41 protein-coding genes and 1 pseudogene are annotated in these 55,134 nt (G+C 54.0%); 6 read left to right on the forward strand and 36 right to left on the reverse strand.

The features are described from left to right. From BN3772_RS28250 to BN3772_RS28265, 4 genes are all read right to left on the reverse strand, one after another. Positions 1-454, reverse strand: a 454-nt coding sequence (locus BN3772_RS28250; protein ID WP_167336701.1) for a metallophosphoesterase, incomplete at its 3' end; no start/stop codon positions are given. Between the two features lie 47 nt (positions 455-501). Further along, positions 502-1,626 (reverse strand): ABC transporter ATP-binding protein, encoded by a 1,125-nt coding sequence (locus BN3772_RS28255; RefSeq protein WP_042203793.1) that lies wholly within the window; start codon positions 1,624-1,626, stop codon positions 502-504. Continuing rightward, positions 1,623-3,308: an ABC transporter permease gene (locus tag BN3772_RS28260; RefSeq protein ID WP_042203795.1), complete on the reverse strand. Its 1,686-nt coding sequence runs from the start codon at positions 3,306-3,308 to the stop codon at positions 1,623-1,625. The genes BN3772_RS28255 and BN3772_RS28260 overlap by 4 nt, the downstream gene beginning before the upstream one ends. A 9-nt stretch (positions 3,309-3,317) precedes the next feature. Continuing rightward, a complete protein-coding gene (locus tag BN3772_RS28265; RefSeq protein ID WP_042203796.1) occupies positions 3,318-4,412 on the reverse strand; it encodes an extracellular solute-binding protein in 1,095 nt (364 codons plus the stop codon). Positions 4,413-4,586: 174 nt separating this feature from the next. Between BN3772_RS28265 and BN3772_RS28270 the strand changes: the two genes are divergently transcribed. Then, entirely contained in the window at positions 4,587-5,489 is a 903-nt protein-coding gene (locus BN3772_RS28270) for a LysR family transcriptional regulator (RefSeq protein WP_042203797.1), read from the forward strand. A 191-nt stretch (positions 5,490-5,680) separates the two neighbouring features. On the opposite strand, the gene BN3772_RS28275 is transcribed toward BN3772_RS28270, so the two are convergent. From BN3772_RS28275 to BN3772_RS30820, 10 genes are all read right to left on the reverse strand, one after another. Continuing rightward, entirely contained in the window at positions 5,681-6,559 is an 879-nt protein-coding gene (locus BN3772_RS28275; protein ID WP_042203800.1) for a cysteine ABC transporter substrate-binding protein, read from the reverse strand. An 18-nt stretch (positions 6,560-6,577) separates the two neighbouring features. Next, complete coding sequence (locus BN3772_RS28280; protein ID WP_042203843.1) at positions 6,578-7,333, reverse strand: amino acid ABC transporter ATP-binding protein; 756 nt, start codon at positions 7,331-7,333, stop codon at positions 6,578-6,580. Between the two features lie 20 nt (positions 7,334-7,353). Continuing rightward, positions 7,354-8,031 carry an amino acid ABC transporter permease gene (locus tag BN3772_RS28285; RefSeq protein WP_042203801.1) on the reverse strand — a complete coding sequence of 226 codons (678 nt, stop codon included), beginning with the start codon at positions 8,029-8,031 and terminating at the stop codon, positions 7,354-7,356. Next, complete coding sequence (locus BN3772_RS28290) at positions 8,012-8,677, reverse strand: amino acid ABC transporter permease (protein ID WP_042203803.1); 666 nt, start codon at positions 8,675-8,677, stop codon at positions 8,012-8,014. The genes BN3772_RS28285 and BN3772_RS28290 overlap by 20 nt, the downstream gene beginning before the upstream one ends. 473 nt (positions 8,678-9,150) lie before the next feature. After that, positions 9,151-9,939, reverse strand: coding sequence for an ABC transporter ATP-binding protein (locus tag BN3772_RS28295; protein ID WP_042203804.1), 789 nt, complete (start codon positions 9,937-9,939; stop codon positions 9,151-9,153). After that, positions 9,929-10,912 (reverse strand): FecCD family ABC transporter permease, encoded by a 984-nt coding sequence (locus tag BN3772_RS28300; protein ID WP_042203805.1) that lies wholly within the window; start codon positions 10,910-10,912, stop codon positions 9,929-9,931. Before BN3772_RS28300 ends, BN3772_RS28295 begins: the two co-directional genes overlap by 11 nt. Before the next feature lie 39 nt (positions 10,913-10,951). Next, positions 10,952-11,893, reverse strand: coding sequence for a heme ABC transporter substrate-binding protein IsdE (gene isdE, locus BN3772_RS28305; RefSeq protein ID WP_042203806.1), 942 nt, complete (start codon positions 11,891-11,893; stop codon positions 10,952-10,954). Between the two features lie 104 nt (positions 11,894-11,997). Beyond that, the gene (locus BN3772_RS28310) at positions 11,998-14,412 is read right to left on the reverse strand and encodes an NEAT domain-containing protein (RefSeq protein WP_042203807.1); all 2,415 of its coding nucleotides are present in this window, start codon (positions 14,410-14,412) and stop codon (positions 11,998-12,000) included. Between the two features lie 5 nt (positions 14,413-14,417). Further along, the gene (gene isdC / locus BN3772_RS28315; RefSeq protein ID WP_052380738.1) at positions 14,418-15,434 is read right to left on the reverse strand and encodes a heme uptake protein IsdC; all 1,017 of its coding nucleotides are present in this window, start codon (positions 15,432-15,434) and stop codon (positions 14,418-14,420) included. A gap of 50 nt (positions 15,435-15,484) precedes the next feature. Beyond that, positions 15,485-15,637: a hypothetical protein gene (locus BN3772_RS30820; protein WP_157643670.1), complete on the reverse strand. Its 153-nt coding sequence runs from the start codon at positions 15,635-15,637 to the stop codon at positions 15,485-15,487. Between the two features lie 227 nt (positions 15,638-15,864). Between BN3772_RS30820 and BN3772_RS28320 the strand changes: the two genes are divergently transcribed. The 4 genes from BN3772_RS28320 to isdG are packed head-to-tail and all read left to right on the forward strand — an operon-like array spanning position 15,865 to position 18,958. Further along, positions 15,865-16,827: an ABC transporter substrate-binding protein gene (locus BN3772_RS28320; protein WP_042203808.1), complete on the forward strand. Its 963-nt coding sequence runs from the start codon at positions 15,865-15,867 to the stop codon at positions 16,825-16,827. Further along, a complete protein-coding gene (locus BN3772_RS28325) occupies positions 16,824-17,822 on the forward strand; it encodes a FecCD family ABC transporter permease (protein WP_042203810.1) in 999 nt (332 codons plus the stop codon). The genes BN3772_RS28320 and BN3772_RS28325 overlap by 4 nt, the downstream gene beginning before the upstream one ends. Further along, positions 17,819-18,640, forward strand: a complete 822-nt coding sequence (locus BN3772_RS28330; protein WP_042203811.1) for an ABC transporter ATP-binding protein — start codon at positions 17,819-17,821, stop codon at positions 18,638-18,640. Before BN3772_RS28325 ends, BN3772_RS28330 begins: the two co-directional genes overlap by 4 nt. Before the next feature lie 3 nt (positions 18,641-18,643). Then, positions 18,644-18,958, forward strand: a complete 315-nt coding sequence (gene isdG, locus BN3772_RS28335; protein ID WP_042203813.1) for a heme oxygenase — start codon at positions 18,644-18,646, stop codon at positions 18,956-18,958. A gap of 65 nt (positions 18,959-19,023) precedes the next feature. Here isdG and BN3772_RS28340 read toward each other — a convergent pair whose 3' ends face one another. From BN3772_RS28340 to BN3772_RS28420, 17 genes are all read right to left on the reverse strand, one after another. Beyond that, on the reverse strand, positions 19,024-19,446 hold the full coding sequence (locus BN3772_RS28340) for an HIT family protein (protein ID WP_042203815.1): 423 nt from the start codon (positions 19,444-19,446) through the stop codon (positions 19,024-19,026). A 252-nt stretch (positions 19,447-19,698) separates the two neighbouring features. Then, positions 19,699-20,637, reverse strand: coding sequence for a glycoside hydrolase family protein (locus BN3772_RS28345; protein WP_042203817.1), 939 nt, complete (start codon positions 20,635-20,637; stop codon positions 19,699-19,701). A gap of 37 nt (positions 20,638-20,674) precedes the next feature. Further along, a complete protein-coding gene (locus BN3772_RS28350; RefSeq protein WP_042203818.1) occupies positions 20,675-22,096 on the reverse strand; it encodes a family 43 glycosylhydrolase in 1,422 nt (473 codons plus the stop codon). Positions 22,097-22,204: 108 nt separating this feature from the next. Beyond that, on the reverse strand, positions 22,205-27,610 hold the full coding sequence (locus tag BN3772_RS31665; protein ID WP_042203820.1) for a LamG-like jellyroll fold domain-containing protein: 5,406 nt from the start codon (positions 27,608-27,610) through the stop codon (positions 22,205-22,207). An 86-nt stretch (positions 27,611-27,696) separates the two neighbouring features. Then, on the reverse strand, positions 27,697-28,632 hold the full coding sequence (locus tag BN3772_RS28360) for a glycoside hydrolase family 43 protein (protein ID WP_042203822.1): 936 nt from the start codon (positions 28,630-28,632) through the stop codon (positions 27,697-27,699). A gap of 49 nt (positions 28,633-28,681) precedes the next feature. After that, a complete protein-coding gene (lacZ, locus tag BN3772_RS28365; protein WP_042203824.1) occupies positions 28,682-31,807 on the reverse strand; it encodes a beta-galactosidase, LacZ type in 3,126 nt (1,041 codons plus the stop codon). Positions 31,808-31,872: 65 nt separating this feature from the next. Beyond that, entirely contained in the window at positions 31,873-33,312 is a 1,440-nt protein-coding gene (locus BN3772_RS28370; RefSeq protein ID WP_042203825.1) for a glycosyl hydrolase family 28 protein, read from the reverse strand. 59 nt (positions 33,313-33,371) lie between these two features. After that, positions 33,372-34,952 carry a DUF3502 domain-containing protein gene (locus tag BN3772_RS28375; RefSeq protein WP_052380739.1) on the reverse strand — a complete coding sequence of 527 codons (1,581 nt, stop codon included), beginning with the start codon at positions 34,950-34,952 and terminating at the stop codon, positions 33,372-33,374. A gap of 108 nt (positions 34,953-35,060) precedes the next feature. Further along, positions 35,061-35,978 carry a carbohydrate ABC transporter permease gene (locus tag BN3772_RS28380; protein WP_244444861.1) on the reverse strand — a complete coding sequence of 306 codons (918 nt, stop codon included), beginning with the start codon at positions 35,976-35,978 and terminating at the stop codon, positions 35,061-35,063. Between the two features lie 18 nt (positions 35,979-35,996). Then, the gene (locus BN3772_RS28385; protein WP_086074809.1) at positions 35,997-36,974 is read right to left on the reverse strand and encodes an ABC transporter permease; all 978 of its coding nucleotides are present in this window, start codon (positions 36,972-36,974) and stop codon (positions 35,997-35,999) included. Between the two features lie 185 nt (positions 36,975-37,159). Then, positions 37,160-39,118 carry a carbohydrate-binding protein gene (locus BN3772_RS28390; RefSeq protein ID WP_086074810.1) on the reverse strand — a complete coding sequence of 653 codons (1,959 nt, stop codon included), beginning with the start codon at positions 39,116-39,118 and terminating at the stop codon, positions 37,160-37,162. Positions 39,119-39,156: 38 nt separating this feature from the next. Continuing rightward, on the reverse strand, positions 39,157-40,167 hold the full coding sequence (locus BN3772_RS28395; RefSeq protein ID WP_042203827.1) for a glycoside hydrolase family 130 protein: 1,011 nt from the start codon (positions 40,165-40,167) through the stop codon (positions 39,157-39,159). Between the two features lie 56 nt (positions 40,168-40,223). Next, positions 40,224-41,060, reverse strand: coding sequence for a carbohydrate ABC transporter permease (locus tag BN3772_RS28400; protein ID WP_052380740.1), 837 nt, complete (start codon positions 41,058-41,060; stop codon positions 40,224-40,226). 14 nt (positions 41,061-41,074) lie between these two features. After that, the gene (locus BN3772_RS28405; protein WP_042203851.1) at positions 41,075-41,977 is read right to left on the reverse strand and encodes a carbohydrate ABC transporter permease; all 903 of its coding nucleotides are present in this window, start codon (positions 41,975-41,977) and stop codon (positions 41,075-41,077) included. A gap of 110 nt (positions 41,978-42,087) precedes the next feature. Then, a complete protein-coding gene (locus BN3772_RS28410) occupies positions 42,088-43,476 on the reverse strand; it encodes an ABC transporter substrate-binding protein (RefSeq protein ID WP_042203832.1) in 1,389 nt (462 codons plus the stop codon). Positions 43,477-43,648: 172 nt separating this feature from the next. Next, on the reverse strand, positions 43,649-45,280 hold the full coding sequence (locus tag BN3772_RS28415; protein ID WP_042203833.1) for a response regulator: 1,632 nt from the start codon (positions 45,278-45,280) through the stop codon (positions 43,649-43,651). A gap of 3 nt (positions 45,281-45,283) precedes the next feature. Beyond that, the gene (locus BN3772_RS28420) at positions 45,284-47,092 is read right to left on the reverse strand and encodes a cache domain-containing sensor histidine kinase (RefSeq protein ID WP_042203835.1); all 1,809 of its coding nucleotides are present in this window, start codon (positions 47,090-47,092) and stop codon (positions 45,284-45,286) included. 235 nt (positions 47,093-47,327) lie between these two features. Here BN3772_RS28420 and BN3772_RS28425 point away from each other — a divergent pair, with 235 nt between their 5' ends. Next, complete coding sequence (locus BN3772_RS28425; protein WP_052380741.1) at positions 47,328-48,887, forward strand: stalk domain-containing protein; 1,560 nt, start codon at positions 47,328-47,330, stop codon at positions 48,885-48,887. Between the two features lie 151 nt (positions 48,888-49,038). On the opposite strand, the gene BN3772_RS31785 is transcribed toward BN3772_RS28425, so the two are convergent. The 5 genes and pseudogenes from BN3772_RS31785 to BN3772_RS28445 all read right to left on the reverse strand — a co-directional run. Beyond that, positions 49,039-49,359, reverse strand: coding sequence for a DUF6199 family natural product biosynthesis protein (locus BN3772_RS31785; protein WP_482809928.1), 321 nt, complete (start codon positions 49,357-49,359; stop codon positions 49,039-49,041). A gap of 113 nt (positions 49,360-49,472) precedes the next feature. Then, positions 49,473-51,218 (reverse strand): sensor histidine kinase, encoded by a 1,746-nt coding sequence (locus tag BN3772_RS28430; RefSeq protein ID WP_042203836.1) that lies wholly within the window; start codon positions 51,216-51,218, stop codon positions 49,473-49,475. After that, on the reverse strand, positions 51,215-52,768 hold the full coding sequence (locus BN3772_RS28435; RefSeq protein ID WP_086074811.1) for a response regulator: 1,554 nt from the start codon (positions 52,766-52,768) through the stop codon (positions 51,215-51,217). Before BN3772_RS28435 ends, BN3772_RS28430 begins: the two co-directional genes overlap by 4 nt. A 205-nt stretch (positions 52,769-52,973) precedes the next feature. Further along, positions 52,974-54,836 carry an ABC transporter ATP-binding protein gene (locus tag BN3772_RS28440; protein WP_244444862.1) on the reverse strand — a complete coding sequence of 621 codons (1,863 nt, stop codon included), beginning with the start codon at positions 54,834-54,836 and terminating at the stop codon, positions 52,974-52,976. Continuing rightward, positions 54,805-55,134 (reverse strand): annotated as a pseudogene (locus BN3772_RS28445) (ABC transporter ATP-binding protein); the annotation flags it as partial. The gene BN3772_RS28440 and the pseudogene BN3772_RS28445, both read right to left, overlap by 32 nt.

Consider the following 55,134-nt stretch of genomic DNA (forward strand, 5'->3'; position numbering starts at 1 on the left):
CTTTGCCGGCGTACGCCGGCGGCTGAGCTCCCCAGAAATCCTCGCGGATCTCGGTCATGTCCTGCAGCGTCTGGGCGGCAAGCGGCAGATCCGGACGGAAGCCGGCGTGGACGAACAGGTAACCGTCCGCTTCGATGTACGGGGGGAGTCCCCGCAGCCATTCACGGAGGGATGTGCCGCCGGAAGCTCCGGAAGCAATGTCTGCAAGTTGCCCAGGCAGCCGCAGCTCCATATTGCCCGGAACAGCCTGGGCCCCTTCCTCTGTCAGCTTCCGGACCAGAAGCAGCGTCTCCCAGCTTGGCGGATCTTCGTCTATGTAATCCCCTACCAGAATCAGGCGGTCTGAAGCGGGATTATATTCAGCGGTATCAAGCAGCTGCAGCAGCCCTCCGGCATGTCCGTGGATGTCAGAAACCGCCAGCAGTCTGCCTGTATTCAGTGATGTGTGCAGCACAATATCAGCGGCCTTTCCAAAGTGATCTTTAGGTTCTTCTCTTGCTCTCAGGTTGCATAAATATAGGAGGCTTCGCGGGAAAGCTCGGCATGGATAATGCTCCCGCCATCCCGCTGCTCATCGCTGAACAGGTATAAGCGTTCTCCTGCTGCCGACTCTGCCATCGTCCGCCACTTGGTCCCCTCAAAGGTCGAGTGAATGACGGTCGCTTCAATCCGGTTAAAATCCCCACGTTCATTAGAAGCTTCTGCTCCGGCTGGCAATACCTTGACTGCTTCCGGCCGGAAACGCAGCTCCGCGCGGCCTTCCGCCCGCAGGCTTCCGTCCGGCCCGCAGACGATCCCGCGCAGCAGACCTGCCGAACTTTGCAGGGCAGCATCTCCCGGCGTGCCGGTAAAGGTGCCGCTCAGCACATTGATTGCCCCCAGCAGCGAGGCTGCCTGCCTGCTGGCAGGCTTATTGTAGCAGGCCATCGGCGTGTCCAGCTGGTCAATAGCCCCGCTGCGCATCAGCAGCAGCTTGTCGGCCATCGCGAAGGCTTCCTCCGGATCATGGGTCACATGGAACACGCTCATTTTCAGCCTGCGGAACAGCACCGACATCTCGGTCCGCATCTCCACGCGCAGCCGCATGTCCAGATTGGAGAGCGGCTCATCGAGCAGCATCAGCCGCGGCTCTGTCACCAGGGCGCGGGCAATTGCCACCCGCTGCTGCTGGCCGCCCGACAGCTGCGGCGGCAGGCGCCGTTCGAAGCCTTCGAGCTGGAGCAGGGTCAGAGCCTCCTCCACCTTTTGTTTAATGGCTTGCGCCGACAGTCGTTTCTGCTTCAGGCCGTAAGCAACATTGTCATACACATTCATATGGGGCCACAGCGCGTAGTCTTGAAACACCATATTGATGCCCCGTTTTTCGGGCGGCGTCATCCGGGAGGCAGTGGCAATCGCCTTCCCGTGCAGCAGAATTTCTCCCCCGTCCGGCTGGCTTAATCCGGCAACAAGCTGGAGCAGCGTCGACTTACCGCAGCCTGAGGGACCCAGCACGCTGATAATTTCACCCTCCTGCAGCTCCAGGTTGATACCGCCCAGCGCCTGGAAACCGCCGTAGCTTTTCTGCAGATTTCTGATTTCAAGCAGCGGGACACCCGGAGCGTGTACGGTCTGTGGTTGGCTCATGCTCTGGCCCCTCTCTTCTTAAAGATAGTTTCAATTATAATCAGGATGAATACGATAATGCCGCCTCCGGTTACCGTGGCTGCAGAAGCATAGCCGAACCGCATATCTTCAAAGGCATCATCAATAACGATTGGCAGGGTTACAAAATTCGGCGGGAACAGAATAGAATTGACCGCCAGATCAAAGATGCAGGAGCCGAAGGCCGCAAGTGCACCCGACACCAGTGCGCCGCGGATCAGCGGGATCAGGATCGTACGTACCCGGGTAACCAGAGAAGCCCCCTGGATCTGAGCGGCATCCAGCAGATGCCCCGGAACCTTGGCCATCGAGCCGGTAATCACCCGGGTAATGACCGGTATGGCTCCGGCGATGGCAGCCAGCACCAGAATCGGCGGCTTGCTATACAATCTGAGCCCTAGCGGCTCAAGCCATTTCTGGTTCCAGACAAAAATATAGCCGATACCGAGTACAACGCCCGGAACTGCGAAGGAGATCAGCGTAGCGGTCTCAATAAGCTTTTTAAATTTGAACCGGGAATACGACAGCACAAACGCAGCACCAAGGCCGATAATCAGTCCGAATACAGAGGCTGCAGCCGCAATCGCCAGCGATCTGCCGATGCCGGGGAATAAATCCGCCCCGTGACGGAACAGCTCGCTGTAATGCTCGAGCGTCAGATTGCCTCTGACCAGTCCGCCTGATTGTACCTGCAGAATGGACATGACCAGGCTGGAGCCGATCGGAATGCCGATGACAACAATGAGCAGCAGACCCACCGCGCAGCTGATCAGCCAGCTGTATTTACCGGCAGAGCCGGGAGCCGAGCGGACAGCCCGCCCTGACAGAATGTCATATCTGGCTCTGCGCAGTACATAGAACTGGACGGCAATCGCCATCGCGATCAGCAGCACCAGATACAGGGACAGTACACCAGCCATGTCGAACCGGATGGGCGAGGTGTAAATAGCCGAATAGATGGAATACGGCAATGTCGGAAAGCGGTAGACTACCGCTATTGCCGAAGGAAGACCGAAGTCTCCGACAGTATCCATAAAGACCAGCAATGCCCCTGAAAAAATAGACGGCAGCAGCAGCGGAACCTCGACCGTCCGCCATACGCGCCATGAGCTGGCGCCGCACAGCCGTGCGGCCTGTGACAGCATATCCATTTTCCACTCCATCGCCGCACGAACGGTCAGATATGCCAGCGGGAACTTGCTGAAGGTCATCACCGCAACCAGACCGGCCGGTGAGAATACAGCGGAGCTTACCCATTTCCAGCCGAACAGCGATGCGGCCAGGCCGTTGCCGGCGGAGAACATAATCCAGCCCTGGGCCAGGATAAAGGAAGGCATGATGAACAGAATCCAGGCGGCGGCATCCAGCAGCGCAGCCCCCTGGAAAGACCAGCGGGAACGGGCCATAGCCAGCACCGTCCCCAGAATGGTTCCAAACAGCGTAGTGCCGATGCCCAGCAGCAAAGAGTTCTCCAGTGATTTTCGCCAAAGCGGGCGGTTGAATACATCCAGCAGGAGCGACAGATCGCCAAAATTCAGTTCTCCGAAAAAAACGCCCGGCAGCAGCACCTGAACGATGACCGCTGCCAGAGGAAACAGGACAAGAATGGCGAGCAGGATGCTGACGATCCAGCCCAGCCTGTTTACATTAAGCGCCTTTAGCATATTACCGGCTTACTGCACTGCCTGATCGGCAAACCATTGCTTGATCTCAGCTTCATGCCCGCTCGCCCATGCGGCCTCTGTAAAGTTCAGCTTGGCATCAGCGGCACGGTCAGCTTTCGGTTCTGCGCCCTCTGCCGACGGTTCAAAGTAAGCCTCGTCCCCGGTATCAACCAGTTCCTGCTGCACTTCCGGCTCCAGCAGGAAGCTCACGAACTGCTTCGCTGCATCAGCTTTTGCCGTATCCTTCTGGATTGCAGCAACACGTACGGATGCCGGCGCTCCCTCCTCAGGCCATACCAGCTCCACCGGTTCTCCGCCAGCCACCATGGAATACGCATTCGATTCCTGCAGCGCAGCAATATCAATCTCCCCTGCAGTCAGAGCCTGTACCACCTGCGGATTCTTCGGATACACGCGCAGCCCCTGCTCCATCAGTGTATTGAAGTAGGCCTTCCCGCCGTCCATTCCCTTATCCTCAAAAAAGCTGGAAACAAACGGATACGCCGGTGCCGCAATCGCCGGATCAGCCATACCCAGTCTGCCTTTATAGGCTGCGCGGCTCAGATCTTCCCAGGAGGCAGGAATATCTGCACCTGTGATGTTGTTCTTATTGTAGACGATGATTCCGGCAGCATGGGCCCCGGTCGGATAATACGAGCCATCCTCGGGAATCAGCGATTCATAGTTATCTTTCAGTCCGGCCACATTATCCGGCGTCCAGCCGGTGAGCAGCTGGCCTTTGGCATCCAGCCCGTTAATGGAAGGCATTGCATCGATCCACACAACATCCCATTGCGGATTGCCCTGCTCGGCTTCAATACGGGACATAATTTCGGCACCGTTACCGGAGACGATGTTCAGCTTGATGCCCGTCTCTTTCTCGAACATTTCACCGATGACCGCATCAAAATCGTTCAGGTATACTGTCAGCGTCTGGTCACCGGCAGGTGCTGCTGTTGCCGCCGGTTCAGCTGTAACCGCCGCATTTCCGTCAGCTGCTGCAGCAGTTGTATTACTCTGGTTCTGTCCTCCGCAAGCTGTTACCGCGAGTAGTGAGAGCGCACCTGCTGCAATACCTGCTGTTTTGAGCCAATTCCGTTTCACGATTGATTAATCCCCCTTGAGCTTCTTGTTTCGCCTTAGCGTTACTTCAAACTTTAACAACCTTGTGTAAGAGCAACGTTAAGCCTGGGTGTTAGTTTTATTAAATATATCTATGTATATTGAATGTTTAATAGATAACGTCTATATTTCAAATATAGAGGGAGCGTGAAGGCATTGAACGTACAGCAGCTAAAAGTATTCGTAGAGGTTATGCGCAGGGAGACATTGCAGGAGGCAGCAGAGACGCTGGAGCTGACCCAGCCTACCGTCAGCTTCCATCTGCGTAAGCTGGAGGAGAGCCTCGGCACCCCGCTGTTCCGCAAGCAGTCGCGGAAGCTGATCCGTACAGAGGCGGCGGAAGAACTGCTGCCGTATGCACGGCGCGTCGTTTCACTGATGGAGGAAGCCGCCGAGCGTATGCGGATAAGGGCTCTGCATACACACAGCAGGCTGAAGCTTGGCGCAAGCTATACACCAGCCACTTATTATCTGCCTCCCTTCCTGGCGGATTACAAGCACCGGCATCCTGATACAGACCTGCTCTTGACGGTAAAAAAAGCCGAAACCGTGCTTTTGCTCTTAAGGCATCACGAAATTGATGCAGCGGTCATCTCCCTGCCGGACGAACCGCTGAAGGGCCTGCAGGTGCTGCCGCTTATTGAGGATGAGCTGCAGCTGGTGATGAAGCCCGGCCATCCGCTCAGTGAAGCTGAGCCTTTGACTGCGGAGCAACTGCAGGGCGAGATCTTTCTGCTCCATGAGCAGGGCTCCACCTCCCGGCAGCTGGCCGAGGAGTGGGCGGCTTATGCCGGCGTCCAGTTCCAGTCCGTCATGGAGCTGGGAGCGATCGAGACGATCAAGGAGACGCTGAAGTTCAACTCCGGCATTGGAGTGCTGCCGCTGCGCAGCGTTCTTAAGGAGACTGCCGCCGGTGAGCTGATCCGGCGGCCTCTGCCGGGAGACGGCTACGTCAACCGCCGGCACATCTGCCTCGTCTACCGGGACGAGCCGATCTATGCCCGGCATATCCGGGATTTTATCGAGTATATCCGGGGGATTGGCGGCGCCGGCTCATAGGCGATTTTAAGAACAAACTAACTCTGGGGGCAACACGCCTGCCCCCTCCGAATTGTTCTCGCGCCCACGCCTGTTTTCCGGCCCAACAACGGGACTTTACCGTTGTTTCCGTGTAATACAAAAAGCTGCCCCGAGCGAATATCCGCACGACGCAGCTTTATTAGGCTCCTGTATTCTTTTACAATCTGCAGCTACTCGATCTTTCCGCCCTCAACCACCAGCTCATCGGTATAGCCCTCACCGTAAACTTCATTCAGAGTCGCATTATACGCCTCATGGATGAACTTTTCCTTGCCCAGCGTCTCCAGCTCGGTGTTGATCCAGCTCAGCAGTTCAGTATTGCCTTTGGCTACTGCCGGGGCAATCGTATCCTGGCCGCCGAAGGCCGGGATGCTTACAGTGAAGCCGGGATTGGACTTCGCCCAGGCGATCAGCTCGGTGTTGTCATTGGCAATCGCGGCACCGCGTCCGTCCTTAAGTGCGGAGAAAATCTCGGTGTACTGGTCAAATTTCAGCAGCTCAATGTCCGGATATTCTTTGGTGAAATAGGTCTCAGCTGTAGTCCCCTTGGCGACAATGAGCTTCTGGCCTTTCTCCTTCAACTGGTCGATGGAAGTGATCGGTGCACTGTCCGGGGAGACGATCCCGAAGGACAGCTTCATGTACGGGCTGGCAAAATCGACTTTCTCCTTCCGCTCATCCGTAACCGTAAAGTTGGCCATAATGATGTCCACTTTATTGGATTCGAGATAGGCTACACGGCTGGCCGCATCCACCAGGACAAATTCTGCCTTCGATTCATCGCCGAGCAGATCCTTGGCAAATCTTTTGGCAATATAGACGTCAAAGCCCTGATTCTTTCCTTCGGAGTCCACATAGCCAAACGGCGGCTTGTCGGCGAATACTCCGATCCGGATCTTTCCGTTCTTCTTCAGCTGTTCAATCGAATCAAATTTGGAAGAAGATGAATTTGATCCGGCGTTGTTATCCGAATTGCCACAAGCAGTCAGTCCCACCAGCAGCATACTTGCCGCAATAATACCCGTTATTAACTTTTTTCCTTTACCCATCTCTCTCATCCCCTGTTTCTATAGTTTGTTGTACTCAAAAATATTAAGAAAGTGCTGTGCACGTTCTGTCGCAGGACTGGTGAAGAACTGCTCCGGCGGAGCAACCTCACATACGGTGCCTTGATCCATAAAGACGATACGGTCGCCAACCGATTTGGCAAATCCCATTTCATGCGTCACGATAATCATCGTCATGCCCTGCTTAGCCAGGCCCAGGATAACGTCAAGCACTTCGCGCACCATCTCGGGATCAAGCGAAGCCGTCACCTCATCGAATAAAATAATGTCCGGATTCATGCACAGCGCCCGCACAATCGCGATCCGCTGCTTTTGCCCGCCTGACAGCTGCCGGGGATAATCGCCCGCCCGGTCGGCCAGGCCAACCCGCCCCAGCAACTCCTGCGCCTGCTGCTGCGCTTCCGCGCGCTCTCTCCGCTGCACCTTCAGCGGCCCCAGCAGAATATTCTCCAGCACCGTCATATGCGGAAACAGCTCATAATTCTGAAATACCATCCCGATGTGCTGGCGCAGCTCGCGCCAGTTGACATCCCCTCCGGCCAGATCCTGGCCGCGGTATAGAATATGTCCGCCCTGCACCGGCTCAAGGCCGTTGAGACATCGCAGCAGGGTGCTTTTGCCGCAGCCGGAAGGCCCGAGAATGACAATGACCTCCCCGCGCTCCACCTGCAGATCAATTCCTTTCAGCACCTGACGGTCACCGAATGTCTTATGGACACCCTGTACCTTCAGCAGCAGTTCACCTGTCTTCGTCATATCCGCGTTTCCTTCCTCAGCTAATTTTGCCATTTCCGTTCAAACCTTCTGGATAGTCTGGAGAGCGGATAGCAGACAATAAAATACAGGATAAAAATAAATCCGTACACCCAGAACGAGGCGTTCGGCGCTTTGATCACACCCAGCTCAATAATCTGCTGCCCGATTTTCACCACCTCGATAACACCGATCAGCACAACCAGCGACGTAGTCTTCACTATCCGGGTGGCCAGATTGATCGAGCCCGGCAGCATCCGCCGCACCGCCTGCGGGATCAGAATATACCGGTACAGCTGACCTCTGCTTAAGCCCAGCGCGTGCCCCGACTCCACCTGATGCTTCGGCATCGATTCCAGCGCGCCGCGCACAATATCGCCGATCTCCGCCGCCCCCCAGAGACTGAACACCAGGATCGCAGTAGCCCCTCCGCTGATATCAATGTGCAGCATAGGCGAAAAGCTGAAATGCACCACATACAGCCAGACCAGGATCGGAATAATCCGGAAGGCCTCCAGATACAGCCGCAGAACCAGCCGCAAAGGCCGGGAATTCACCGTCCGCAGCAGGCCCATCAATACCCCCAGCACAGTCCCTATAACAATAGAAACAAAAGAAATTTCAATCGTAACCAGCAGTCCCCCGAGCAGCCGCTCGAAGTTCGAGCCCTCAAACAGCACCTCAATTCCCGAATTCGGCATGCCGCACCTTCCTTTCCACCCAAGTGAGCAGAAGCGACAGCGGCAGCACCAGAATCAGATAGGCCAGCACCAGCAGCAGCAATGATTCTGCGGTTTTGTAATGCATTCCGATCAGATCCTTGGCGACATTCATCAGATCCATCAGGGCGATCGCCCCGACAATGGATGTTTCCTTCAGCAGAAAAATCGCGTTCGCTCCCAAAGAAGGAATACTGATAGCCAGCGCCTGCGGCAAAATCACATACCGCGCCAGCTGCACCCTGCTTAGTCCGATGCTGAGACCCGATTCCAGCTGTGTCCGGCCGACCGCCTCAATTCCGCTTCTGAACGCCTCCGTCATATAGCTGCCTCCGAGAAAAGTCATCCCGGCCACCGCACACTGGAACTCGCTCATGTGAATACCCACCTTCGGTAACCCGTAATACAGGAAGAACAGCTGGACCAGCAGCGGTGTGTTTCTCGACAACTCGATGTACGCCAGAATAATGCTTCTAAGCCCTTTAACCTTATAAAAAAGTACCAGACTAAACACAAGCCCGAGCACGAGCGACAGCACAATCGCGATTAACGCCAGCTTCACCGTCAGCCACATGGCATCCCCGTACAAGGGCAGACTTTCCATAATAAACTCCCAGTCTAAATTCATCTGCACAACCTTCCGTCCGCCAAAATAAAGCCCTCAATCTTACTAGGGTGATTTTATCCCGAAGCTGACATAAGGTGATATGATTAATTTCACACTATTCCAAGTTATTAACTAAGAATTAATAGTATACCTGCCTGATAGCAGCTCCTTCTGGTACTCTCCCTTTCAATTTCAATTGATATAGCTGGATTTTTTTCATCTATTTCCATCTTTTCAGACACTTTTCTATCACTAGTTGGAAAATCTCTAACTACCGTTGTTTAACGAATAAATAGATGGAGAAATTCCATTTAATACAAGCTGATAAAAAACCGCCAATGCCCTGTGTACGCAGGCAATGACGGCTTTCCTCCAGTATGAATGATAAGACGCTCCTGCTGGGAAGCGTTACAGGCGGCTTGATACAGACGATTGTGCTGGCAGAAGAATCCGAAGAGGTTAATCTGACCCTTGTGATGTGTTCTGTCCCCGGTTTAATGGGGGCCTTTATACTCTCTTCTAACCGGCACGATATACATGCCCGTATCCGGGTCGTTTTTCACAACGACATCCACGCCATACACCGCTTTAACTGATTCGGCGGTTATCACTTCCTCCGGAGCTCCCTGCAGCACTGCCTGCCCGGCCTTCATTGCGATCAGATGATCGCTGTAATGCACAGCCTGATTCATGTCATGCAGCACCATAACAACCGTCAGCCCGTGCTCCTTGCCCAGCCGGCGGATCAGTTCAAGCATTTCATACTGGTAGTAGATGTCCAGGTAGGTCGTCGGCTCATCCAGAAAAAGCACCGGCGTCCGCTGGGCCAGCGCCAGCGCCAGCCATACCCGCTGGCGTTCGCCGCCGGACAGCTCGGCCAGCGGCTTCTTCCGCTTATCCTGCAGGTCCGTGCAGGACAAGGCCCATTCTACTGCTTCCCGGTCCGCTTCGCGCTCCGGCGACAGCAGCGAACGGTGCGGAAGACGGCCGAAGGCGGCCAGCTTCTCCACCGTCAGATCATCCGGCGCCGTATTCTGCTGATGCACCACCGCAAGCTTACGGGCAATCTCGCGCGGCCGGTATTCAGCCAGCGTCCTGCCGTCAAGAATAACCGAGCCGGCATCCGGCTTGTAATTGGCCGCGAGCACGCCGAGCAGCGTTGATTTCCCGCTGCCGTTGGGCCCGATAATTGCCGTAGTCCGGCCCATTGGAATGTCCAGATTCAGCCCGGTAAGCAGGCTTTTGCCCCGCCGGTAGGAGAAGGAAAGGTCTTTAATCTCCATGGTTCATCTCTCCTTTGCGCAGCAGGAATATCAGGAACGGTCCGCCGATTACTGTCATAATAATGGAGGCCGGGATCTCGACCGGGGCCAGCACCGTCCGCCCGAGCGTGTCGGCCAGCAGAATAAGCAGGGCACCGGCCAGCGCCGTGAATGGAATCAGCACCTTATGATCGGAGCCGACCAGCTGCCGGGCAATGTGCGGAACCAGCAGGCCGACAAAAGCAATCAGCCCGCCGATCGCCGTCGCCGTCGCAGCAAGCAGAACCGCTACTGCCGATACGAGTATCCGCACCCGGCTGACATTCATCCCGAGGTTGCGGGCAGTTTTATCCTGCAGCACCAGCACGTTGCACCAGGGGCTGATCAGCAGCGCCAGAACCAGGCCGATTGTGCCGTACAGCACAATAATCTGTACATCCTGCCAGGTTTTCAGGTTAAAAATCGACGTTGTCGCCATATTGACCATCGTTATCGCATAGCTGCCCCGGTAATTAAAGGATTGTCCAAGCCCGGTAAAGGTAGCATTGACCGCAATACCGACCAGAATCAGCCGCAGCGGCTGCAGCCCGGATTTCCACGACAGCGAAAAAACCAGCAGGCACGCTGCCGCTCCGCCAAGAAAAGCGAACAGCGGCATCCAAAAGAACATCGCCGGAAAGATCGTCACCATCGTCAGCGAAATAAAGCCCGCCCCTGAGGAGATCCCGATTACCCCGGCATCGGCCAGCGGGCTGCGCATAACCGATTGCAGCAGCACACCCGAGACAGCCAGCGCCGCTCCGCAAAATAAGGCAATAATGACCCGCGGCAGACGCAGATCGCGGATAATCGCTACATTCTCATTCGTGCCTGTCCATAGGCCCGTTATCAGCTCCGGCAAAGTAACCTGGAGACTGCCGCGGAGCACAGACCAGATCACAGTAGCCAGCAGCAGGACCAGGACAGCCGCAAAGCTCCATATTGTTTTTTTCATATCCTCATCCCCTGTTGTTGAAAAAGTTCTGCTCCCGCTCTACGGTGTAAGCTCCGGATACAGCATCGGCAGCAGGTCATCCAGCGCCTGGTCAGCAGCAAGGTTCGCTGTCGTACCGAACAGCTCCTCCGGCAAATCGTAGACGCGGCTGTTTTTGACTGCATTGAAATGCTTCCAGATATCATTTTTCACGAAATCCTCGTTAAACATCTTGATCACTTCCTCCGGCATCCCGTGCGCTGCACGCAGAATCACATCCGGATTGCCCTGCTGCAGATACTCCGTATTCGAGGCCAGATATTCGACCTCTTCCCCCTGCACGATGTTCACTCCTCCGGCTATACGCACCAGGTCACCGATATACGAATGCTCTGTAGCAACCAGATAGCTGCCGGGAACCCCTAGCAGAATCAGCACCTTGGGTGCAGGTTTACCGGCAGTAGCCGCCTCCACTTCAGCAATCTTATCGGTGTAACGGGTAACGCCCCGGTCTGCCTGTTCCTTGCGGTCATATTTCTCCCCCAGCAGGGCTATAGACTCCTCAAGCTTATTAAGGCTGGTCAAGTCAAGGAATAAGGCATTGATTCCGGCATTTCTGAACAGAGGCTCCAATTCATACTTCAGAGTAGTTACCGACAGTACCTCACTCGGCTGCAGTGATTTTACTTTCTCCAGATCCGGACTCATCGGGCTGCCTACCTGCTCCACATCATCATAACGCTCCGGCAGTACCTTGGCACTGGTCGGAATGCCTGTCAGGTCAAGGTCCAGCAGATTCATGATTTCAGTCGCAGCTACCGTGGTCGCAACGATCCGCGGAGCAGCGGTGGCCGCCGGTTCCGCCTCCTCTGCACCTTCCTGCCGCGCTTCTGCTGTAGCCGCAGGGGCCGTCTGCTGCGCAGCACTGTCTGTATTTACACTGTTCCCGGCACAGCCTGCCAGCAGCAGTATCCAGCAGGCAGCCGCAAGGCAGCTTAACATTTTTCTTCTCACTGAAATATTAACTCCCCTCTCACAGCAAAACTGCGAAGGACACCGGATATCCGGCATCCTTCGCTGGTCATGTGCTTATATGCCGGAATGTATTATTGCTCCAGCAGCTTCACAAGCAGGGATACAGCTTCTGCCCGTGTGGCATAATCGCCTGCTGCATAACGGTTGCCGCCTTTACCGCTGACCAGTCCGGCCTGCTCGGCTGCCGCCACATACGGGCGGGCCCAGGCCGGAATGTCAGCCAGATCACTGAAGGTTGGCACTGCGGCCGGATCAATCGTCAAGCCCTTGGCACGGGCTACGATCACAGCCAGCTCTGCGCGGTTGATCTGGCGGCTTGGGCGGAAGCTGCCATCCTCATACCCGCCGATAATCTGCATAGCGGCGATCTGGGCGACACCTTCATTTGCCCAGGCCGGAATGCTGCTCTGGTCGCTGAATACGGTTCCTTCCCCTGCTCCGCTAAGCTTCAATGCACGGCTGATCAGTACTGCGAACTCCGCACGGCTGACCGGATTATTCGGACGGAAGCTGTTGTCGTCATACCCGTTAACCAGTCCGGCCTGGACAGCTTTTTCAATTGCTGCCTGTGCCCAGTGGCCGTTCAGATCTTTAAGGCTAACAGCAATAGTATTCCCGCCGTTAGCTGTTCCGGTATTACCGGCTGCAGGAGCCTGTGTTGGTGCAGGCGCAGCTGAAGCAGAAGGTGCTGGTGTTGCCGATACTGCCGGCGTTCCTGCGTCAATGGTTCCGGCAGGATCGCTGACTTGTCCGCCAACGGTGCTGCCAACCAGGATATCAACATCATAGCTGCTGTCGTAGTTGAATTCAGGCCACACGATTTTGACCCAGGCATTCAGCTTGGCTCCTGTACCGCTGACCGGGAAACGGACGGTACGGGTATTGGCAGCTGCATTGGAAGCTATAACCGATACTGCTCCTTGTTCGACTGTGAAGCCTGTGATTTCTTTGCTTTGCTTCAGCGTAATCGCCAGATATTTCTGGCCGCCGGACACAATCAGTGTCCCTGGATGCACAGTGTACGTGTCCATCATGGAAGGCTCATTTGACCCGTCTTTCAGGATCGTATAATCAATACTGTAGAAGCCGTCTGCCAGAGCAGCCGGCGTTGGTGCTGTACCGCCTCCGGTATCTGTACCCGTTCCCGGCGTCGGAGTCGGAGTAGGCGTTGGTGTCGGATCAGGTGTAACTACCGGCGGTGTTTCATCTTTTACCGCAGTAATGGAATCTGCATTAAATTTGTAGCGCACAGTATGCGTCATATCATAGGTCGTAGGCGTTCCTCCCATGTTCACCACGGTTACGATGTGCACAGTTCCGTTCAGCACAGGCTGCAGCTTGTCTACAGGGAAGGAAATAACACGCGTGTTAGCCTCCGTATTCTCGCTTACTGTCGAAGCCGTCTGTCCGTCAACGGTTACTTCTTTGATGGTGGAGCTGTCTTTGATGACATTGATCGATACGCTCTTCTGTCCGTCCTTCACCGTAAGGGTAGCAGGGGTTCCGAAGTAGCTTTTCATCGAAGAGTCCTTATCCTGTGTTGCATGCAGTACGGAATACTCAATCGTATAGTTACCGTCGCTCAGCACCGGCTCTGCAGGTACTTCCGGCTGAACCGCAGTAATGGAATCTGCATTAAATTTGTAACGCACAGTATGCGTCATGTCATAGGTAGTCGGTGTCCCGCCCATGTTCACCACGGTCACGATGTGCACAGTTCCGCTTAGCACAGACTGCAGCTTATCTACAGGGAAGGAAATAACACGCGTGTTGGCCTCTGTATTCTCGCTTACTGTCGAAGCCGTCTGTCCGTCAACTGTCACTTCCTTGATAGTGGAGCTGTCTTTGATGATATTGACCGTTACAGTCTTCTGCCCGTTCTTCACCGTAAGGGTGGCAGGGGTTCCGAAGTAGCTCTTCATCGAAGAATCCTTATCCTGTGTTGCATGCAGTACGGAATACTCAATCGTATAGTTACCGTCGCTCAGCACCGGTTCTGCAGGCTCTACAGGAGCTGCCGGAATCAGGCTGGTGTCGAATTTGAAATCAACATTATATTCATTGTTATAAAAGAACTCCGGCCATTCGATTTTAACCCAGCCATCATTGGCAGCAGTCAAATCACCCAGCTCAAACTGCACAGTTCTTTCGTTGTTATCCGTATTATTACTGGTAATAGTGCCTTCTGAAAGAACACCGTCTGCTGTTGTCAGCTTCAGTCCGGTGATCTCTTTGCTCTGCTTAACCGTGAACGACACATAGTTTTTGCCGTCCTTAACTTCCAGCTTAGCCGGTTTAACTACATACGTTTCCATTACGGAATTATCGCTTGTGCCGTCCTTCAGAATGGAATACGGGAGCTCGTATACCCCATCCTTATATTTTGCGCTTTCAGCTGATGCTGAACCCAGCGGCTGAAGCACTGAGCTTATGAACAAGACAACCGCCAACATTCTGAACAGTAAACCGAATTTTGTTTTATTCAACTGGATCATTCCCCTTTTGGTTTATTTTGTCTGGCTCTGAAAATGGTGTAGCCGGCTGCTGCTGCAAGTAATACTACTCCGCCGCCCAGCAGTATTTTATTGGAGGCCGGAGGGGCCTCCTGCGGCTGAGGCTCTTCAGCCGCTGTTTCACCGGCAGCTGCCGGTCCGGCTGACGGCATGGCAGTTGGCTCTGCTGCTGTAACTGCAGCAGCTGCCGGCTCATCCGTTGACGCTGCTGTTGCTGCCGGAGCAGCCGTCGTTTCCGCTGCTGCTGAAGATACAGCCATTGCCTCCGCTGCTGCAGCCGTTGCTGTGGCTTGCGGGGCATCTTGCTCCCCTGCGGTGACCTTCGGGTCATTCGTGGCCGCAGGCTTGCCCGCCTCTGCTGCGGCTGAAGCCGCTGGTTTGCTTGTTGCTGCAGCTGTGGCAGCAGGCTTGTTTGCTGCCGCCGGGGACGCAGGCTTACTTGTCGCCGTCACCGCCGGCTTGCTTGTTGCTGCAGGCTGACTCGTTGCTGCGGGCTGACTCGTTGCTGCGGGCTCGCTTGCTGCAGGTTTGCTTGTTGCTGCAGGCGCAGCCTGCTGAGCAATTTGCCCCGCTTCAAACACAAAACGGATCGTGTAATCATGATCGTATTCAATGGACGGCACCGTGACATGAATTTTGGCAATCACCGGCTCGTCCACATTGTTCACTTCAAATTCCATGATCCGTGTATCGGCTGCCTTGTCGCTGCTGATAACCTTCGTGTTACCGCCAGGCACCTGAAATTCAGTAATCCACTCACTGTGATTCAGCTGCAGGCGGACAACAGCTGTCCCTCCGGATATGGTTACCTTCGCCGGCTTCTCAAAGTAATCATTGGCCATGGAAACGGATTCATCCTCGGCCTTCTTAACGACGTAATGGACGCTGTAGGTTCCGTTAGCCGGAGCAGCGGAAGCAATCAGGCCTGGCTGAAGTGAACCAGCGAATGTAAGCAGAAGGACAACTGCCAGCCCTAATCTTCTGAGAATAGACACGGTAATTCCTTTGCCTCCTTTCTATAAATCTGGTGATTATCAGCAGGTTATCACTGATAATCATTATCAATATCTCCGCAAAAAAAAAGCACCTCTGCTTCTTTTTTGACTCCAACATTAGCTTGCTCTGCTTGTGGCCTGCCGGCAGCAAACAGATAGTGGCTGTTGAGATGATAATAAAGTGCCTTTTTATCATCTGTCAATCCTTTTTGGCTTATTTTTTTCTGTAGGCCTCCTGATTACTTCCCTGATTCATCCCCTTATTTGAGAGCTATTTTTCCCGTCCTCCCCCGTTTATCAATGGATTTTGTCCGGCATTCAGGGGTAATTGTGAATTTTGTTTGACAATGATAATGAGAGTCATTATCATTCAAATTACGAAGTCTACATTTTAGTCTTTCCGTACATTCATTCACACAGGAGGTTAACCATGATTCATAAATGGTACAGGTCTCTCCTCCTTCTGGCTTTATGCCCCCTTCTGCTCACTGCCTGCGGATCAGCCGCAGGGACAGAGGCAGCCGGTGCGGATGCAGCTAAGCCTGCAGTGAGCTTAACCGATTTTGCCGGAAGGCAGGTCAGCTTCCCTGCTGTTCCGCAGCATATTGTAGCGCTTGGGAACGGAGAAGCGGACATCATTACCGCTCTGGGCGGAACCCTGGCAGGCAAGCCCGCATCTGCCGGAACAGAGCCGGTCCAGGGAACCGGAGAGGTAATGCAGGTCGGATCTGCCCACGAAGTAGATCTGGAGAAGATTGCATACCTTAAAGCCGATGCCGTGCTTGGCAATGCGCAGATTAATGCCAAGGATGTCCCGGCTATTGAGAGCATCGGCGCCGAAATGGTGCTGACCGAGGCCAACTCGGTAGAGGACATAACGAAGCAGATCCTGCTCTTCGGCGAGATGCTCGATAAAGGGTCTGAAGCACAGCAGCTGAGTGCAGAGATTGAAGCGGGGATACAGGCAGCAGCAGTCAGCCCCAATACGGAGAAGCCGAGGGTGCTGCTGGTTTACGGCGCTCCGGGAACCTATATGGCGGCGCTGCCGAATTCGCTTGGCGGGAACATCCTGGAGCTTGCAGGCGGTGCTAACATTGCCGCCGGGTTCCCTACTCTGCAGAGCTACCCGCAATATGCCACGCTCAGTACGGAACGCATTATGGAGGCTAATCCGCAGATTATTCTGATTATGACCCACGGCAGCGGCGAGGCTGTCCAAAAGGGCTTCGAGCAGGAAATGCAGCAGAACGCAGCCTGGAATTCTATCGATGCAGTTGTACATAACCGCGTTCATGTATTGCCATCCGATCTGTTCGGCACAAATCCCGGAACACGGGTGACCGAAGCTCTGCAGCTAATGGTCTCGCTGTTCGCAGAAACGGTGCAGCAATGAACAAGCAGCAGCGCAATACCCGCAGAACCCTGGCTTTGATTCTTGCTCCGGTACTGCTTCTTCTGGCCTGTCTCTACGGATTAACCTACGGTTCTGTCTCCATCTCTCCCGGTGAAGTCTGGTCAATCCTGCTCGGCAGCCGTCCGGAAACGTCCGGACTGATCATAATGGATCTCCGGCTGCCCAGAGTGCTGCTCGGCCTGCTGGTCGGCGCCTGTCTGGCCGTCTCCGGTGCCTTGCTGCAGGGCGTCATGTCCAACCCCCTGGCCGATCCGGGCATCATCGGCGTCTCTGCCGGCGGAGGGCTGGCCGCCGTCATTACGATGGTGGTGCTGCCGCAGTACAGCTATCTGCTGCCTGCCTCGGCTTTTGCCGGCTCCTTCATTGCCGCAGCCCTGATCTATCTGCTGGCCTGGGATAACGGCGCCTCTCCCGTCAAGATCGTGCTGGCGGGCGTGGCGATTAATGCCCTGCTCGGCGCAGTCATGAACGGCTTCATGGTCGTCTTCAGCGACCGTGTCCAGGCGGTGCTGCCCTGGCTGTCCGGCGGACTCAGCGGACGCAGCTGGCATCATCTCGGCTTTGCCGCCCCATATGCGCTGGCCGGGCTCGCGCTGTCCCTGCTGGCCATCAAGCCGGCGAATCTGCTGACGCTTGGCGATGATCCCGCTCGGCTGCTCGGGCTGCGGGCCGAAGTGTCCCGCTTCCTGATCATTCTGCTGGCCGCGCTGCTGGCGGGAACAGCTGTCAGTGTCGCCGGACTGGTCGGCTTCGTCGGCCTTGTTGTTCCCCATGCGGTCCGCCTTCTCATCGGCGGGGATTACCGGTTTCTGCTCCCGGTATCCATGCTCGGCGGCGGAGCGCTGGTCGTCTTCACAGACACCGCCGCCCGCACCTGGTTCGATCCGGTGGAGCTGCCGGCGGGGATTCTGCTGGCCGGAGTCGGTGCTCCCTTCTTCCTCTACCTGCTGCGCAGAAGGAGGCTGGCCGGATGACCCGCATTACTCATTCTGATGTTCCGGCTCTCGAATGCCGCCGGCTGCATTACCAGCATGGCGGATTCCGGCTGAACAACATAGAGCTTAAGGTTCCGCGGGGACAGATAACAACGATAGTAGGACCTAACGGCTCCGGCAAATCTACGCTGCTCCGGCTTCTTTCCGGGCTTAGCGTCCCCGAATCAGGCGAAGTTCTGATTGACGGAGAGGCGCTGCGCAGCATTCCGCGCCGCAAGCTCGCGAAGCTTCTGGCCATGCTGCCGCAGTCAAAGCAGGTGCCCGAGAATCTGACCGTGCGGGAGCTGGTGGCTTACGGGCGATCTCCGTACCAGAGTCCCTGGAAGCACAGGGCCAGTACTGAGGATGACCAGTGGATCGGCCGGGCGCTGAAGCTTACCGGCACTGCCGTTTATGCGGACCGCATGTTCCATACTTTATCCGGAGGTGAACAGCAAAGAGCCAGAATCGCGATGACGCTGGCCCAAAATACGGATATTCTGCTGCTAGACGAACCGACAACCTTTCTGGATATCACCCACCAGTTCGATCTGCTCGGCATGCTGGCGTCAATCAACCGCGAAACCGGTATGACTATTGTAATGGTGCTGCATGATCTCCCGCAGGCCGCCGCATTTAGCCATCATATGATCGCACTCAGGCAAGGTACGCTTGCGGCGGCCGGAAATCCGCGGCAGCTGCTGGACACCGCTTTTTTACAAAAGGTATACGCTTTGAGTGCTTCAGTTACTTATGTTGAGCACTATCCTGTCATTATTCCGCATCAAACCAATCTATTAAACCATTTGGAGGAATGAATCATGATTATCGTTAACAATACTTCCCAAATTGCCAAAGGCCAATCTTCGCTGCTGATCAACCGGTTCGACAAAGTAGGCAAGGTTGAGGAAATGGAAGGCTTCCTGGGCCTTGAGGTGCTGCTGAATGAAAAGCCGGCCGAGTATGATGAGGTGACCATCAGCACCCGCTGGGAGTCTAAAGAAGCTTTTCAGGGCTGGACCCGCAGCGATGCATTCCGTGAGTCTCACTCCCACCGTCAGACACCGGAATATATCCTGTCCAACGCCATTTCTTTTCACGAGGTCAAAATCGTCCGCAATCCCATCAGCGCCTGATCAGCAACAAAAAACAGCGTATGCCGGAGCTAGACCGGTACACGCTGTTTTTGTTATGCGGCATTCTACAGAAACGTTTGCAGCAGCGCGATCCGTTCTGCATACTCCTCATCCGTCAGATACGTCTGGCCCGGATTCATCTCAAAGGTTGAACCCCAGTCCTTCTGCCCCTCATATTTAGGCACAATATGCATATGCAGATGATGCAGCTTGTCCCCGTAAGCCCCGTAATTGAGCTTGTCCGGCCCAAAAGCCCGATCCACCGCGGCAGCCGCTTTTTGCACATCGCCCATAAAGGCTGCCAATTCTTCAGGGGAAAGCTGGAACAGCTCCTTTACATGATCCTTGTATACGACATTGCATCTGCCCTTATACGTCTGCTCCTTGAACAGGAATACCGTCGATACCGCAAGCTGTGCCACCTCAAGCATCAGGTTATCCCGGCGCTCATCCTCCATACAATACATGCACTCGTTATTCTTTTCCATGTGCTACATCCCTTCAGGTGTCATTATGTAAGCCCTATCTCTTCTATCCTGCGCTTATACACTGCTATATGCAGTTACAATAGTTACAGGCTTCCGGCAAAAAAAGATCCGTTTATTGCTAACGGACACCAGTACCCCTATGTCGGCGTATTCAGCGCAATATTCGCAGGTGGAGGGGCGATAAGGCCGCTGTGGTCCGTTAGGACTGCAAGATCCGGATGGATTCAAAAGAAAGACAAACCATTCTGCCCATTAATCCTGCTCCGGCAGCAGCTTGAGCTCAAATGCCTCATTGCGGTCGCAGACAAGCACGCCGTCAATTATGTCCAGCCTGGCAGCCTGAACCGAGGAGCGGCGGCTCTGATATCTGCCTTCCGGGCTGTCTTCGCTCTCACTGCCGTCTCTGCCGGGATGCGTGAAGTAGAAGATGTAAGCTTCATCGCCCTGCACAACGACATCTGCATGCAGCCCGATGGTACCGTCATCCTCGCGGGTTCCCGGCTGGTCCAGGATCAGCCCGTTACGCTCCCATGTCTCCAGGTCAGCGGAGCGGAAGACGCCCTGCCCGCGCCATTCGTCTACAATCATCCAGTAATGGTCCTTGAACCGGAAGACGTTGGCGCCTTCATGCGGCCGTCCGGTGATGACAGGTCCGGTAACCTCCCACTGGTACAGGTCCTTGCTGTCCGCCGCATAGGTATGCGACCCGTTCGCCTCATCCTTGTACCACATGCGGAACCCGCCGCCGGGCAGCCCGTGGATGCAGGCGTCGATTACCCGGTCCGAGCTCAGCTCAAGCCGGGAACGGAAGGTCCAGTCCAGCAGGTTAGGACTGGTATAATGGAGCATATCGCGCCGGTGGCCGGCCCAGCCGGACGGAATGCCCTGAATGTAGCTGACGTACATATGGTATAGCCCCTCATGCCAGATAATCTCCGGTGCCCAGAACGTATTGCGGCCCCATTCAATATCAAGCCCCTGCAGTGTTCCGCGGTACAGCCAGCTTGTCCCGCCGTCGCGCGAGGATGCGACGCCGAGGTCTGTGCCGTGCACCCAGGCCACGCCTTCTCCCTCCGCTGTCACTCTGCGGTTTGTATAAATCATCCACCATTCCTGGGCTTCCCGGTTCCAGATCATGACCGGATCAGCCGCCCCGTCGTATAACGGGTCCCTGAATAAAGGTGCCTTCATTGTGTTATCCTCTCCCGCTGCAATTTGGTTGCTGTTCTTATAATCCCGCCCGGTACTTAAATCCGCTGAACCTTACCTCACCAGTACCTGAAGCCTGGAGCGCAATACGCAGGCTCAGGAAGCCCCCGAGCACATTATGGTGGAAGCCGGACATTTCAAATCCGTGATCCAGCTTGCTCCACTCCCCTTCGGCATCCATGAAATACAGGCTTACCTCATGCTCGTCATTAATAAGCTTTAAGGAGACGGAACCTCCGGGCGCTGCTGAGCGTTCGCTCGTGTTGCCGTTGCGGTATGCGAACGCTTCCCTGCCGTCAAAGCCGATGCCGTAGTGGAAGCCCGGCTTGTAGAACAGGCCGAGCGTCCCGTACGCTCCGTCTTCAATAGCTACAGTAACCTCGGCGGTGTACGTATGATGCACCGGAATGCAGAGCAGCGGCCCGGACTGCTCACCGGGAACTGCTTTTAATACTACACTATTCTTATCGATCCGGTAATCTTCCCGGTGTACTCCGCCCCAAAAATGCCAGTGCAGCCCCAGGCCGCCCGATTCCTCAGATACCAGCGCCCGGTCCGGTTGCCCTGCTGCTGATGGAAGCCCCCCAGCGGGAGCAGCCCCCGCCTCCTGATCCCCTGCCGTGAACCAGCCGTCCGCCGTCCAGGTTACCGGTTCAAGCAGCGTCTGCCTGCCGATCGGATAGTAGTCTTTTTCATAAGCATGATAGACAAGGTACCAGTCTCCCTCCGGCGTATCTACCAGCGTGCCGTGCCCTTTGGACCACCACTGCTCTCTGCGGTGCATTGTGCGTACAACCGGATTATGCGGGGAGTTAGCCCACGGTCCGTCTAGTGATGCCGCCCGGGCGGAGACGATCATATGACTGGTGGCCGGTCCGGCCGTCCCGCCTTGTGCACTGGTCATATAATAGTAGCCGTCCTTGTAAGTCAGCTTGGGGGATTCCAGATAGAAGCCCTCTGTCAGCCACTCCTTCGGATAACGCCAGCCCGCATATACCTGCTCCAATTCGCCTGCTGTAGACAAGCCGTCTTTGGACAAACGTATTCTGTAGCCTTCCGACAGAAACAGATAGCGGTTGTCCTGCTCATCTGCTGCATGGCCCGGATCAATATACCCGACCTTCAGATCCACCGGCCTGCTCCATGGACCTGCCGGATTCTCTGCTGTCACCACCCAGTTCGTTCCCCCTGCAGGAAAATAGATATAGAAAAGTCCCTCATAATAAATGAAATCCGGCGCCATAATTGAACCGCCTACATGCTCTAGTACGGCATGGCAGACCGGCTCCCAGTCCGTCAGATTCAGGGAATGCCATATAAGCAGCCCCGGTGTGTAGTGGAAAGAAGAATGCGTCATATAATAGCGATCCCCGGCTCTTACTATAGACGGATCCGGATAATCTCCCGCCAGAATGGCGTTAATGCCTTGAATACGTGTCATGATCAGCCTCCATTAATCGAATTGATGACAGCTTGCCGGGAACTGCTGAACAGAAAAGATGCAGTCTGCCCGCAGGGCAGCTGCATCCTTTTTACGCCAGCCTGTGCCTTACTTTACAACTACAGCTATTGTCCCGCTCTCTGTCTCGCCTGCCGCATTCACCAGAACAGCATGATACTCATACACTCCTGCCGCTTTTCCTGATAGCCGCGTCGCTGCTGTCTGGGCGGCCGGTGTAGCTTCGCTCAGCTTTTGCGAATCTATCATTATGCCGTTCTCATACAGGCGGTATTCGGAAGCATTTGTACCCCACCAGAGGTTCATGGTAATGCTGTAACTGCCGTCACCGTCCCAGTTGTCTTGGGATAACACCGGTTTGCCGGGGGCTGCATCCGTTACGCTGACGGTCAGCGGATCACTTTTCACCGTTCCGTAGCTGTTGATCAGCTCACCGACATACGTATAGGTCCCGTTCGTTCTGCCGGAGATTTCTGCCTTGGCGGTCTGGGCCTGCGGGGAGCTGTTCTTCAGCTCCTGAGTAGAGAATAGCTTGCCGTTTTCATACAGCTTGAACACAGTCCCGTTCTCTCCCCACCATAGGTTCATCGTAACGGTGTAGCTTCCGTCTTTGAGTCCTGTATCATGCCCGTTGTTGTCGGACAGCACCGGCTTGCCGGGTGCAGCAGCTGCGTCAGAGGGTCCGGTTCCTCCGGTCTTGCGGAACACCGCCTGCAGGTTCCAGTCGCGCGTCACATTGTAGGATTTGACCCCGCCAAGGTAGCCGCCGGCATACGTTGTCAGATTAAACAGCGGGTACTCTGTCCACAGATAACCCGCAGACAAGCCATAAAAGCTTACCGGCTCAACCCATTTCACAAATTCATAGCCGGGCGCGGGAACCGCAAGAACTGTAACGGCTGTAAGGTCGCCATGCACCGTCAACGTACTTCCTTCATTCCCTGAAGGCTGAGGGGCAGGCGGCAGGCCGTTCGGATTAACATACACTATTGTTGTTCCGGCCGCAGGATCACTGGCTGTTGTGGTGATTGTGTAGACTGGATCGTAGCTTGCGAGATCCGTGCCTGTCTGCCCGAAGAGCCGCAGCTCCGAGATATTGCCGAACCAGTTGCCGCCGTTAATCCGCAAATACCGGAAGCCGGCGTCCTTGTAACGGTCCAGTACTTTGACCGGCTGCCATATGTCATAGCTGTAATTTTTGGAGCCCTCGGAGACCGTTATCCAGGTCACTCCGTCTGCCGAGGCGCTGACAGTCACTCCTGCGGCTCTGGCCGGGAATCCGTTGCGGTTCAGTAATTCAATACGGTCAAGCTGAACCCTGTTGCTGCTGTCCTTTGCGCCAAAATCAAGGGTATAAAATCCGTATCCGCCGCCCCCGGCTCTTACATCCGGGAAGGTGGAGATTTTACCGTCGAACAATAAGGGGATTTCGCCCGCATCCAGAGTATTGTCCGAACCGGTAATATGCGCCTCGGCTGCCGCATTAATCTCGTTAGCTGTATCCGAAACAAGAATTTTCCGGGACACCAGGGTATTGTTTGCACCTGTGATATAGCTGTCAGGGTAGCTGTATACGGTATCTGCCGGAGTACCGTCTGCCAAAGTGTAATCGAGCGAAATAGCGGCATAGCCCGGCTTCGTTCCGGCACGGACGGTATACTCAGCCGTATAGCTGCCGTTCTGGTGATCTGTAACCTGTACAGACTCCCCTTGGATCGCAGCCCGGATATTGCCGACAGGTTCATCCGCTGAGAAGGACAGAACCACTTTATCCCCGATGACCGCTCTTGGCGGAACCGGCAGCGTATCCTGCACCGGCACGATATTCTGCACCTTGAGGCTGATATCCCTGACCACACCGGCCGTCTCGTAGCGCTCCCCGAAAATATGCAGATCCGCGACGGTAAACGGCTGATCCTCAGTGTAATCATCCTTGTTCAACACGCCTGCCGTAATGTCTTTCAGGCGGAAGTAGCGGAAGCCCGTATCCTTGTATTCATTCTTCACCGTATAGCTGAACCAACTGGTGGTATATTCTGATATATCATCAGAGATACGCACCCAATTCGCATAATCATTAGAGGCCAGAATGACAGCCCCCTCGGAGCGGGCCGGGAACCCGGCATCCGGCAGCAGCCTGAATGCACCCGGCTTCACCTTAAAGCCTGCGCCGAAATCAATCGTGAACTGCTTCTCATCCGCAATCCAGCGGATCGGAATGCCGGAAGCATACAAGTCAACCAGCGAAGCCATATTAATGCTTGCGCTGTCCGGAGCCCCGGAAGCTATGCCGGTCAGATCAAGCGCCCCGTCATCAAGCAGCGGATTCAGCAGCCGCAGCCCTTGTACCGCTTCCTTAAGCTCCAGCAGCGCCGTATTCCGCGCCGCTTCATCACCGGAGCTGATGATCCCCAGCGCAGCATCAACTTTACTGCGGAATAGGCTATAGCCGGCAGTCTCATACTTTTTGGCCGGATCATAGGCGCTGATCACATTCGCGATTGCCTCACTATAAAGGCCGGCCACCGTTACGGTGACTTCCAGCAGCTTAATTGCGGTTCCGTTTGATACCGTCACATAGAAGGAATAATTCCCGGGCGGCTGCGACGCCGGCAGGTTCCCGGTCAGTACGCCCGCACTGCTGACGGAAATTTCCGCATCCGCCAGGAAACCGGCATCTTCGCCGGAGATGCCATACGTTAAGCTCTGACCGGCATTGGCCGCTGCGTTGGAGACATCATACTGCAGCTGCGATGACGGATAGGCATCCAGTCCGAGCGTACTGGCATTTCCTTTGAAGGCCGGCGATTTAACTGTAGTGCTGTTGACGAGTACATGGTCTAATTCGATAGAATCGCCAGGCTCCCCGGATACTCTGAAATAAAGGATCGAATCCGCCTGAAATGCGGTAGCAGGCAGAGCAGACAGGTTAATAACCGCATATTTCCATTCCCCTCCGGTATCGGGCAGCCGGAACGAAGTAAACGGCTCCTTGTCTGTGTCGCCCTGCAGAGCCAGCGTTGTAATGGCGTTGCTCCTGATCCTGAAGGCCAGGTCTCCGCCACGCCAGATGTTCAACCCATAAACGGCAAAGAGGGCGCCTTCGGCTGAAGTCTCCACCCGGATTGCATCCGCAGTCCGTACTGTACTGCTCCCAACCGGGGTGAACCGGGTCTCCAGCTGGTATGGCACTGTCCCCCCATTCTCCTGGGCGAGTACGGGTGGTACGGCTGTTCCTGAAGCCGCCTCCGGAATATAGAGCCAGGAGTCGTTGACGGTCAGGCCATACACCTCCCATGTCCGGTACATGGCTTCGGCTACATACTGGAAGTCAGGATTATTATCCGTATAGCCTTTTCCATATTTATAGATATAGTAGTAATCCTCACGGCCGCCCAGCCGTCCCCGTCTGTCCGGACTTACCGGGGCATTCAGGCCGTCATTAAAGGGCACATCATACCCAAGATTATATTTGTAGAAAAAATTCACGCCTTTGATCAGCCTGTCGTTCATAAAGGAATATACATCGACACCGTCAGCATCCGATGATGCTGTTCCTGTGACCGGGTCCAGCAAAGTACCCTGTGCCGAGATAATCGCTGCCAGTACAGCCAGACCTTCAATATTATCAAAGGAATGCGGCTGGTCGCGGACCATCTCTTTAACGGCTATAACCGGCTCAGGAAGCTCGTTGCCGCTGCTGTCTGCCGTAAATTCATACATGGCATTGGCAATGGCACCGTTCTGATACGGCATGCTCGTGCCGGCATTCACAGTCGCCCACTCCAGGATGCGTTCATAGTCGGCCTTACTGTCCATGAACACGTAAGAGGATAACGTAGCCATGACCGAGGTCTGATGCTGGTTCAGCCAGTTGGTGTTGCGTTCCATCCACAGCCTGAGCGCCGGCTTCTGGAAGTTGTCGCTGTACTGCTGCGAATATTCCTCCTTCCACTCCAGCTCCTCACGGCCTGTGCTTGTGTAGCGCAACAATTCCGCTGCGGCATTCATCATGTACATGGGTGGTCCCTGCTGAATATGCGCATCCGTCACGTATTTTGCCAGCGACGGGTCAAGGCTTCCCCATAACAGAACGATACGCATGGCCTTTTCCCGGTAATCCGCATCCCCGGTCATGAAGTACATGACAGCCTGATAATAGGCCGCAGTGGCATCCTGGGTCATCTGATTGTTGAACAGACTGGTGCTATAGTTGTTATAGGAATAATTCGGCACAAGCTGGCCGAAAGCTGCCGCCGGATCTTTATCATTCTTAATGGCATACGATTTGGAGGCAAAGCTGCTGGAGGCAAAGGCTGTATAATACCCGTACCACGGCTGCTCTTTGTTCAGAATGTGATCCCTCACCCGCAGCAGCTCCTGCGGTGCAACACTGACAGCGGGATGGAGCAGCTCTGTCCCCGTATTGTTGATAAATACCGGCAGCGGCTCAGCCAGATTCTGCATCGCGGCCACCAGCTCTGCCGCAGCCGCCAGAAGAGCGGCCTGCTCCGCAGCCGGATCGGCCCTAAGTTGCTCAGCCTGCTCCATAACCTCCAGCAGTCTGCTCCACGTTTCGTCCGAATAGTACCGCTGTCCTTCTGCGGCGATCTTCCGGGCCTGGGCAATGGCTGAGTCCACGCTTGAGGACATATAGAGGGCCTGAAGCTCAGCTGCATTCAAGGCATAATTATAAATCCGGAATTCATCCAGCGAGCCATTGAACAGCGGATCAGCAAACTGGCTCTTCCCAAGGTAATTAAGCGATGGTTTAATCTGGCTAGGTTTAATCGACACATTGGCTTCGGCCTGCTGCTCCCCGTTCACATACAGGCGCGCCTTGCCGCCGCCCAGCGTCACAGCCACATGCACCCACTGGCCGGCGGCAAGCTGGGCGGTCTGGACGGATTGCTCACTCCCGCCGTTCTTGACGGCAAACCGCATATAATTGCCTGTCTTGGGCGTCAGGAACATATATTGGGTCGTGCCGTTTCCGAAGTCGAAGATACGCTGCCAGTCTTTTCCGCCCTTCCAGTTCACCCAGGCGGATACGGTAATTTCGTCGGCAGCTGCTGACGGAAGAGCGGCCGGCAGGGTCACATAGCTGTCGCTTCCGTTCAGGCTGATCGCCTGACCCACCCGGCCCTCTGTATAGACCGGGGTTCCGGATACCGCCGCGTCGGCCAGGCCATCCTCACTGCCGGCGTTGCCGTCAAACGGGTAGCGGACTACATTCCCGTAAGCTGACGCTGTAACGGTAGCTGCAGCTGCAGCTTCAGCCGGCACTTCAGTAACTGGTGCTTCACTATAAGTGGAATCCGTAACCCCGGCACGTATCTCATTATCGGATAATGCAGAGGTTAGAGCCGTTCCACCAGGCAGCAGCTCTGCAACTGCACCGCCTGCAGCCTCTGCGGGAAATACCGGCGTAGCCGCCAAGATAACCGAAACCGCCACAATTGCACATTTGTACATCCAGCTTTTTAGCGTTCTCATTTTTTCCTCCCGGGTTCATTTTATTGAACAATCCCAGTACTTTAATGAAGGCTTCTCCTGTTCCGGTAATGCTCTTTTTTGGGTTGCTAGCTAAAATGACGCCGGATACGCTCATATTCGTCAGCCGTAATGGCCAGCACCGTCCCGTGCTTGAAGCGGTAAGGAAAGCTGAACTGCCCATCCGAGCGGACAAACCGCCCGCCTCGCAGCGTGTCGGCGACAAACGGAACATAACCCTGTCCTTCGCCGCGCACGCCGTAGTAATCGAGCATCAGGCACCATTTTCCGTCTGGAAGCTTGAATGCGGTAGGACCTTCATACGCGCCAGGCGTAAGCTTAGCCATTTCTGCGGCAAACCTCATATTCTCTGTATAGGCTCCGGTAAGTGTCTCTCCATGCTGAAGCAGAATGCCGGCCGGATCTGCCTCGCTTTTCAGGAACCGGTAATACCGGCCTCCCTCTTCATACAGCGCGGAATCAATGATGCCGCTCCCGTCTTTCCTGCACAGCAGCTGCGGCTTGTCAAAGCTTATGAAATCCCTGGTCCGTGTGTAAAAGATCGCTTTGTCACCAAAATGATTGGAGGCATGGGCTGCGCTAAAATGAATGACGTACTCATCCCGCCCGGCATCATGGAATACTTCCGGTGCCCACAGGCAGCCAAAGTCTTCATCACCCAGCCCGACCAGTCTTTCCTCCGACCAGTTCACCAGATCCTCTGATTCCCAGAGCACCAGATGCTTGCTCCCGCTGCGGGCGATATTCGCCCATTTCCCTTCATACCTGGTATTAAAGCTGTTAGCCAGACTAAGATCGGTGGAGAGAATATAAAAGGTTCCGGATGCTGTTCGGACAATAGTATGATCCCGTACGCCCTTCTCCCCTTTATTGCTCCGCAGCACCGGTTCACCGCCGTTCACCTGCTCCCAGTTGAATCCGTCCCTGCTGAGGCCGAAGTAGACCTGCTCCCCGTCCGGCGTCTCCTTCTCCCGGAAATGTACAAATAAATAAGCGCTGTTCATGTGCTGCTCCTCCTCATTTTGGCTCCGGCCCCTTGTGTGCCTTTCCTCCCTATTCTGCCGCGCCTGCATCACCGATACCGCGCATCGTAAAGCGGTAGGAATAGCTCCGGTTCGCGTACAATGTAAATTCCGGATGCGTCTTGGCCGACCAGCTATCATCTCCGCCCACACCCATCTGCTTATGCAGAATACGTACGGCTGTCTTATCTGACGGCTTAAGCTTATAGGCATGGCTGGCTGCCTCCAGTTCCTCCACCGTATAAGGCAGAACACTGGTCTCCAGCTCGCTGTCTGCTGTAAAGAGCAGGCCTTTGCCGGCACCATCGTGGACCTTTAACCAGCGGACCCCGGTTTTATTGCCGCATTCCTGCGGCTTCAGATACGGCATAAACTGCCCGGCGGCCGAGCTGCTGAAAACCCCGAGCCGGGCGCCGCATTGGCGGTCCCAGTGGCTATCGTGCGGACCGCGGCCATACCACTCCAGCCGGTCATATTCAGGGTCCATCAGAAGAGTCATGCCCACAGCCGGCAGCTCAGGCAGGCCGGCTCCCGGATTCAGCGTCTGTTCAACAGCAATGCTGCCGTCCTCTGACACCCTGTAGCTCACGGTACAGCATGATTCGGCTCCTGTTTCCAGCCTGAATTCAGCAGTAATCTCCCATGCACTTGCCAGCTGGCGTCTGGTCAGCCTGCGGAGGGTGCGCTGCTTGACGGCCTCGCGCCAGATACCGGCCCGGACCGGCAGCCTGCTGCCCTGGTCGTTGTCTGTCATGGCGCGCCAGAACACCGGCTCCGGCCCCTGCCGCAGCAGCTCCGTGCCTTCGAACCGGTAGGAGACCAGTGTTCCGGTCTCCGTGTCAAAGGCTGCTTCGAACCGTTTGCCTGTCAGCAGCCACCGGCCGTTCTTTTCAACCAGTTCTGGACTGACCGCTTCGGGGTCGTAAGCCTCTCTGCTGCCTCCGGCCCGCAGCCGTACAGGCAGCTGCGCCCAGGCCACCTCATGCCCTGCCCGGGCCCAGAGATTATCCTGCTTCAGCCGCAGGCTGACCTCCAGCAGCAGTTCGCCTTCCTCTCCCTGCGGCAGCTCCGGCATTCGGAGGACGACATTACTCTCTGTCAGCGGCTCAACCGCAAAGCCCCCCTGGACCGGCGCTCCATAAGGCCGCCCGCTCAACAAAAGCTGCCACGTCCAGTCGTACTCATCCAGCCTTGTGAACAGGAACTTATTCCTTACCGTTACTTCTCCCGTTAAGGGATTCCATCCCGCGAAGTCAACGTTCTGGTAGCAGGCTTTGACCTCATCCAGCTTGGGCGAGATTTGCCGGTCTGCGAACAGCAGGCCGTTTCCGCAGCCGTTCCCGTCATGCGGAGTCTCGCCGAAGTCGCCGCCGTAGCCCAGATATGCCGTACCGTCACTTGTCTGTGTAAGGATCGCCTGATCGATCCAGTCCCAGATAAAGCCGCCCTGAAGTACCGGGTACTTGTCGAACAGCGTGGTATATTTAAACAGGTTGCCGTTGGAGTTGCCCATTGCATGGCTGTACTCGCATAGGATAAACGGCTTTTTGGGCTGCTTCAGCGCGTATCTTTCCACATCTGCCGGGAAGGTGTACATCTGGCTCTCCACATCCGATACATCCTCGAACGAACGGTTCAGGAACACGCCCTCGTACTGCACAAGACGGGCAGGATCATTCTCCTTCAGATACCTGTACATATGCCGGAAATTCTCTCCGCAGGAGGCCTCATTACCCAGAGACCACATCAGGATGCACGGATGATTCTTATCCCGCTCCAGCATCGACCGGGCACGGTCTACTGCATTCTCCCGCCATTCCGGCTTACTGCCGGGAACAATATCCTCCTCCGGGTAGAAGCGCCACGTACCGTGGCTCTCCAAGTTGTTCTCATCGATAACATACAGGCCGTATTCATCACAGAGCTCGTACCAGGCCGGATGATTCGGATAATGCGAGGTCCGTACTGCATTAATGTTGTAGGCCTTCATCAGCTGCACATCCCTGACCATCTCCTCCAGGCTGACAGCGCGGCCCGTGTAGCAGGAGAACTCATGACGGTTGGTTCCCTTGAACACTATACGGCAGCCGTTCAGGAGCATGAGCCCGTCCCTGATCTCAAATCTGCGGAAGCCGACCTTGCAGCTGACTGCCTGAAGGACGCCTCCTTCCTTGTCGCGCAGAGTAAGGACCAGTGTATACAGCTCCGGATGCTCCGCGCTCCATTTGCGCGGAGCTGCTACCGGTGTCCTCAGCTCCACAGCGGCAAACGAGCCGCCATTCACGCAGGCAGCAGCGCAGAAGCCAGTACCGGTTACCAGCCGGCCGGCGTTATCCAGCAGCACGCCTTCCACCCGAAGCTCTCCATCAGCCCCTCCCGCATACCGGAGCAGCTTCACGCGAACCTCAAGCTCTGCATTGGCACAGGCGGCATCCAGCTCCGTGCGCACACGGAAATCATAAATATGCTCCGGCGGAGGCGAAATCAGCAGCACCTCGCGGAATATGCCGGACAGCCGCCAGAAGTCCTGATCCTCCAGCCAGCTGGCATCGCTCCAGCGGTAGACTTCAACAGCCAGCTTATTCTCGCCGGGCTGCAGATAAGGAGTCAGATCGAACTCGGCCGGGGTGAAGCTGTCCTCGCTGTAGCCGACCAGCTCCCCGTTCAGCCATACATAGAACGCGGATTCTACGCCGCGGAAATGCAGGTACACCGGGTTCCCTGTCCATGATTCCGGAAGGGAGAACATCCGTACATAAGAGCCCACCGGATTATAGGCGGTCGGTGCGAACGGAGGCCGGATGTCCTCGCGTTCACTCCATGGATACCTGACATTGGTGTACTGCGGATAATCATAGCCCTGTAATTGCCAGTGGGAAGGGACAGCGATGTCAGCCCAGCCGCTTACATCATACGCCTGTTGATAGAAATCAGCCGGCCGCTGCTGCGGATTCTCCGCCCAGCAGAATTTCCAAAACCCGTTCAGGGACAGCATCCGGGAGCTGGCTCCGGCATCGTTCTTCACTGCTTCTTCAAAGGTGTCGTAAGGAGTAAAGGACGCGCGGGCATCCATGCGGTTCAGCTTGAAAATCTCCGGATTGTTGTTCCACTCGGGATAACCGTTAGCGGGAGGCTGATACTGAAACTTTGTGAACACTGCTCTTACACCATCCTTTTATCCTAATAATTGTGAGGAGCCGCCGGTCAGCCGCAGCTGCTGTCTTACTCCTCAAACGAAATTCCCCGCGCATACTCATTCACTTCAAGCACGCCCTGCTCAGGCTGCAGAATCGTCTGTCCGTTTACCTTGAGGCGCTTGAAGCTCACATGACGGATAGTCCGTTCATCATCATAGCCGAAGATCTGGGTCGGGCGCGCATTACTTCCGTTATACGAAACATCCTCAAAGCGGATATGCTCAATCCGGTGTCCGGGGACGGGATTATAGTCCTTGTTCCATACCACTCTCAGGTCGATCAGACGGCCTAGCTCGAAGGGCTCGACCCGGATGTTCCGGTAGAGTACATTCCTGACTGTATTGCTATCACCGGCATTGATGGCCATGGCTCCCATATAATTGGTCTGCGGCTCGTGATGCTCCAGAATATCGATGTTCTCGAACACGATATCTTCGATAATGTCCCCGTCCCCGTGATGGTCGCCGTGGGTACCGATCATCAGCGGATGGGCGACATCCGCCCAGAGGATGGAATTACGCACCCGGATGCCGCTGCTGTTCCCGTAATAGTCCCAGCGTGAGCCGTAGATTGCGATGCAGTCATCCGAGGTGCGCAGAAAAACATCATCGATCTCTATATCAGTGCAGGCCATCATATCAATGCCGTCCGACCAGCCCCGTGTGCTGAAGGATTTGAAATTACGGATGGACACCAGCCGCGACTTGCCCAGATAAATGCTGTAATGAGGCGGGTCGAGCGTAATAATACCTTCAACCGAGATCTGCTCCGAGAACATAATCCGGATGCCGCGGAAGGCCGAGAAGCGGTGAAAGTCAGACAGGCGGATAATCCCTCTGCCGCGTATAGACACATCGTGCACGTGATCGCAGACCATGGAGCCTGCCACCACGGCGCCGCCAGCAATATAGACGGTTATCCCGGATGGAATCCTTAGCAGCGTCTCCTCGATATAATGCATTCCCGGTGCAAAATACAGCGTATCCCGCACCCGGCCGTCTGTTCCCTCAGCTGCTGCCAGCAGACGGAAGATATCCTCGGTCCGGTGAATGGCCGGCTGCAGCAGGAGAACGTTCTCCTGCTGCGGGTCCGGTGCATCACTCTCGCAGGGATTCGCGAACAGGTGCAGATTACTGAACCGTTCCCCGTTGATTTCGATAGACAGCTTCTGCGGACGGTCCAGCATAAAGGTCAATTCCCGGCCGGTATGCTCAAACGGGAGGCCCGCTGAGAGCGGACGGATTACGGCTTCATTAATTGGCTGACCCAGACTTTCTATCCTTACCTCCACTTTCCCGCTCATATCAAAATAGGCCATAGAAGCACAACGCACATTGTGCATATCCACTTTGACCTCATACACAAACAGCTGCTGCCAGGCTTTCCCTGGAATCCGCACATATACTGCAAAATCCTCCTTGCCGGGTACTTCCGGCGGGGCTGTGTAAACCATAAGGTTATCCATAAGTCCTCCATAGAAAAGCCGCCCGAGAAAATAAATTATGCTCTAGGCGGCTCTTATCTTTATTTTCCTGCTTTGTAGGCATCCACTTGCTTCTGCAGTTCAGCCAGATACGTATCGAAGCCGGCATCCTTCAGCTGCTTTTGTACCTTTGCCAGATCACCGTCGATGTCATTGGTCATTCCTACGCTGAGCGGCTGGATGTATTGGGTTTTTACCGTCTCCAGATTGGACAGCTCAGTAGCCAGCGAGCTGGTATCGAAGCTGAAGCCTTCATAAGGATCGGTACCGCCGGCTTCTGCACGCTTAGCGCCTTCTATCTGGATGCTATCGAATATAGCCTTCCACTCTCCCGGATAATTGACCTGAAGCGCCTGATAACCGTCATACAGCCCTGTCCATGCAGGCTTGATATTATCGGTTGGAATGCCCTCATACAGAATGTATCCGTCCGAATCAACCTTGTAATTTTCGCCTTCTACACCATAAGCCAGTAAATTGTAGTAGGTCTGGTCGGTATGGCCTTTTTCAATAAATTTGAGTGCTTCCAGGGCATGCTGAGTATTTGCGCCTACAGAAATCATGGTAATCGTGCTTGGCGACATTTTAGGCAGGAAGGCCGGGGCATTATTATCCATAAAGAAGTCATACCAGCCATAGGTTGAATCCGGCAGCGCCTCTTTTAGCTGATTGATATAGTTGTTGCTGATTGCACCAAGGTGGTTATTGAATTCAAGCGGCTTCTGGTCCACCTTCATCAGCTCCAGCGTTTCGGCAGTCGCATTGCCCTGTGCGGCAAGCACGTCATGATCGACGATGCCGTCGTCATACCATTGCTTGGCCTTGGCTACGGCCTCTTTATACTCAGGCGTATCGTAGATGCTGATGATCTTATAAGGATCATCAAAGGAAGCTACGGCGTAATCAGCAGCAACCGTATAGTATTTGCTGGCAATCAGCTGGGAGTAAATATTAGTGCCAAACCGCTTGTCATTCAGCATCGGGGTAGACGGATATTCCTCTTTGGCTTTGTAGAGATACTGCTCGGCTGTTTCCAGACCGTTAATCTCCGGAAGTCCCCACTTCTGGCGCAGATCCTCACGGTACAGCATGCCTTCCCCGCCGCCGCCCGGCTTGTTGTATTGCGGAATGCCGAATACCTTGCCGTCGATTTTTACGCGGTCGAGCGAGCCTTTGTAGTGCTCTACCAGATCGGGCGTTTCTTCCAGCAGCGGCGTCAGATCGGCAAAAGCGTTCTTGGTGGCAAAGTTGGCAAAATCAGACCAGGCACCGCCGACATAAAGATCATATTCCTTGGCGGCGATAGCGCGGCTAATCTGGTTTTTCTCGTCGCCCCACGGGATATAGTCGAACCGGACCCGGATACCGAGATCCTTTTCAGTCAAAGCGTCCAGCTCTTTATAAAAGTTATCCAGTCCGCTTTTCGGTTCGTTCCCCATCGTAATCGCTTTCAATTCAATGATTTCTTTCGGTGCATCCGTTGCTGCCGTGTTACCGGTCTTAGCAGGCTCACTTCCGCTGTTGCCGCTGCCCGAATTTGAATTTGAGCAGGCTGTAGACAGGCCCAGCAATAAGGCCATGGATGTGACGAACATTGTCTTTGTGATTTGCTTTCTTTTCAAGCTTAACCCCTCCATTATTAGAACAAGTATATGTTCAGCGGAGAAAACAGTAAATACGCCTTCTCCGCTTCAAACCGGATTCATCAGACCGCTTTGGACTGCCGCCCCTTAACCCTTCACACTTCCGACAACCAGCCCACTGACAAAATAGCGCTGCACAAACGGATAGAACAGCAGGACCGGGCCGGTGACCAGCATCGCCGTAGCCAGCTTCATTGTTTCGCTGGGCAGCTGCTGGGTAATCAGGACATCTGAGCCCTTGACAGCATCCGTTACTCTGGACAGCATCCGGTATAGCAGGTACTGCAGCCCCCATTTATCCTTATCCGTGATCAGATAGAGGCTGTAGGTGAACCAGTTGTTCCAGTAGCCCAGTGCCGTGAACAGCCCGATGGTTGCCATCGCCGGCTTGGTGAGCGGAATGATAATCTGCCAGTAGATCCGGAAATCCCCGGCCCCGTCGATTCTCGCTGATTCCATCAGCGCATCGGGAATCCCCTTGATGAAGTTCCGGAACAGGAATACGTTGAACGCGGACATCAGGCCGCCGAGAATAACGGACCAGAGCGAGTGATTCAGATGCAGCACATTGGCTACTACGAGATAGGTAGGAATCAGCCCGCCGCTGAACAGCGTCGTGAAGTAGACGAAGAAGGATACCTTGTCCCTATGCTTAAAATCCGGGCGGGAAAGCACATATCCCCCCATAGAGGTACAGAGCAGGCCAAGAAAGGTCCCTACCGCTGTTACATAGATCGTAACCATATAGGCTCTGCCGATGGTGTTGCCCAGTGAAGTGAAGACAACCCGGTAGGCCTCCAGTGTGAAGCCCTTGGGAATAATCGAATATCCGCTCCGCACTACCTCCGACTCTGTGCTCAAGGAGCCGGAGAGCATAATAATAAACGGAATCACGCAGAGCAGAGCACCGATAGAAACCACCGTCACAGCGATAACATCGAATATCCTTGTCCCGGCATCCTTGCGGATTTTACTGCCGTATTTATCAACAGCCACAGAACTCACGTGCAATCACAGCCCTTTCTAGAATAAAGAATTTTCCCGGTCTACCTTTCGGACAATGGCATTCACGGTCAGTATCAGCAGCAGGCCGAAGACAGATTGATACAAGCCCGCAGCCGTTCCCAGATTGATGCTAAAGTTAACGGTCAATGAACGGTACACATAAGTGTCAATGATGTCCGTCGCGTTCAGCAGCAGCCCGTTATTGCCGACAATATTCCAGAAGAGGTCGAATTGTCCCTTCAGTATGCCGCCAACCGCGAACAGCAGCAGAATAATGACAGTAGGCTTGAGCAGCGGAAGGGTGACATACCGGATGCGCTGCCATTTGGAAGCTCCATCCACGTAAGCGGCCTCATAAATGCTCTCGTCGATCCCCATAATGGAAGCCAGATAGATGACCGTTCCATAGCCCAGACTCTTCCAGATCTCAACGACAACAATGATGATCGGCCAGACCCAGGGGGTGCGGTAGAAATCGAATTTTTCCATGCCCAGCGAAGTGAACATATTATTGAGTACGCCATAGTTAAAGTTGAACAGGTTATAGATGATGGAGCCGATAATAACCATTGAGACAAAATAAGGCATGAACATCAGTGTCTGCGAGGTTTTAACGAACCGTTTGAACGCAATTTCCTTGAGCAGCACAGCCATCCCGATCTGGCACACGTTACTAAGAATGATGAATGCCACATTGTAGAGGATGGTATTGCGTGTCAGCTTCCAGATGATCGAGTCCGCCCCGCCCTTGAACAGAAACTCGAAATTCTGCAGGCCGACGAACGGGCTCAGGAGTCCTTTACTGAAATCATAATTGGTAAAAGCATTGTACAGCCCGGCAAGCGGCAGGTAGTTAAAGGCTATAAAATAGGCGAACAGCGGGATGAGCATAAAATAGTAGGTTTTGTGCGCTCTGAAGTCCGCAAATGGCTTAGCTTTGCGTTTAAGCGCTTTCTTATTAAGCGCTTTCGAAGCGGCCGGTGATACCTGGTTCATGCAATCACTTCTCCTTTCATCCCTAATTCTACCGCCGTGCCGGCACGGGCAATATCGCAAATAACCAAGATTCCTTGCAAAAAAGGATGGAGTTCGCCCCGGTGCTGAGTCTATGCAGGCACAAAAAAAGAAGGCCGGGGGCCCTCTTTTACAGGATATTGCAATTAAATTATACCGTTTCCAGTCTATTTGAACTGGAACCAGGTTAAATTTGCAACTGTGGTTGAATCTGACTTAACAAAGGTAACATATAACGTATGGGTTCCTGCAGCTGTCCCGGCATTAAGCGGAATATTCTTGACTGACCAAGTCTGCCATCCGCCTGTGCTTTCTGCCGTCCAATAACCCAGCATTGTGCCTGTTGGGCTGTCCAAGTGGAATTCTATTCTTCCGCCGGAATTAGCAGATGCAACCTTCAGATCAATACTTGTTTTAGCTGTACTGCCAAAATCCACGTTTTTAAATGCGATATAGTCGCCATTGCTCCCTCCGCCAACATTCAGCCCGCCGTCAGTGCTTGCCTCATAGGAAAGAACACCTGAACTAAGGTTATAGCCTTCCGCTTCAAATTTCAGTGTGTTGAATTTTGGAGCTGCAGCATAGCTGTTCGTATCCGTTATTTTCAAATCAGTCAAATTAGTTGCCGCAACTCCGCCGACGCGGACATTGTTTAAGGTAACTCCGGAGACAGTAGAGGTGTCACTCCAGCCCTTCATGATTGAAACTTCACCTAAAGCGCGTAAATTGATATTATTATAGACCACATTTTTTATCGGGCCGGTTTTTGCAGAAAGATCAAACCATCTGGAGTGAACACCGGATCTCGGCCAGAAGCCTTCTACATCGATATTGTCAAATATGATGTTTTGTGCTGCCGGAGTTCCATAAAGATGACCTACTGCTAAAGCACGCCAGCACCGGTAAACATAAGAGTTTTTAACAACTATGCCATCCTGGAGCTGTTTCACTCCATCTCCAACCTTGAATGCTCCGCATCTGCTCCAGGCCAAAGCATCATCCACAACTACATTTGACTGGTTTTCAGGATTTCCCGGCCAGTTTGCAGCTATATCCGTAGTTGCTACATCCCATGTCTTAAAGGAGTAGGTGTCATCCTCCGATACGGCTACCGTGTGCTTTATTAGTACATTCTGGCTCTCCTGAATGTCTATTGCATCATTTTCATAATCAAGCTCATTGTTGTTGAAGTGCTTTGTATTCTGGAATGTGACATTATTGGATCTTGTAACGATTGTGGCCCAGCCCCCGCTGTCTCTTATGGTTATACCGTCAACCGTGAAGTTGCTGCACTGTAAGGGTACAAGAATATTGTTCAAGTAATGGTTTGTATTTCTCATATAATGGCCATTGCCGTCAATCGTTCCCCTGCCGTATATCTTAATATTGTTAGCATTTGTTTCGGTATAAATAAACCATGTTCCATCCTTACCCAGAGAATTCTTATGAAAATGGGTAGTGTAATCGGCCGGATTTCCTGACCCCCTTATAACAGAACCACCCTCCAGGTAAACCGATACATTGCTTTTTAAAATAAGGTTTCCGCTCTTATAAACTCCGGCTGGAACGTACACTGTACCGCCTCCAGCTGCGTTAGCCGCATTTATGGCGTTTTGTATTGCAGTTGTAGCCAGAGCGGCACCGGTACTGTCGGCACCGTACCCGGTTTTAACATTGTATATACCTGTACCGGATGAAGCCGGAACACTGGTTTCCAGAGCATCTGCCGCAATAACCAGATCTTTCAGGTTATTGATTTTAACGATCAGATAGGTTGGTGATGAAAGTGTAAAGGTAAGTGTATTTCCGCTCTTTGTTGCAGTAATTCCCAAGGCTTTGGGAGAAATATTATAGGTATTGATGGTCTCGCTTGCTGTTATTGTGATTGTAGTCGTACCTGAAAAAGAGAAATTGCAATAATTATAGTTTACAAATACCTCTGAAGTATCGATTACCGGTATATTTGTAGAGTCTGCTGTTACCGTGTATTGACTGGTCGCGGTATAGACCGGCGGTAATGGATAGCTAACAATTGTAGCCGCCGCTCTTGCTGTCAAAGGAAAGACAGCTGACAGACTGGCGAGCATACAAACAATTAAACTTAATAAGTTTAACTTTTTCAGCATGAATAAACACCTCTTTATATTTTTTAGAAAATACGCTCTTATTCATGCTCCGGCTCCAGACAGAGCCGGAGCAGATCGTCCACATGGGCCGTTGCCAGACATTCCACCGTATCCGCAGAGCCGTAATAGATCTTGACCTCGCCGTCATCCTCCAGAATCATCCCTCCCGGGAAAATCACATGATTGCGGAAGCCCCCGCCAATCTCATAGTCTGTCTCCGGTGCCAGCAGCGGCTGCCTGCTCATGCCGATCACCTTGCGGGGGTTCGCCAGATCCAGCAGCATCATTCCGGCGGTATAGCGCTTCTTCCAGGTGTCCTCCCAGCCGTGCTTGCCTCTGGCCGGGTCCACATCCACCGCATGAAAGGTGGTCAGCCAGCCCTTGTCCGTCCGGACGGGAGGCGCGGCCGGGCCAACCTTGTCATTGGCAAACGGCACCTGCTCGACGGCGAGCAGCAGACTGGAGTTGCCCCAATGCACAAGGTCCGGCGACTCGGAGATCCAGGCATCGAAGCGGTCCCGGCCGCCGCGGCTGTATACCGTGAAGGGACGCTCCAGCCGGACATACTTGCCGCCGATGAGTTCGGGAAACAGTACCATATTGCGCAGGTCCGGTGTAGACAGGCTGAGCACCTCGAAGTGTTCCAGATCATCGGTAACGGCAATTCCGCCGCGGATGCCATGGTGCGTATCCACGGCAAAGCACATATAACAACGGCCGCCGATCACGGTCAGGCGCGGGTCATAGGCGCGGATAATTTCTTCGTCATGCATTTTGAACACTGGCTTCGGGCCGGCCGTCCAGCTCAGCCCGTCGTCACTGTAAGCAATGCCGAGATCCGTGGTGTGGTGCGGTTCAAGCGTCTGATTAACCAGTGAGCCGTAATCATTGCGGAAGATCATCACATACTTACCGTTAAATTTCGTGACACCGGCATTGAATACCAGTGCGGTGGGGTAAGGAACCTTCGCTGCATCCAGCACCGGATTGCCCGGATACCGCCGGATGAACGGGGCAGATTGCAGAATTGACGGAGCTTGTTGAGTCATCGGGTGTCCCTCCTTGAATGTTAAATATGGAATATGGGCTGCGCAGGGCCGGACCGCTACCCTTTGAGGGAACCGGCCGTCATCTGCATGAAGGATTTGTTGGCGAACAGATAGGCCACGAGAATCGGCAGAATGGACAAGCAGGCGCCCGCCATCATATAGTGGGTCTGGGAAGCGGCCGAAATCCCGTATTTCAGGTTCGCCAGCCCGACAGTCAGTGTCTGCAGCTCCGGCTTCGTCATCGTGAACACGAGCGGCAGCAGATATTCATTCCACGCGCCGCGGAAGGTGAACAGCGCACCTACGCCGAGTCCGGGTCCGAGCAGCGGCAGAATTATCCGCCAGAAGGTGCGGCCGGGGGAGCTGCCATCCATCAGCGCCGCCTCATCCAGCTCACGGGGAATCCCCTTCATGAAGCTGGACAGAATGAAGAAGATCGAAGCATGGGCGGAGATCAGAATCAATATGACCCCCCACAGGCTGCTGTGCAGATGAAGCTTGACCATCAGATCAAACTGCGGACGCAGCACGACCGCTCCTACTGCCACGAACATAGTGAAGGATTGCAAGCCGATATACAGCTTCTTGCCTGCAAAATCCATCCGGTCCACCACATAAGCCGCCATGGATGATACCAGCAGCGTGCCAGCCACCGCCGTCAGAGAGACAATCAGGCTGTTCAGCGTATATCTGGAGAAATTCGCCTGCGCCCAGGCTTCGGCATAGTTCGAGAAGTGCCAGCTATCCGGCAGGAAGGTGGCTCCCGCAGTCAGTTCGGCATTTGTCTTGAAGGAGCCGAGAATAGTGATAACGACCGGAATCAGGGTGATAAAAGCAAATGCCAGCAAAAAAATCCACAGGATGATATTGCCCAGTATGGTTCTTAGTCTCATAATAGCCTCTCTCCTCAATCAGTCTGATTCATACGTCTGGATGCGTAGAAATAAATGATCGATATGATCCCGACGATGAACGCAGACACGAAGGCGACCGCACTGCCGTATCCGAACTCTTGGACCTGGACCGCCGCGCTGCCTCCGCCGACAGGGAAAAATAATTTATACAAATACAGAAACATCACCTCTGTCTTGCCTACAGGACCGCCCTCGGTCAGCACCATAATGCTCTCGTAGCCCTTCAAAGCTGTAATGATCGCCAGCATAATGACCATCTGCATGACAGGCCCGAGCATCGGCAGGGTGACATAGCGGAACTGCTGGATTCTGCCTGCTCCGTCCAGGGAAGAGGCCTCATACACATCTTCCGGGATATTCTGCAGACCGGCGAGGAAGAGCAGCATGTAATTGCCGACCGCCCCCCAGGCCGCAACCAGAATGACGGTGAGCATGGCATATTTCGGCCCCAGCCAGTCCACACCGGAACCGGAAAGGCCCGAACGGATCAGAAACTGGTTGAGAATCCCGTTATACGAGTTAAAGATCGTGAAGAAGACTACGGCCATTACAGCGGTACTGATGACGGTCGGCATGAAGAAAATCCCCCGCAGCAGCTGTCTGCCCCGCAGCCCCCGATTCAATATGGCGGCCAGCAGCAGAGCCAGCGGAATAGTGATCAGCAGCTTGCCGCCTGCATAGACAAACGTGTTCACCACCGAATCCCAGAACTGGGTATCCTTCAGGATGCGGCTGAAATTGTCCAGCCCGGTAAACCGGGCCGTTCCGAACCCTTTATAATCATAGAACATATAGCGGAACGCCCAGGCAATCGGATAAATCCCGAGGACCAACGTGAGCAGGGCACTTGGAAAGATAAAGCTGTATGAAAATAAGGCTTGTTTTGTTTTGTTCATCCGGTTTCTTCCGGCTCCTCTCCCTTGCGGCCAGAGCAGAGGCATGGGAAAGCTGCTTCCTCCTCCCTCTGCCCTGGCCTATATCTATATCTCTGTCCCTGACCTTCCCTCTACTTGGCGAACTTGCCGCCCAGTGCAGCGGGGTCAAAGCCGGCATCCGGCTCGGCCTTCACGCCATCATTGGCAATCACACTGTCCAGTGCAGTGTTATAGCGTTTGTTCAGATCGGCGATAATCGCCTTCAGATCGCCGCCGTTCAGCATATACTTGAAGAAGGCGTCATCCGATTTCATCCCTTCCGGTGCTACAGACGGATAGACCGGCCACACTCCATCGTGCTTGTCCGGCAGGAAGCCTTCAATGCCGTTCACATCCGGTGTCTTGGCTACTGCACTGACGGATGGAACCATGGAGATGCCAAAGCCCTTTTCCTGATAATCCGTCAGCACCTGATCGCCGTACATGAACTCCATGAACTTCCAGGCTGCTCCTTTATGCTCCGACTTCGAGCTCAGCGCCAGCCACTGGCCCCCCAGGAAGCCCGAAGCCCCCTTCACATTGCCGTCGATGGTCGGAACCGGAGCCGCTGCCCAGTCAATCTTGGCCGGGAACTGATTCTTGTAGACGCCCGGCTCCGAGGAGTAGGACATATACATGCCGATTTTGCCCTCCGCAAACTGCGCCCGCAGCGGATCAATATCCAGCGATTCTACGCCCGGCAGCATACTGCCGTCATCCCTGATCTGCTTAAAGGCATTGATGATCGGCTCGAAGCCGCTGAAATCGTAGCGGGCCGTCTTGAAATCATACCCGAAGCCGCCATAGCCGCTCATCTCCGCAACCACCCGCGCCGATCGCGCAAATGCACTGCCTGGGCTTTTGAAGTTCAGGGCGAAGCCGTAAGCGCCGTCCGCTTTGCCGGCTTCTGTCAATTTCTTAGCTGTATCTACCAGCTCCTGCAGAGTAGCCGGCGGATGCTCAACACCTGCTTTGGCGAACAGATCCTTATTGTATACAAGACGCATAGTCGTTCCGAAGTTAGGCAGGCTGTAACGCTTGCCGTCGAATTCATTCAGATCCGGCATGGCCGGGAATTTCGTCTTCAGCTCATCGGTGAGGAACTCGTCAATGGGAGCAAGAAAGCCTTTTTTGTAGAAGGTCTGGATGGTATTCTCCTTCACCCGGATTACATCCGGCGCATCGGAGGTCTGGAAGGACAGATCGAGTGCGGTATCGAAGTCGTCGCCCTTGACGACCAGTTCCACCTCAATCCCGTCGGTATTGGTTGCGTTGAACTCGGCTACCTTGTCCTTCACGAAATCCGCATCATGACGGTCGCCGGTCCAGTAGCTGATTTTGGTCTTTTCCCCTGAACCGCCTGTCTTCCCGTCTCCCGTGCCTTCTGCAGCATTGCCGCCGTTACCGTTGCCGTTGCCGCAGGCTGCCAGGCCAAGTGCCAGGACCAGGCTCAGAGATGTTATTAGCATACGCTTCATCATTGGTAGTTCCCCCTTATATTCCCTTTATGTATTCGCTTACAAATTGATTATAGACGGATTGGCGCAGACGGATAAGGCGGGTAACCCCACTTTAAGGGCAGATTTCTGCAGGAGCTTTATACAGTGAAGGGAGGCCACCTCCGCCCTGCGGACATGCCTCCCCTGCGCACTTCTATTCTTTTCCAAGATAATGCAGTTTGAACTCGGACGGGGTCATTCCGGTATATTTCTTAAACACCTCGCTGAAATAGCGCCTGTGCTCATACCCTAGATCCTGGGCGATCTCCTGAACCTGCCGGCCGCTGATCAGCAGCACCTTGGCCTTCTCCATCTTCTCGTGCATCACATACTGCTGAAACGAAATCCCCTGCACCTTCTTGAACAGGTTGGAGAAATACCCCTGGCTGAGGTTAATCTGCTTCGCCACCTGCTCCAGCGACAGCCCCGTATCCAGATGGCTACCGATATATGCGGCGGCCTGGCGGATAATCCGCGTGGATTCCAGGGAACGGGCCTCCGTAACCAGCGCACAAGCCTCCCGGCACAGCCCGGACAGCAGGTCCCGGATATCCTGCAGGGAAGGATGCACCTGGTTCTTCATGACGGCAATGCTGCGCTCCAGCGGCTCCACCTGCCCGTAGGGGAACTGCTCCAGCAGGACCCGGCAGATTCTGTAGCCCAGCTCATAGCCGACGCTCTCCACATAACGCGGCTCAGGCAAAAGCCCGCTGTCCAGCAGCTCTGCAAATAGCTGATCGAGCACCTGCAGGCTTTTGGCAGCATTGCCGGAACGCAGGGCGAACAGCAGCTCCTGCTCGGCGGCGGCAGAGTAGCTGTGAAATGCGAGCGGTTTATTCTCGATATTGCTGTAAATGTAGACCCCGTTGCCTCCGGTGTAGAAATGATAACCCAGCGCGCTAATCGCCTGCCTGTACGCTGCGCCCAGCTCCTGAATCGCCGCTGCGCCCATCCCCACGCCAATGGAAAGCGTATGCCGGGAGAACCGGCTTACATTCATGCAGCAGGCCTCCGTAACCAGCGCGGCCGTATCCGGGTCCGAGCCATTTATGATGCAGACGTACCGGTCTGTCGCCTCGCGGATGATGACGCCGCGGGTCCAGGCGGAAATCGTCTCTTCGAGAATATTGTGCAGGCTGAACCGCAGCAGCTCGACCTCCTGTACAGGCTGGCCGCTCAGCTTGTCCGTGAAATGATCGATTTCGGCGACAAACACGAAGAAATCATGCTGGTCCAGAGGGATATCGAGATAGGCCCAGCGGGAACGCGCCTCCGATTCTGTCGTCTGGTGGTGCAGCAGGAAGCTGAGATATTCCTGGCGGAGAATAGGCAGACTTTCTCTGATTTTGGCCTCCATCACAGCAAGTCTGATCGTCTCCTGACGCTCCTCCCGGCACAACTCCCTGGCCTTCAGCACAGCCTGAACAATCTCGTCCAGGGAAAAGGGCTTCTTGACAAAATCAAGCGCCCCAAGCCGGATGGCTTCCTGGGCATAAGAGAATTCCGAGTAGGCGCTGAGGATAATAATCTTGCAGTCCGGCAGCACCTCCAGAATTGCCCGGGTCATCTGCAGGCCGTCCATTCTTGGCATCCGGATATCCGTCAGCACAATGTCCGGCCGGGTCTCACGGATAATCTGCAGCCCCGCTTCACCGTCAAGTGCCGTACCGGCGACCTCAATACCGTGCTCCTGCCACGGCGGCTTGCGCGAGACCATTTCCACCACACTTTTAATATCGTCGATTACACATAACTTGAACCTTTCCTGCTCCAGCTTCCAGTCCATCCTTCATCTCTCCTCCCTTGACGGAATCCACAGATCTGTCCGTGATCCCTTATATGGTTCGCCGCCAACGTCCATACGGGCTTCGGCCCCGTAATACAGCGCCAGCCGATGCCTGATGTTAAACAGGGCATAACCTTTCTTCGACTGCGGAGCCCTGACCATCCCCTGCTTGACCCGTGCAGCATCAAGACCCCGCCCGTTGTCGGTAATGCTAATATGCAGCAGCTCCTGCTCCCGGCTGACCGTAATGTCGATCCGGCCGCCGGCGGTCCGGTCGCTGAACCCGTGCTGAATGCTGTTCTCCACCACCGGCTGCAGGATAATCTTGGGCAGCAGGCAGGATAGCAGGACCTCGTCCTCAACCGTCACCGTGTATTCAAACAGCCCTTCATAGCATTTCTGCTGTATGGCGAAATACTGCTGCATATGGGACAACTCGTCCTCAAGGGGAATCAGATCCTTGCCGCCGCTGAGCCCGATCTGAAACATCTGCGACAACGACAGGATCATCTCGTTCACATCGTCATTCTCGCCCATAACCGATTTGCAATAAATGGTATTCAGCGTATTGTACAGAAAGTGCGGTTCCATCTGCGCCGTAAGCGCGCGGATCTCTGCATAACGCTTGTCCTCCTCCTTGGCCTTCACATCTGCAATCAGCACCTTAATCTCCGACATCATCCGGTTGAACTGATAGCCGACCTGGGCAACCTCATCCTCATAACGGCTCTCATACACTACGCTAAGCTGGTTCTCCTCGACTCTGCGCATCAGCCGCTGCAGCTTGAACAGAGGCTTAAGCAGCACAGACGTCAGCTGATTTGTGATCAGCCAGGTGGCCAGCAGGAAGACTGCCATGACATAGAGGGTGATGCGCTGCACCCGCTGCAGCTTGCCCAGCAGCTGGTCCCGCGACTGCATACCGGAGATGATCCAGTCCGGCGATGCCGCTAAGCCTGTATAATTAACCAGATACTCCTTCCCGCCATAGCTGTAGTTGTAATCCTTGGAACCGGCTGCTGTCCCGGCTCCGGGGAGCATCGGCTTCCAGGGGAACCTGCCTTTGAAGGGCCAGCGGGACTCCACCACCGCCTCGCCTTCCCCGCTCACCAGGTAATAATCCCAGCCTGCTTGCTGTCCCCCTTTATTTAGCAGCTCATCTATCCGGCTCTCCCTGATATTGACCACAATAAATACATTGCTGATCGGTGTGTAAGGGTATTCATAAATGCCCCGGATCACGAAGGAGACCACCCGCTGGCTGCCCGTGAATAACCGGTCATAATGTCCTTTAGCCCAGTAGCCGCCCGGCTTCCCCTTGCTCAAACCATATAATTCCGAGTCGTAGAATGAATGGTCCTGCACCCTGATCTGTGTCGTGGAATAGAAATCGCCTATCGGGGTAACAATCAGCACATTCTCAATGATCGGCTGATTAAACGTTGCCTGGGAGAGCACATATTGCAGATCTGACAGATGCACATAATAATTCGACACGTCATGGCTGAACACATCGAGCATCATCTTACGGTACGCATCGCTCAGCATCAGAGACTGCACGGACAAAGCCACATCATTCAGGCGGGAATCCAGCAGCTGTGCCGTCTTGCTTACGGTCTCCCGGCTGCCCGCGTAGGCATTGTCCTCAATCTCCTGCGCGGCAATCCAATACGAAAAGGTGCCCATTGCACTGATGGACAGCGTGATCAGCACGATGAACGAGAAGAGAATCCTCTGCTTAATGGATATCCGGTAATACCTGCTGGCGATCTGCCGCCGGATCCGCCTTGCATAAGCTGTGACTGTATTCATAGTTCTCCCTTCTTGAACATGTATCTCTCTATTTTTGTATGTTATTGTCACTTGTACCATACGGCTGCTCCAGCCCGGCGTCAAGACAGGGCATGATTATTTAGCGGATTCCCTCCCTTTTATCAACAGGCACGGGCCCTCCCCATAACAAAAAGGCCTAAATGCTCCTGCATAAAGGGAATGGTTAACAATCGTCGAATCTAGTCACTATGACAATTCGAGGAGTGTATCCATTTTGCGTAACCCGATCAAATCTCAACTAATCACGTTTCTAGCTTTATTGCTAAGCCTCGTTGCTATTCCTTCCGCGTCTGCAGAGGCTTCTCTTATCTCAGACAAAAACCTGGAACAAGCGATTCGAGTCGAATTAGAGAAACCGGCTGGCCCCATTACCAAAGAAGATCTGCAGACCCTTACGTCGCTCTATCCCAATGATCCTAATCAGAAAATTAAAAGTTTAAACGGACTAGAGCATGCTGTTAATCTAGAGAGCTTGATGCTCCCGGGACTTGGCATTACCAATATTGAGCCGCTTAAAAATCTGCATAAAATCACCTTCCTGGCTCTGAATGACAATCAGCTCACGCAAATGGAACCGCTGCAGGAGCTGACTCAACTGAAGCAGCTTATTGCCGACTCTAACAACATAGAGAAGCTTGATGCACTAGCGGGATTAACCAATATGACAGACTTGTTAATCAGCCATAATCAGATTAAAGACCTCTCGCCGATTCAATCCCTGGTCAAACTGAATTGGCTGAGTATAGACGATAACCAAATCCAGTCCCTTGAACCGCTAAGAGATCACCCGGAGCTAGAACATTTATACTTCGAGAATAATAGGGTCCAGGATATTAGCGTCTTAACAAGTCTTCCGAAGCTTAAGGAGGTCTCACTCGGCAATAATCCTTTGAATGCGAAAGCAGAGAAAATCCTGACTGAGCTCGCTGCCAAAGGCGTCAAAGTACTTGAAGAAGAGGATGATGAAGAACCAGCACCGCCGTCAGACCCTGACGCAATCATGGTGCTGTTGAATGGGGAGATCGTTACTTTCCAAGCCCCGCCCATCCTTCAAAATGGATCTGTACTAGTTCCGTTCCGCGCTCTTTTCGAAGCAATGGGTCTGAAGGTGGACTGGGATCCAAAAACGCAAACGATCAAGGGAAGTACGCCAGGCACCCTTATCAAGCTTAAAGTAGGTTCAACTACTGCTGAGATCAATGGCAATCAGAAAAAACTGACAGTAGCCCCTTCAATCATCAAGGGCAGCACCTACGTTCCATTACGTTTTATCGGCGAAGCAGTGGATGCGAAGGTGGACTGGCTGGCAGATATTCAAGCAGCCCTAATTTATACGAAGCAGCCGTTTGCGACCAAAGATAAAAAAATCCAAGTCACAGGCTACGGCAATTGGAGAGACGTAACAGCTTCTGTTGAGAATACTGGAGATCACCAGCTTTTGTTAAGCTTACCAGAGCAAAACACGATCCTTATTCAGCATTATAGTAAGAGCGATTTAGATATGAATTTTGAACAATATGTTAGCTTCGTCAAAAAAGATATAACGGACGAATATGCGGTGCAAATCACTGAGAAGTCTGTTAAGGTCGGGACGATCGCTGCGAAGCAGTTGACCTATAGCTTAAATGAGAACAATGAAATGATCGAAGTTCAAATGATTTTATGCGAGCAAAACAATGAATTCTATACCCTATTGTCTGTTTTTCCATCGCAGGCCAGCAAACAAGCCAACGCTGAATTCAAGGAAATCGTGAAAAGTATACAATTGAACTAACGTTAGAAGAGATCGGGCTTGGACCGATATGTTGACGTTGATTGGCTGCTTTTACTCAACTAATAGCTAGTTTAGTTGAACAAGGTAAGTGGAGTTTTTTATCGCAATTGACGCATACTGTGAAAGAACATAGCGGTATCTGAAATTAGTTCTAATACTGTGTTAGATAAATATTAAACAAGCCGTAAAGAAGTATAATGAGTACAATGATTCCCACAATCCGACCCATCAGTAGGTAAATATAACTTGGTTCAATAGTATCTTTTAATATGTAATTTCGAAGCTTTACAAGGGATTGCGGAAAAATGATAATCCAAATTGCCAATGCCATTAAAATTTTTGTAGTGAAGATAAGTATGATTTTCCAACTCCTTTTTATGTAATACGTCTTTGATGGGGAATAGGTAACTGGTTTTCTTATTGGCTGTGTTGCGTTGTACGAAGATATTATGTAGTAAAAGAAAGCGTGCATGTTCAAATAACGGAAAACATTTGTTGCACAACAACAGCGGCAGCCCAAGACTCTATTTCCTGAGTCTTGGGCTGCCGCTGCTTCGTTAAATGAATAACTCTAACACTATATTTTCACAAAACCCGCATAACAGGAACGTCTATAATCACACTGGTCCCTGTGCCCGCTGCACTTATGAATGTTATCTCCCTGGCTTCACCGCCAAATACCAGACTCAGCCGCTTGTTGATATTCTCAACCCCGTAGCCGCTTCCCTGGTAGCCCGAATGCCGCTCCTCCCGTTCGCTTATGCCGGCGCCGTCATCTTCAACGGTAATCCGCAGCCTGTTCTGTTCAATCCGGCCTGTAATGCGGATCGTTCCCCTGCACTCCTCCGTCTCCATAATGCCATGCACAATCGCATTCTCCACCAGCGGCTGCAGCGTAATCTTGGGCAGCATGCAGCTAAGCGCATCGTCCTCGACGCTGATCTCCAGCTTAATCCTGTCTTTGTACCGGTTCTTCTGGATGTCCATATAGATGCTGCACAGCCTGACCTCGTCACCCACGCTCACAAAATCCTTGCCTTTGTTCAGCGCCAGCTTGTAATAATCCGACAGGGCGTGAATCACCCGCTGGATGTTATCCACCTCATCTTTCTGGGCCATCCAGTTCACCATATCCAGCGTGTTATACAAAAAATGCGGATTGATCTGGGACTGCAGCGCCTTCAGCTCTGCCCCCTTCTTCTCCTGCCCCAGCCTGAATTGCTCCTCCATCAGCTCCTGCACACTGTTAATCATATAATTGTAGCTGGAGATCAGATGTCCCAGCTCATCCGTGCGCGGCTCCAGGTCCAGCGTATTCAGCCTGCCCTGCCGCACCTGGCTCATCTTATTCATCAGCAGGAAGATGCGCTGCGTAATTGACCTTGTAATCGGAAAAATAAACACAAAGATCAGCAGCCCGATCACGGCATAGATGCTCAGCATCTGGACACGGATCTTCTGGATAATCGACATGGCGGCACTGGACGGAATCACCGATATCAGATACAGGCCGGTCGAATCAATCTGGTTGCCGCGGGCCAGATAAGTGCCGCTCTCCAGATGAATCTCTGAATAGCTGGACCCGCTGTTCAGCTTGCCAGGCAGGCGCATCTTCGCCAGCTCTTCCTCAGTCCCGCTGCTGGCAACCAGCTCGCCGTCTGCCGTTTCTACGTAGACCAGCTGCCCGGGTACCGACTGCCGCAGCGCTCCGGTGATTTCCTCCAGGTCAATGTTGATCATCACGAAGCCGACGGATTCCATATAGTCATTCTCATTCCACAATGCCCGGCCCAGCGTCAGATACTTCTTCGGGGTCAGAAAGTTGAATTTGTCCTCAAAAATCAGCCAGGCAGACCTTCCCTTAGCAGCCAGAAAGGATTCCGTCCACTTCTGCCCCTGAACCTGGCTGAGCGGCCGGTACAGTGAGGTTTTGCCGGCGGTTACAAATCCGTCGTTGATGAAGTACATAATGTTGTCAAACTGCGAGTCTGATTCCAGAATTTGGGTATAGGAGGTAATCTCCTCGAACATCGAGAGCTGCTGCCAGATTTCCAGCCTCTCGGGCTTCAGCGAGAAGATGGACGTGATCTTTTTATTGACCACAATCATGGAGGAAATCTCTTCAATATGGGACATCCGGCTGGTCAGTACAGACAGGGTCTGCTCATACGTCTGATTGTTGGCATAGCTCTGCCGGTCCAGCGCGTATTTGCGGATCTCATGCTGGGATACAAAAAAGGTGATGATCAGCGGAATAATCCCGACCATGACGAACAGCAGGATCAGCTTTTTGCGGATGGACAGATTACGGAACGGGACAGGGATCCTCATCGCAGCTTGAGCTTTCTGTATTCAACCGGCGTGACGGAGGTGCAGAGCCTGAATACCTTGGCAAAATAGCTCGGACTGGCAAAGCCGCACAGCTCGGAAATTGCGTTCATTTTATAGTGCTCATTCATGATCAGCTTCTTGGCCAGCTCAATCCGGTAATCCCTGATGTACTGGGTAATCGTCATCCCCGTCTCCTGCTTGAACAGCACGTTCAGATGGGCGGAGGACATAAACATATGCTGGCCGATTTCCGGCAGATCCAGCTCCGCCTTGCTGACATGGGCAGCTACATAATCCATCACGCTGATTACCGTATGCGAGTACTCGGCTTCCTTGGCTTTTTCGGCACAATAGCTGCTGCAGATTGCGAGTACATACTCCTTGAGCTCCGTTAGCGTATAAAAAGCGGATATCCGGGTGTCGATGTCCTTCATCTCATAGACCCCGTCCAGTCCGGCCAGCAACGCCCCTTTCTCCTGCAGCATCGCCTTGCCCATAGAGGCAAATAACGAATAGACCTGCTCGCGCGGAGGACGCTCCTCGGAAATCAGACGGTCACATAGCGCTTCAACCCATCCGCTCAGCTCACGCGGCTGACTTTTCATCAGCATATAGAAGTCCACGAACAGCTGCGGGCTGATCCCTGCTGATGTACCCTCGGATTCTGTAAAAGGACTGAAACGGGCCTCCGGCTCATAGAAAAAGCAGTTCATCGCTGTACGGGCATGGATATAGCTCTGGCTTACCTCAAAAATATCCGGCACCCTGCTGCCCGTTGCAATGCGGAGGCCATCATGGCTTATTAGCAGCTGCTTCACCAGCGCATGGGTCCGCTCCAGCTTCACCTGGTTCAGCGGTAGCACGAATACAAGCTCTCCTTTGCCGGTAACGTTACCGACAGCCTGCACCCCCTGCCTGTGCCAGAAGGCATGCAGCTCCTCCAGCAGCTCCGGCTCACCGCCTGACTGCCCGCTAATAGACACAATCACACCTACATATCCGGCGTTTACCGGAAATCCGGCCTCCTCACATTGCTTCAGGACCGGTTCGCGGCCGGCTGTGCCTTCTATAAGCACCTGTGCCAGCTTTTGCTGCTGCAGGTTTTTTTTGATACTAAGCTCATCGGTCAGCCGCCTGCTCTTCTGCACAGACTTCACTGTTTTGGAGATAGCCTCCTTCAGATCCGGAATTTTAATCGGCTTCTCTATATAATCGACGGCGGCCAGCCGGATGGCGCTTTTCAGATATTCCACATCCAGATACCCGCTCATGAACAGCAGCTTGCAGTCCGGACACTGCTCCCCCAGCTTCTCGGCAAAAGCAATTCCGTTCAGCTTCGGCATCCGTATATCCGTCAGCACGATTTCCGGTTTATGCTGTGCAGCCAGCCGCAGCGCCTGTGCCCCGTCTCTCGCTTCAATAATCTGTTCAATACCGTACTGGCTCCATTCCACCGCATCAATCAGGCCTTCTCTTGTATAATCATCATCATCTGCAATTAGCATCCGCATCGGAATATTCTCCTTAACCGAGGATTTCAAGTGATTCATGTAAGCGCTTCTAAAGTAATTCTAGTGTACTACAATTTTTTTATGCATAAGCACATTAATTAGCTCCGTTCTGTAACGGCCCGCAAATTTACCAGAAATCTTGTTTTTTTGCTAGGCGGCCGGTTGAGATCAGGCATATGTAAAAAAGAGCAGCCCTCCTCCCTGAAGAAGAATGGCCACTCTCTGAAAAAGCCGTCTTTAGCTTTTAGCTTGCCGTCCCCGACACAAACTGGTTCTGGTACATCTCATAATAGAAGCCCTGGCCGTCCATCAGCTCCTCATGGGTTCCGCGCTCGCTGATCTCTCCGTCCTGGATCACCAGAATAGCGTCGGCCTCGCGGATCGTGCTCAGCCGGTGGGCAATGACAAAGCTGGTCCGGCCCTGCATCAGCTTCCGCATCGCCTCCTGAATATGCAGCTCTGTCCGCGTATCCACGTTGCTGGTCGCCTCATCGAGAATCAGAATCGACGGATTGGACAGCACGGCACGGGCAATGGTCAGCAGCTGCCGCTGCCCCTGGCTCAGGTTGCCGCCTTCGGCATTAAGATGCGTATCGTAACCGTTCGGCAGCTTCCGGATGAACACATCGGCATTGGCGAGCTTGGCCGCTTCCTCTACCTCCTGATCCGTAGCTTCCATCCGCCCGTACCGGATGTTGTCCCGGATCGTCCCCGAGAAGACGTAAGCATCCTGCAGCACAAGGCCGATCTGTGACCGGAGCGTCTGCTTATCCAGATCACGGATATTCTCACCGTCAATCAGAATCCGGCCGGACTGGATTTCATAGAAGCGGGTCAGCAGGTTGATAATGGTGGTTTTGCCTGCCCCGGTCGGGCCGACAAGCGCCAGCATCTGGCCGGGCTCGGCGTGCAGGGAGAGGTTTTTCAGCACCGGTACCTCAGGCTTGTAACTGAAGCCCACCTGCTCGAATACCACCTCGCCCCTGATCCGCCGGGATGCCGTCTCTTCCGGCTCCCGGGACATTTCCGGCTCCAGATCCAGTACCTCAAACACGCGCTCCGCACCGGCAACCGCCGACTGGAACAGATTGTACTGGTTGGCGAGCTGGTTAAGCGGCTGGCTGAACTGATTGGAATAATTGAGGAAGCTGACAATAATACCGATCGTAATCATTTCATGATAAGCAAAAATACCGCCCGACACCGCGATAACAAGGAAGGTCAGGTTGCGCATAGCGTTCATCATCGGACCCATGGAGCCGGAGAGGGTCTGCGCCTTCACTCCGACGGCCCGCAGCCGTTCATTGATCTGCCGGAATTGGCGGACTGCCTCTTCCTCCCGGCCGAATACCTTGACGACCTTCAGGCCGGAGATATTCTCCTGGACGAAGCCGTTCACCTCGCCGAGATGCTGCTGCTGCTCCGAGAAGTAGCGGCGGGTGTGGACGGAGATTTTTTTAACAATAAACGTAATAAGCGGAACAGTCAGTATGGTAATCAGCGTCATCCACACGCTCAGACTGAGCATCATAACCAGACAGCCGGCCAGCATCAGGACACTTGCAATCAGCTGGACCACCGTCTGATTCAGCGTATTGGAGACGTTGGCAATATCATTGACAGCCCGGCTCATCAGCTCCCCGTGGGTGCGCTGGTCGAAGAACGATACCGGCAGCCGCTGATACTGCTCGAACAGATCCTGCCGCATATTGCGGACCGTATTCTGTGACAGGCTGGAGGCCGTATATTGCTGAACCCAGGTGAAGAACGCGCCCAATGCATATACCCCAAGGAGGATCATGCCCATCCGGAACATTCCTTCAAACCGGCCGGGCACGATATAGTTATCGAACAGCTTGCCGATCAGATAGGGCCCCGCGAGCGAAAGCGCAGTAATCAGTACGGTACACACAATTACCCAGGTGAGCGCCCCGCGCTCCTGCTTCAGGTAGCCCCAAATCCGCCGCAGCGTGCCGAAGGTATCCTTGGATCTTACTTTGGGTACGCCTCCGTGCATATGTCCCGGACCCTGGCGGAAGCCCATCTGGTCGAACTTTTGCGGCGTTTTGCCCTGATTAGAATGACTGGATGGCTGGTTCGCTGACATAAGACACCTCCTCTGAGCCGAACTGCGACCGGTAGATCTCCTGATATACCCTGCAGCTCTGCATTAATTCCTCATGTGAGCCGCTGCCTGCGATCTCCCCGTCATCAAGTACAATAATTTGGTCCGCTTCCGTGACGGACGATATTTTCTGGGCGATCAGGAAGGTCACGGCCTCTGCCGTAATCTCCTTGAGCGCACCCCGCAGCTGCCGCTCCGTCCGGGCATCCAGAGCGCTCATGCTGTCATCCATAATCAGCACCGGCGGCCCCACGAGCAGCGCCCGGGCAATGGACAGCCG

Source organism: Paenibacillus camerounensis, assembly GCF_000723885.1.
Lineage (GTDB): Bacteria > Bacillota > Bacilli > Paenibacillales > Paenibacillaceae > Paenibacillus_AQ > Paenibacillus_AQ camerounensis.

Coding starts and splice junctions, on each gene's coding strand:
- BN3772_RS31785 (WP_482809928.1), bottom strand. CDS start 49,359: ATGCACGCTTTCTTTTACTACATAATATCTTCGTACAACGCAACACAG.
- BN3772_RS28415 (WP_042203833.1), bottom strand. CDS start 45,280: ATGGACTGGAAGCTGGAGCAGGAAAGGTTCAAGTTATGTGTAATCGAC.
- BN3772_RS28420 (WP_042203835.1), bottom strand. CDS start 47,092: ATGAATACAGTCACAGCTTATGCAAGGCGGATCCGGCGGCAGATCGCC.
- BN3772_RS28390 (WP_086074810.1), bottom strand. CDS start 39,118: ATGCTGAAAAAGTTAAACTTATTAAGTTTAATTGTTTGTATGCTCGCC.
- BN3772_RS28295 (WP_042203804.1), bottom strand. CDS start 9,939: ATGGAGATTAAAGACCTTTCCTTCTCCTACCGGCGGGGCAAAAGCCTG.
- BN3772_RS28350 (WP_042203818.1), bottom strand. CDS start 22,096: ATGACACGTATTCAAGGCATTAACGCCATTCTGGCGGGAGATTATCCG.
- BN3772_RS28345 (WP_042203817.1), bottom strand. CDS start 20,637: ATGAAGGCACCTTTATTCAGGGACCCGTTATACGACGGGGCGGCTGAT.
- BN3772_RS28435 (WP_086074811.1), bottom strand. CDS start 52,768: ATGAATCACTTGAAATCCTCGGTTAAGGAGAATATTCCGATGCGGATG.
- BN3772_RS28430 (WP_042203836.1), bottom strand. CDS start 51,218: ATGAGGATCCCTGTCCCGTTCCGTAATCTGTCCATCCGCAAAAAGCTG.
- BN3772_RS28370 (WP_042203825.1), bottom strand. CDS start 33,312: ATGGATAACCTTATGGTTTACACAGCCCCGCCGGAAGTACCCGGCAAG.
- BN3772_RS28320 (WP_042203808.1), top strand. CDS start 15,865: ATGATTCATAAATGGTACAGGTCTCTCCTCCTTCTGGCTTTATGCCCC.
- BN3772_RS28325 (WP_042203810.1), top strand. CDS start 16,824: ATGAACAAGCAGCAGCGCAATACCCGCAGAACCCTGGCTTTGATTCTT.
- isdE (WP_042203806.1), bottom strand. CDS start 11,893: ATGTTAAGCTGCCTTGCGGCTGCCTGCTGGATACTGCTGCTGGCAGGC.
- BN3772_RS28300 (WP_042203805.1), bottom strand. CDS start 10,912: ATGAAAAAAACAATATGGAGCTTTGCGGCTGTCCTGGTCCTGCTGCTG.
- BN3772_RS28255 (WP_042203793.1), bottom strand. CDS start 1,626: ATGAGCCAACCACAGACCGTACACGCTCCGGGTGTCCCGCTGCTTGAA.
- BN3772_RS28260 (WP_042203795.1), bottom strand. CDS start 3,308: ATGCTAAAGGCGCTTAATGTAAACAGGCTGGGCTGGATCGTCAGCATC.
- BN3772_RS28405 (WP_042203851.1), bottom strand. CDS start 41,977: ATGAACAAAACAAAACAAGCCTTATTTTCATACAGCTTTATCTTTCCA.
- BN3772_RS28280 (WP_042203843.1), bottom strand. CDS start 7,333: ATGACGAAGACAGGTGAACTGCTGCTGAAGGTACAGGGTGTCCATAAG.
- BN3772_RS28275 (WP_042203800.1), bottom strand. CDS start 6,559: ATGGGTAAAGGAAAAAAGTTAATAACGGGTATTATTGCGGCAAGTATG.
- BN3772_RS28385 (WP_086074809.1), bottom strand. CDS start 36,974: ATGAACCAGGTATCACCGGCCGCTTCGAAAGCGCTTAATAAGAAAGCG.
- isdG (WP_042203813.1), top strand. CDS start 18,644: ATGATTATCGTTAACAATACTTCCCAAATTGCCAAAGGCCAATCTTCG.
- BN3772_RS28285 (WP_042203801.1), bottom strand. CDS start 8,031: ATGCCGAATTCGGGAATTGAGGTGCTGTTTGAGGGCTCGAACTTCGAG.
- BN3772_RS28290 (WP_042203803.1), bottom strand. CDS start 8,677: ATGAATTTAGACTGGGAGTTTATTATGGAAAGTCTGCCCTTGTACGGG.
- BN3772_RS28410 (WP_042203832.1), bottom strand. CDS start 43,476: ATGATGAAGCGTATGCTAATAACATCTCTGAGCCTGGTCCTGGCACTT.
- BN3772_RS28330 (WP_042203811.1), top strand. CDS start 17,819: ATGACCCGCATTACTCATTCTGATGTTCCGGCTCTCGAATGCCGCCGG.
- BN3772_RS28395 (WP_042203827.1), bottom strand. CDS start 40,167: ATGACTCAACAAGCTCCGTCAATTCTGCAATCTGCCCCGTTCATCCGG.
- BN3772_RS28440 (WP_244444862.1), bottom strand. CDS start 54,836: ATGTCAGCGAACCAGCCATCCAGTCATTCTAATCAGGGCAAAACGCCG.
- BN3772_RS28340 (WP_042203815.1), bottom strand. CDS start 19,446: ATGGAAAAGAATAACGAGTGCATGTATTGTATGGAGGATGAGCGCCGG.
- BN3772_RS28400 (WP_052380740.1), bottom strand. CDS start 41,060: ATGAGACTAAGAACCATACTGGGCAATATCATCCTGTGGATTTTTTTG.
- BN3772_RS31665 (WP_042203820.1), bottom strand. CDS start 27,610: ATGAGAACGCTAAAAAGCTGGATGTACAAATGTGCAATTGTGGCGGTT.
- BN3772_RS28360 (WP_042203822.1), bottom strand. CDS start 28,632: ATGAACAGCGCTTATTTATTTGTACATTTCCGGGAGAAGGAGACGCCG.